This window comes from Corynebacterium ammoniagenes DSM 20306 (assembly GCF_001941425.1).
Lineage (GTDB): Bacteria > Actinomycetota > Actinomycetes > Mycobacteriales > Mycobacteriaceae > Corynebacterium > Corynebacterium ammoniagenes.
In genome coordinates, this window is record NZ_CP009244.1 from 2,701,635 (window position 1) to 2,759,305 (window position 57,671).

General features: G+C 55.2%; 46 protein-coding genes (2 of these 46 cut by a window edge). 25 read left to right on the forward strand and 21 right to left on the reverse strand.

Translation table 11 applies throughout. The features are described from left to right. Together CAMM_RS12375 and pcaD are read left to right on the forward strand one after the other, a co-directional pair. A protein-coding gene (locus tag CAMM_RS12375; protein WP_003846915.1) for an acetyl-CoA C-acetyltransferase crosses the window boundary here: on the forward strand, positions 1–157 show its 3' portion. The gene continues 1,079 nt to the left of window position 1, outside the view; 157 of the gene's 1,236 nt are visible here — the last part of the coding sequence; its start codon lies off the left edge, out of view; the stop codon is at positions 155–157. 5 nt (positions 158–162) lie between these two features. Next, complete coding sequence (gene pcaD / locus CAMM_RS12380) at positions 163–933, forward strand: 3-oxoadipate enol-lactonase (RefSeq protein ID WP_003846916.1); 771 nt, start codon at positions 163–165, stop codon at positions 931–933. Positions 934–1,011: 78 nt separating this feature from the next. Here pcaD and CAMM_RS12385 read toward each other — a convergent pair whose 3' ends face one another. The 5 genes from CAMM_RS12385 to benA all read right to left on the reverse strand — a co-directional run bounded on the left by CAMM_RS12385 (position 1,012) and on the right by benA (position 7,982). Further along, positions 1,012–3,726 (reverse strand): helix-turn-helix transcriptional regulator, encoded by a 2,715-nt coding sequence (locus CAMM_RS12385; RefSeq protein WP_040355198.1) that lies wholly within the window; start codon positions 3,724–3,726, stop codon positions 1,012–1,014. Positions 3,727–3,881: 155 nt separating this feature from the next. Beyond that, positions 3,882–4,742, reverse strand: a complete 861-nt coding sequence (locus CAMM_RS12390) for a 1,6-dihydroxycyclohexa-2,4-diene-1-carboxylate dehydrogenase (RefSeq protein ID WP_003846920.1) — start codon at positions 4,740–4,742, stop codon at positions 3,882–3,884. Beyond that, positions 4,743–5,849, reverse strand: a complete 1,107-nt coding sequence (gene benC, locus CAMM_RS12395; RefSeq protein WP_040355270.1) for a benzoate 1,2-dioxygenase electron transfer component BenC — start codon at positions 5,847–5,849, stop codon at positions 4,743–4,745. Between the two features lie 55 nt (positions 5,850–5,904). After that, a complete protein-coding gene (benB, locus tag CAMM_RS12400; RefSeq protein WP_003846924.1) occupies positions 5,905–6,417 on the reverse strand; it encodes a benzoate 1,2-dioxygenase small subunit in 513 nt (170 codons plus the stop codon). A 47-nt stretch (positions 6,418–6,464) separates the two neighbouring features. Next, positions 6,465–7,982 carry a benzoate 1,2-dioxygenase large subunit gene (benA, locus tag CAMM_RS12405; RefSeq protein ID WP_040355201.1) on the reverse strand — a complete coding sequence of 506 codons (1,518 nt, stop codon included), beginning with the start codon at positions 7,980–7,982 and terminating at the stop codon, positions 6,465–6,467. Between the two features lie 521 nt (positions 7,983–8,503). On the opposite strand from benA, the gene catA reads away from it, so the two are divergent. The 3 genes from catA (at position 8,504) to catC (ending at position 10,980) form a co-directional block, all read left to right on the forward strand. Beyond that, a complete protein-coding gene (catA, locus tag CAMM_RS12410; protein ID WP_003846928.1) occupies positions 8,504–9,358 on the forward strand; it encodes a catechol 1,2-dioxygenase in 855 nt (284 codons plus the stop codon). Between the two features lie 120 nt (positions 9,359–9,478). After that, positions 9,479–10,600, forward strand: a complete 1,122-nt coding sequence (locus tag CAMM_RS12415) for a muconate/chloromuconate family cycloisomerase (RefSeq protein WP_003846929.1) — start codon at positions 9,479–9,481, stop codon at positions 10,598–10,600. An 83-nt stretch (positions 10,601–10,683) separates the two neighbouring features. Further along, the gene (catC, locus tag CAMM_RS12420) at positions 10,684–10,980 is read left to right on the forward strand and encodes a muconolactone Delta-isomerase (protein ID WP_003846930.1); all 297 of its coding nucleotides are present in this window, start codon (positions 10,684–10,686) and stop codon (positions 10,978–10,980) included. A 122-nt stretch (positions 10,981–11,102) separates the two neighbouring features. On the opposite strand, the gene leuS is transcribed toward catC, so the two are convergent. Then, a complete protein-coding gene (gene leuS / locus CAMM_RS12425; protein ID WP_003846931.1) occupies positions 11,103–13,946 on the reverse strand; it encodes a leucine--tRNA ligase in 2,844 nt (947 codons plus the stop codon). 453 nt (positions 13,947–14,399) lie between these two features. Here leuS and CAMM_RS12430 point away from each other — a divergent pair, with 453 nt between their 5' ends. Continuing rightward, the gene (locus tag CAMM_RS12430; RefSeq protein ID WP_232051071.1) at positions 14,400–15,989 is read left to right on the forward strand and encodes an alkaline phosphatase; all 1,590 of its coding nucleotides are present in this window, start codon (positions 14,400–14,402) and stop codon (positions 15,987–15,989) included. A gap of 78 nt (positions 15,990–16,067) precedes the next feature. Further along, positions 16,068–16,742: an MOSC domain-containing protein gene (locus tag CAMM_RS12435; RefSeq protein ID WP_003846933.1), complete on the forward strand. Its 675-nt coding sequence runs from the start codon at positions 16,068–16,070 to the stop codon at positions 16,740–16,742. Positions 16,743–16,834: 92 nt separating this feature from the next. On the opposite strand, the gene CAMM_RS12440 is transcribed toward CAMM_RS12435, so the two are convergent. Further along, positions 16,835–18,247, reverse strand: coding sequence for an aldehyde dehydrogenase family protein (locus tag CAMM_RS12440; protein ID WP_003846934.1), 1,413 nt, complete (start codon positions 18,245–18,247; stop codon positions 16,835–16,837). 144 nt (positions 18,248–18,391) lie between these two features. Here CAMM_RS12440 and CAMM_RS12445 point away from each other — a divergent pair, with 144 nt between their 5' ends. Next, positions 18,392–19,327 (forward strand): AraC-like ligand-binding domain-containing protein, encoded by a 936-nt coding sequence (locus CAMM_RS12445; RefSeq protein WP_003846935.1) that lies wholly within the window; start codon positions 18,392–18,394, stop codon positions 19,325–19,327. A gap of 92 nt (positions 19,328–19,419) precedes the next feature. On the opposite strand, the gene CAMM_RS12450 is transcribed toward CAMM_RS12445, so the two are convergent. The 6 genes from CAMM_RS12450 to CAMM_RS12475 all read right to left on the reverse strand — a co-directional run bounded on the left by CAMM_RS12450 (position 19,420) and on the right by CAMM_RS12475 (position 25,909). Then, a complete protein-coding gene (locus CAMM_RS12450) occupies positions 19,420–20,202 on the reverse strand; it encodes an HpcH/HpaI aldolase family protein (RefSeq protein ID WP_003846936.1) in 783 nt (260 codons plus the stop codon). After that, a complete protein-coding gene (gene hpaH / locus CAMM_RS12455) occupies positions 20,187–20,972 on the reverse strand; it encodes a 2-oxo-hept-4-ene-1,7-dioate hydratase (RefSeq protein ID WP_003846937.1) in 786 nt (261 codons plus the stop codon). The genes CAMM_RS12450 and hpaH overlap by 16 nt, the downstream gene beginning before the upstream one ends. An 80-nt stretch (positions 20,973–21,052) precedes the next feature. Further along, positions 21,053–22,129: a 3,4-dihydroxyphenylacetate 2,3-dioxygenase gene (gene hpaD, locus CAMM_RS12460; protein WP_003846940.1), complete on the reverse strand. Its 1,077-nt coding sequence runs from the start codon at positions 22,127–22,129 to the stop codon at positions 21,053–21,055. A 51-nt stretch (positions 22,130–22,180) separates the two neighbouring features. Next, the gene (gene hpaE, locus CAMM_RS12465) at positions 22,181–23,695 is read right to left on the reverse strand and encodes a 5-carboxymethyl-2-hydroxymuconate semialdehyde dehydrogenase (protein ID WP_003846941.1); all 1,515 of its coding nucleotides are present in this window, start codon (positions 23,693–23,695) and stop codon (positions 22,181–22,183) included. A 35-nt stretch (positions 23,696–23,730) separates the two neighbouring features. Then, positions 23,731–24,408, reverse strand: a complete 678-nt coding sequence (locus CAMM_RS12470) for a GntR family transcriptional regulator (RefSeq protein WP_003846943.1) — start codon at positions 24,406–24,408, stop codon at positions 23,731–23,733. Then, positions 24,389–25,909, reverse strand: coding sequence for a fumarylacetoacetate hydrolase family protein (locus CAMM_RS12475; protein WP_040355205.1), 1,521 nt, complete (start codon positions 25,907–25,909; stop codon positions 24,389–24,391). The genes CAMM_RS12470 and CAMM_RS12475 overlap by 20 nt, the downstream gene beginning before the upstream one ends. A 126-nt stretch (positions 25,910–26,035) precedes the next feature. On the opposite strand from CAMM_RS12475, the gene CAMM_RS12480 reads away from it, so the two are divergent. From CAMM_RS12480 to CAMM_RS12500, 5 genes are all read left to right on the forward strand, one after another. Beyond that, on the forward strand, positions 26,036–27,409 hold the full coding sequence (locus CAMM_RS12480) for an MFS transporter (protein ID WP_003846946.1): 1,374 nt from the start codon (positions 26,036–26,038) through the stop codon (positions 27,407–27,409). A 438-nt stretch (positions 27,410–27,847) separates the two neighbouring features. Next, the gene (locus CAMM_RS12485; RefSeq protein ID WP_003846948.1) at positions 27,848–29,701 is read left to right on the forward strand and encodes an FAD-dependent monooxygenase; all 1,854 of its coding nucleotides are present in this window, start codon (positions 27,848–27,850) and stop codon (positions 29,699–29,701) included. Between the two features lie 178 nt (positions 29,702–29,879). Continuing rightward, a complete protein-coding gene (locus CAMM_RS12490) occupies positions 29,880–32,474 on the forward strand; it encodes a YhgE/Pip domain-containing protein (protein WP_040355208.1) in 2,595 nt (864 codons plus the stop codon). Further along, entirely contained in the window at positions 32,474–34,663 is a 2,190-nt protein-coding gene (locus tag CAMM_RS12495; protein WP_003846951.1) for a YhgE/Pip domain-containing protein, read from the forward strand. Before CAMM_RS12490 ends, CAMM_RS12495 begins: the two co-directional genes overlap by 1 nt. A 48-nt stretch (positions 34,664–34,711) precedes the next feature. Beyond that, positions 34,712–35,245, forward strand: a complete 534-nt coding sequence (locus tag CAMM_RS12500; protein WP_003846952.1) for a type 1 glutamine amidotransferase domain-containing protein — start codon at positions 34,712–34,714, stop codon at positions 35,243–35,245. On the opposite strand, the gene CAMM_RS12505 is transcribed toward CAMM_RS12500, so the two are convergent. The 4 genes from CAMM_RS12505 to CAMM_RS12520 all read right to left on the reverse strand — a co-directional run bounded on the left by CAMM_RS12505 (position 35,242) and on the right by CAMM_RS12520 (position 40,160). After that, positions 35,242–35,808: an NADPH-dependent FMN reductase gene (locus CAMM_RS12505; protein ID WP_003846953.1), complete on the reverse strand. Its 567-nt coding sequence runs from the start codon at positions 35,806–35,808 to the stop codon at positions 35,242–35,244. The two genes, CAMM_RS12500 and CAMM_RS12505, sit on opposite strands and share 4 nt — an antisense overlap. After that, complete coding sequence (locus tag CAMM_RS12510; protein ID WP_197736769.1) at positions 35,808–36,935, reverse strand: LLM class flavin-dependent oxidoreductase; 1,128 nt, start codon at positions 36,933–36,935, stop codon at positions 35,808–35,810. The genes CAMM_RS12505 and CAMM_RS12510 overlap by 1 nt, the downstream gene beginning before the upstream one ends. Before the next feature lie 432 nt (positions 36,936–37,367). Further along, the gene (gene hisC / locus CAMM_RS12515) at positions 37,368–38,411 is read right to left on the reverse strand and encodes a histidinol-phosphate transaminase (protein ID WP_003846958.1); all 1,044 of its coding nucleotides are present in this window, start codon (positions 38,409–38,411) and stop codon (positions 37,368–37,370) included. Positions 38,412–38,489: 78 nt separating this feature from the next. After that, positions 38,490–40,160: an alpha-keto acid decarboxylase family protein gene (locus CAMM_RS12520; protein WP_003846960.1), complete on the reverse strand. Its 1,671-nt coding sequence runs from the start codon at positions 40,158–40,160 to the stop codon at positions 38,490–38,492. 138 nt (positions 40,161–40,298) lie between these two features. Here CAMM_RS12520 and CAMM_RS12525 point away from each other — a divergent pair, with 138 nt between their 5' ends. Then, positions 40,299–41,588, forward strand: coding sequence for a PucR family transcriptional regulator (locus CAMM_RS12525; RefSeq protein WP_232051072.1), 1,290 nt, complete (start codon positions 40,299–40,301; stop codon positions 41,586–41,588). 76 nt (positions 41,589–41,664) lie between these two features. On the opposite strand, the gene CAMM_RS12530 is transcribed toward CAMM_RS12525, so the two are convergent. Genes CAMM_RS12530 through CAMM_RS12540 form a run of 3 tightly spaced genes read right to left on the reverse strand, consistent with a single transcriptional unit; the run spans position 41,665 to position 44,325 of the window. Beyond that, positions 41,665–42,453 (reverse strand): ABC transporter ATP-binding protein, encoded by a 789-nt coding sequence (locus CAMM_RS12530; protein ID WP_003846962.1) that lies wholly within the window; start codon positions 42,451–42,453, stop codon positions 41,665–41,667. After that, entirely contained in the window at positions 42,446–43,321 is an 876-nt protein-coding gene (locus tag CAMM_RS12535) for an ABC transporter permease (RefSeq protein WP_003846963.1), read from the reverse strand. The genes CAMM_RS12530 and CAMM_RS12535 overlap by 8 nt, the downstream gene beginning before the upstream one ends. Next, the gene (locus CAMM_RS12540) at positions 43,318–44,325 is read right to left on the reverse strand and encodes an ABC transporter substrate-binding protein (protein WP_003846965.1); all 1,008 of its coding nucleotides are present in this window, start codon (positions 44,323–44,325) and stop codon (positions 43,318–43,320) included. Before CAMM_RS12540 ends, CAMM_RS12535 begins: the two co-directional genes overlap by 4 nt. Before the next feature lie 584 nt (positions 44,326–44,909). Between CAMM_RS12540 and CAMM_RS12545 the strand changes: the two genes are divergently transcribed. From CAMM_RS12545 to trpA, 7 genes are all read left to right on the forward strand, one after another. Further along, positions 44,910–45,626: a CPBP family intramembrane glutamic endopeptidase gene (locus tag CAMM_RS12545; protein ID WP_040355212.1), complete on the forward strand. Its 717-nt coding sequence runs from the start codon at positions 44,910–44,912 to the stop codon at positions 45,624–45,626. A gap of 315 nt (positions 45,627–45,941) precedes the next feature. Next, positions 45,942–47,459, forward strand: a complete 1,518-nt coding sequence (locus CAMM_RS12550) for an anthranilate synthase component 1 (protein WP_003846967.1) — start codon at positions 45,942–45,944, stop codon at positions 47,457–47,459. After that, the gene (locus CAMM_RS12555) at positions 47,456–48,100 is read left to right on the forward strand and encodes an anthranilate synthase component II (RefSeq protein WP_003846969.1); all 645 of its coding nucleotides are present in this window, start codon (positions 47,456–47,458) and stop codon (positions 48,098–48,100) included. Before CAMM_RS12550 ends, CAMM_RS12555 begins: the two co-directional genes overlap by 4 nt. Positions 48,101–48,189: 89 nt before the next feature. Continuing rightward, complete coding sequence (trpD, locus tag CAMM_RS12560; RefSeq protein ID WP_003846971.1) at positions 48,190–49,209, forward strand: anthranilate phosphoribosyltransferase; 1,020 nt, start codon at positions 48,190–48,192, stop codon at positions 49,207–49,209. After that, on the forward strand, positions 49,199–50,674 hold the full coding sequence (trpCF, locus tag CAMM_RS12565) for a bifunctional indole-3-glycerol-phosphate synthase TrpC/phosphoribosylanthranilate isomerase TrpF (protein ID WP_003846972.1): 1,476 nt from the start codon (positions 49,199–49,201) through the stop codon (positions 50,672–50,674). Before trpD ends, trpCF begins: the two co-directional genes overlap by 11 nt. Positions 50,675–50,687: 13 nt before the next feature. After that, a complete protein-coding gene (trpB, locus tag CAMM_RS12570; protein WP_050759853.1) occupies positions 50,688–51,926 on the forward strand; it encodes a tryptophan synthase subunit beta in 1,239 nt (412 codons plus the stop codon). 2 nt (positions 51,927–51,928) lie between these two features. Further along, positions 51,929–52,792: a tryptophan synthase subunit alpha gene (gene trpA / locus CAMM_RS12575; protein WP_003846975.1), complete on the forward strand. Its 864-nt coding sequence runs from the start codon at positions 51,929–51,931 to the stop codon at positions 52,790–52,792. A 114-nt stretch (positions 52,793–52,906) separates the two neighbouring features. Here the strand turns inward: trpA and CAMM_RS12580 are convergent, their stop codons facing one another. Continuing rightward, positions 52,907–54,238, reverse strand: a complete 1,332-nt coding sequence (locus CAMM_RS12580) for a dicarboxylate/amino acid:cation symporter (protein WP_003846976.1) — start codon at positions 54,236–54,238, stop codon at positions 52,907–52,909. Positions 54,239–54,421: 183 nt separating this feature from the next. Between CAMM_RS12580 and CAMM_RS12585 the strand changes: the two genes are divergently transcribed. The 4 genes from CAMM_RS12585 to CAMM_RS12600 all read left to right on the forward strand — a co-directional run. After that, on the forward strand, positions 54,422–54,892 hold the full coding sequence (locus tag CAMM_RS12585; RefSeq protein WP_040355280.1) for an SdpI family protein: 471 nt from the start codon (positions 54,422–54,424) through the stop codon (positions 54,890–54,892). Between the two features lie 243 nt (positions 54,893–55,135). Next, the gene (gene adhP, locus CAMM_RS12590) at positions 55,136–56,173 is read left to right on the forward strand and encodes an alcohol dehydrogenase AdhP (protein ID WP_003846979.1); all 1,038 of its coding nucleotides are present in this window, start codon (positions 55,136–55,138) and stop codon (positions 56,171–56,173) included. Positions 56,174–56,876: 703 nt separating this feature from the next. Continuing rightward, the gene (locus CAMM_RS12595) at positions 56,877–57,473 is read left to right on the forward strand and encodes a hypothetical protein (RefSeq protein ID WP_003846981.1); all 597 of its coding nucleotides are present in this window, start codon (positions 56,877–56,879) and stop codon (positions 57,471–57,473) included. Positions 57,474–57,530: 57 nt separating this feature from the next. Next, positions 57,531–57,671, forward strand: partial view of a Crp/Fnr family transcriptional regulator gene (locus CAMM_RS12600; protein ID WP_147581092.1) — the beginning only. It continues 600 nt past the right edge of the window; the window shows 141 of its 741 coding nt (coding positions 1–141); its start codon is at positions 57,531–57,533; its stop codon lies beyond the right edge, outside the window.

A 57,671-nucleotide genomic window follows, 5' to 3' on the forward strand; every position in this document is an offset into this window, starting at 1 on the left:
TGGCATTTCCTTAGGCCACCCCGTCGGCGCTACGGGCGCTCGCATGTTGGTGACGTTGGCGCACCGCTTAAAGCGTGAAGGTGGCAGCTTGGGCCTGGCCACCATGTGCATCGGTGGTGGCCAGGGCATGGCAGCGGTTGTAGAAAAGGAAGGTTAAAACACATGGCACAGTTACACTTTGTTGAATACGGTCCTCGCACGAGCGAACAGCCACAGGATACTTTGGTCTTTATTGGCTCGATTGGCTCCACGCTGGATATGTGGTTGCCGCAGCTCGATGCGCTTTCCGATGTTTTCCGCGTCATCGCCGTCGACCACCGCGGTCACGGCGGGTCCCCAGTGGTGGAAGGACCAGCATCGGTGGCAGATTTAGCCCAGGACGTGCAAGAGACCATCGCTCAGCTCGGCGTTGATACCTATGGCGTAGTCGGGCTTTCCCTGGGCGGTGCCGTGGCGCAGTACTTGGCGGCAAATGATTCCAAGGTCACCTCGGCTGCCCTGTTGTGCACGGCGCCGAAGTTTGGCACCCCAGAATCCTGGCATGAACGCGCACGGACGGTGCGCGCGGATTCCACCGCTGCCTTGGCTGATGGCGTGGTTGGCCGCTGGTTTTCAGAAGGATGGATGGCCGACAATCCCGCATCGACCGCGTTTTATCGCGAGATGATTGCTACTACCCCTGCTGAAGGCTATGCCTCCTGCTCGGAAGCACTCGCCGACTGGGACTTCGCGGATGAACTCCCGAAGATTTCCGTTCCCGTGCTGGTTCTTGCTGGCGCCGATGACCCTTCTACCCCACCTGAGGTGCTCAAAGGCATTGGGGAAGCAGTCAGCGGTGAATCCACCTACGTGGAAATCAAGCCCGGCGCGCACGTGCCCACCATCGAGTCACCGCAGGAAGTCACCGACGCCCTGCGCACGCACTTTAGCTAGTACTTATCAGGTTCAATAAAACCGAAAAGGCTCTGCCCTACTTCCTTCTTCACGAAGGGCGTAGGGCAGAGCCTTGTGTTATTCGCGCAGTGCCTGCGCAAGCGCTGCCGGTAATTCTGTCCGCGTACGAATCTGCAGCTTGCGGTAGATGCGCGTGAGATGAAATTCCACGGTCTTCGGCGATAAGAAAAGCTGCGCGGCAATTTCTTTATTGGTCAGACCGCTGGCAGCATTCTGCGCGACTTCTAGTTCCTGGGTAGTCAACGACGACGCTGATGCCTGCCGTGGTCCAAGGCCTCCTGCGCGACGCTCGCGGTTGATCTTTTCCACATAGGCATGCGCACCCATGGATTGATATACCTCAGCTGCCCTGGCCAAGTAGCCATCGGCATGCTTGCGCCGGCCCAAGCGTCGCAATGCCTGGCCAAAAGCAAAAAGGGTTCGGCCCTGGTATGGACGCATATGCGTCGAGGACATCATTTCGATGGCTTCTTCGTATAACTTCACGCCGCGTTCTGTTTCGCCGAGCACTAAGGCTTGGTGCGCGCGTTCGGGGACTAGGCGTGCATACAGGCTAAAGTTATTGACCCTCTTGGCATCGTCTTCTGCCTCGGACAATAGTTCATCGGCCTCGTCTAAACGTTTGGTGCTGAGTAAGACATTGACCGCCAAGTCACGCCACGGCCAATAGCCCGGTTGGCTAATGTTGGTTTCTTTATCGATGGCAATGAGTTGATCGGCAGCGCGGGTTGCTTCCAACATCTGGTTCTCACGCAGGCCAGTAACAATGCGCGTAATCGCAGCGGGTACGCGCTGGATCACAAAAGCGTCATTGCCGATAAGTAGGCGGTTGCGGTAGTTTGCCGCCATCGAATACGAACCGCGCAGCTGCGAGATAATAGCGCCTGTCCACAACAGCAATGGGTTGAGCAGATCAATGCCATAGTAGTCAGCCTGGAATAGGCCTTTTTCTACCGTCGCAATGGCATCATCCCACTCACCTAGTAAAAATTCTGCGCGGGCCAGCCAGGCTAGTTGCCACAGATCAATACGCGTGGAGCCTTCATCTCGCGGCAATTGCTGGAGTTCCTGGCGGGCAGAAATAGGATCATCATTGGCAAGTTTGATCCAGCCTGACACCATGTGTCGGCGCTGCGCCAGTACCGGAGATTCTCCTGGCTGAAGGTGAATTTCCGTGTACGTACCGTTGATCGCAGAATCCGCGACTGTCGCAATATAGCCCGCTGATAAAGCAGGCTCTGACGTGGGCCCACCCCATTTCGCAGCATCCTCTGCCGCTTCAATAACCCCTGGCAAGTTCCAATTGGCAATCTCCGCCAAGGCTTTGTAGCTAGCAAGCTGCGCGCGAGTCTGATTCGGGGCGCTGTGATCGAGCAACGCATTGTCTAACCGAGAAAGGGCCTCGTTGCGGCGTCCTTGGTGAATAGCCAAATATCCCAATAAGGAATCACGCCACATATCAGGCTTGTGGGTATCGAGCGTGCGGGCACGATCTGCAACAGCACGAATATTGGAGGAAGATACCAACGCTTCCATCTGGCTGAGCTCGTACTGCCGCTGTTGTTCTTTCGTTGAACTTAACTCCGAGGCCAACCGGTAGAATTCCGCGGCTTCTTTCCACCGGCCCGCATTGCCCAAGCCCTCGGCGGCTTCTGCAAGTTCTGTGGCAATCGCCTTATCATGCGTGCTCATACCCAATGCCCGGTGAACCAGGGATTGGGCCTTATCCCCGCGCGCCTCGTAGTATTTGTGCGCGCCTTTATGAAATGCTCGGCGCCGCGCTGGGCCTACCGTTGCCCCGACGGTGTATTTATCTTCGACGGCGCTAAATTCCAGCACCGGCGGAAACACGCCCGCCACTACAGAGACGATTCCGACATTAATGGCAGATTCTAAAGCCCAGTCCACGCCTTCGGTGCCGACCATGTTCTCGAGAAGATCCAAGGTCGCCGCTTCATCCACACAAGCCAGAGCTTGGAGTGCGAAGAGGGTTTCTTCACTGAGTCCGCAGGATTTTTCTTCCCAGCGCTGGATCCAGCGCTGCGGGACTTTGACGGTGACATTGCGTTTATGCCAGGCATCAGCCGGCAGGGCCGTCAATAGCTCGTGGACTTTGCCCAAATACCCACCGGTCATAGACTGCAGACGCTCTGCAAGATCCACCGAAACCCGGGCACCAATATCGGACAGCGCGAAAGTTTGGATTTCTTCCGCCGTCATCGGCGTAATCTGCGCCGTGCTTTCTGCATATGCCAAGTACGGAGCATTGGAAGCGCCCGTCATCAACGCGATAAACCGGCCATCTTTCAGCGTGCTTAAAGCCGCACCCAATGCTTGGACGGTGGGTTCTTCCAGCAGGTGCGCATCATCGATGTGAATCAACGTCGAAGAAAATGGCACATCAACTATGTGCACCATCGAATCCAATGCGCTGTTGATATCTTCTGCAGCCTGCGGAGCCTGCGGGGCAGAGTTCACCTCGCCGTGGGCGTTTTCGCTTTCGGATTCAGTCAACACCAAGTTGATGCGGTTGATTAAGTCCGCGGTGTCCATGCCCGATGTCGCCGACATGGAATAGGCGGACCATCCGCTCAAGTTCCGCAAGATGGAGCGTGCCAGCGACGATTTACCAATGCTGCGATCACCATGGATCGCCAGGATCTGGCCCTTGCCCGGAGCCAAGCTATTGATCTCCGCCATCACCTTTTGAATTTCTGGCCGGGCCAGCAAAGACAGGTCAATTCCGCTGCGGTGGGAATTAGTCGGGGCCATTGAAGTCATCTTAGGGGAAAACGCTCTCGTCATATGCAAAATGACAGGCTGCACCAGCCTCACTGATTGAAGCTTGTGCAGCCTGTCTACTTTCTTTACTCGAAACGGACTCGGAGGTTGCGACCTGGCGCGACCTGAAAGGGGCTTACCGGGTCTTAGCCTTGGTCACCACCCGAGACGGGGAGAACAGATCCGGTGATATAGCTTGCTTCCCGCGATGCCAAAAAGCAGATGGGGGCAGTCTGTTCATCCAATGTGCCATAGCGCTTCATCAACGAAGAATCTACGGTTTGGTCAACAATTTGCTGGTACCACTGCTTTTCCTGCTCATCGTCAGGCAATGGCCCACGCTGCACCGCACGCGCCGGAGCCAGCGTGCCACCTGGTGCGGCAGCCACGATGCGCACATTATGGTGCGCTGCTTCATGCGCGAGCGCAGAAACAATACCGTTGACTCCGCCCTTGGCAGCGGCATAAGGCACACGGTTAATACCACCGGTCGCCGTCGATGACACATTAACAATGACACCTTGCTGGCTGCCGGCCTCTGTGGTGTTTTTGCCGGAGTAGGCATCGATAAGCGCTGGCAATACCGCCCGGCACATCCACAGCGTGGGGAAGAGAGAACGGTTAATTTCCTTCTCGATCTCCTCTGGCGTGTAGTGCTCGTAGGGTTTTGCCCAGATGGTGCCGCCGACGTTATTAATCAGCACATCTACGCGTCCGGCCTTGGCCAGTGCGAAGTCCACGGCGGACTGCGCTCCGGCAAAGGTTTCCAGATCGGCGGTGGTGGAGTACGTCTGACCCGCACCAGTGCCAGCGAGTTGTTCTGCGCGCTCATGCACCAAATCAGCGCGGTCTACCAAGACCACGGTGCCATCTTCACGCGCGATGCGCTGGGCTACAGCAAAGCCAATGCCCTGGGCTGCACCCGTGACAATAACAACTTGGTCTTTGAAGCGCTGCGGGGTAAAAATACCCTGCTCATCGGCGGCGCCACCTACAGGCATCGTCATCTATACGCCCACCTTTTCGGCAACCCTCTCGGCCTTTTCCGCGACCTGCTCACCAGTTTCTGCCTGCGCCTCAGCGGCACCTGGCTGCTGGTTGGCATTGAACTTCTCATAGTAGAAATTCAGCGGTGGGGTGTCGTGGCTGTCGAAGTACTTGCGTACTGCCTCCACCATTGGTGGTGGGCCGCACAGGTAGGAATCGGCTTCACCATCGGCGAGGTGCTCCGTCGGATCCATGTGATCGGTGACAAAGCCACAGCGCTCATGTCCTTCTTCTTGCGATAACACGGTGAAGAAGTCAAAGTCCTCAATGCGATCCTTATACGCGGCGATTTCTTCCAAACGCACCAGGTCTTCGCTGGTATTCGCGCCATAGATGAGGCGAACTGGAACATCCAGCAGCTCATCATTGGCCAAAGATTCCATAATGGACATCACTGGTGCCAAGCCGGTGCCGCCAGCCAGCAACAGCACTGGCTGCAGTGGCTCGCGCAGGAAGAAGGAACCCATAGGTCCTTCAAACTCCAGCTTGTCGCCGACCTTCGCGACGTCTTTCAGCCAGTTGGTCATCAAACCATCCGGGGTGTTTTTGATGAGGAACCCGATCTTCTCCACCTCTGGGCCGGTGGCAAAGGAGTAGGAACGGGTCTCAGTGGAGCCAGGGACGGTGATGTTGACGTACTGTCCCGGCAGGAAGTTCAAACGCTCGCGGTCTTCTACTTCCAGCTCCAACTCAAAGACGGTGTCCGACAAGGCGCCCACCTTGGTGACCTCAGCACTGAAGGTTTCCGGACCGGTCTTAGCCAATACGGAGGTGGTGCGAATCTGCAAGACCATATCGGAGCGTGGCTTGGACTGGCATGGCAAGCAGAAACCATTGTCCAGCTCGTCTTGGGTCATTGCGTCATCAACGAACTCGCCTTCGTCGAAGTCACCAGACTCACAAAATGCCTTGCAGGTACCGCAGGCGCCATCACGGCAGTCAAAAGGAATATTGATCTTGGACTGGTATGCAGCATCTGCCACGGTCTGATCTTCTGCACACGGAATGAACTTGGTGATTCCGTCTTCGAAGGCCAATGCAATCTTGTGCTCAGTTTTGGTAGACATTTTCATGCCCTCCTTAAAAATTCGGGTATCCGAAAAATCGAATGCGGTCTGGGAATTAGACCATGTACACATCGACGATGTGGTGGATGAAGTCATTGCGCAAAATGATGCGCTGCTTCTTAAACAGCGGCTTACCAGTGGAGAAATCCAAGGTAGCGAAGGTGGTACCGAAGTAGTTATCGGTGGTTTCGTAGCGGTAGTAGTAGTTAGTCCAGTTGAAGCGGATATCTACTTCATTTTCGCGGCGCTCCAGGATTTCCACGTTGGTGATGTTGTGGCCAGTGCGTGGATCCGGCAAGGACGTTGCGGAGGAACGCTCCGTGCGGATACGGAAGATACGGTCTTCCAGGCCCGCGCGGTTGGGGTAGTAAATCAGTGAAATTTCAGACTGGGGATCTTCGGTGAGTTCACCGTCATCATCCCACGCTGGCATCCAGTACTCAGCGTCTTCGGTGAAGCACTCGATCCACTCTTCGAACTGGCGCTCATCGAGCAAACGTGCCTGATAGTAGAGGAAGTCTTCGACTTCCGTACGGGTAACTTCTTGGGTCATAAGTGCTTGCGTCATGGGGACCTCTCCTTATATAGAAGGTTGGGACAAATATCGAGTGGGGATTAACGACGACGGGAACGACGGGAACGGCGTGGTGCACCAGCTCCCGATGCAGCCTTTTCAGCAGCCGCTGCTTCCGCGGCTTCCTTCTTGGCTGCCGCAGCGAGTGCGAATTCGCGCGATGCTTCCGATGCAGCCTTCGCATCAACGAGGTCCTTGTTGACGGACGCATCCATCTTGACCGCATGGCGCATGACGTCTTCCCAGTATCCGTGCTGGATTGGGTACAGACCTTCATCCTCGGTGCGAGCACCAGAGGACAGCACTTCATTAAGCTGCAGCTTGGTTGCCAACTCGTTAGGACCGCTTTGCTGCTGGTGCTGGCCACGAGTCATGTCATTCCATGGGAATGACGTTGCCAGGTAAGTCTTTTGGCAAGAACGGAATTCCTCCAGGTCATCTGGGGTTGCCATGCCGGTTGCGTTGAAGAAGTCCTCGTACTGACGGATGCGGTTTGCCCGGTTCTCTGCAGATTCGCCCTTTGGCGCGATGCAGTAGATGGTGACCTTGGTCTGATCCACAGAGATGGGCTCAAGGCGACGAATCTGGGTGGAGAACTGGTCCATGACGTACACGTTCGGGTACAGGCACAGGTTGCGGGATGCACCAACCATGAAGTTGGCGCGCTCCTCACCGTGCAGTTCAGCCAATTCATCCAAGCGGTCATAGACTGGGCGGTCTTCTGGGTTGGCCCACTGGCTCCACAGCATCAGGTGGCCATTCGGGAAGGAGAAGTAGCCGCCACCCTGGTTGCCCCAGTCACCAGCGCTCATTGCGCGGGTTTCATTCTTGGACTCACCGGAGTCACGACGAGACGTGGTTGCTGCATAGTTCCAGTGGGTGGAGGAAACGTGGTAGCCATCGGCACCGTTTTCTGCCTGCAGCTTCCAGTTGCCGTCATAGGTGTAGGTGGACGAACCACGCAGTACTTCCAGGCCCTCCGGGGACTGGTCAATGAGCATGTCCAAGATGGCGCGGGAGTCACCCAAGTGCTCATCGAGTTCCACGACATCTGGGTTCAGCGAACCAAAGAGGAAGCCGCGGTAGCTTTCAAAGCGTGGGACGCGACGCAGGTCATGGCTGCCATCGGTGCGGAAGTTTTCTGGGTATCCACCATCTTCCTGGTCCTTGACCTTAAGCAGGCGACCGTCATTGGAGAAGGTCCAGCCGTGGAAAGGACAGGTGATGGTGGTGCGGTTGTCTGTCTTGCGGCGGCACAGCATGGCACCACGGTGGGAACACGCATTAATCAGCGCGTTGAGCTCACCATCTTTGGAGCGGGTGATCACGATGGGCTGGCGGCCAATATTGGTGGTGTAGTAGTCACCAACGTTTGGAATCTGGGACTCATGCGCAAGGAAAATCCAGTTACCTTCGAAGATGTAGCGCATTTCCAGGTCAAAAAGCTCTTCATCGGTGAACACCTTGCGGTTCACACGGACGACTCCGTCTTCTGGGCGGTAGTCCAGTGCGTTTTCCAGTGTTTCTTCCACCGAGTTACGGCGCGCTTGTACAGACATGTGTACGCTCCTTTGAATTTTAGCCATGGGGACTTATCGCTTCCCTGAAGGATTCCCCAAGGAATTACACCCTCTAACAGGTGTGCGATCTGTGCTTTCACCGATTCGTGAAAGATGCATTCCAACGTGCATCTCTCGCAGTCACGATCCGTGATGTACGACTCACCATACGGATTTAAGCGAGCCACAACACTAGGTAGCGCCCTAGGGTTTACCAGGTACATGACGTGCGTCTACCGCACAATCACACTAATAGGTTGCCTGACCTGCATTGACATACTCGAAAATGAGAGCAATTCCGGCACTAAAGGTTTTGGGTAGCAAATTTCGATTGACTTCCACCATGCGCTAGGCCACAGTATTAAGTAGCAAGCAGTTCACATCACAAGTAATTTTTCGACGACGACGCGGGAGATACTGTGGAGCATCACCCTCGCACTGATGTACAACTCGCTGCAACCCCACAAACCCATTCGGCTTTGCTTTTGCACAAAGCGGAGTCTATACAAGGAGGCTTTCCCATGGCTTTGGAAACGGCAACCGCGCAAGCATCCGGTACCGCTGCAACCGATAAGTTCAAAAAGGAGCGTGCCCCACAAGCGGACACCTCACCTGAGCGCGCAGCAGCCATCTACAAGGATCTCTTCAAGGCATTTGAAGACATCACCCTGAAGCACCAGATCACCTACGACGAGTACGAAGTAGTCAAGTGGTGGATGATTCAGGTTGGCGAGAATGGCGAGTGGCCATTGTGGCTGGACGTCTTCTACGAGCACGTGGTGGAAAAGGCCAACTACGACCGCAAGGGCTACACCGGCACCCAGGGTTCCATTGAGGGCCCTTACTACGTAGACAACGCCCCTAAATTGCCAGCTGAGTGCGAGATGCCCATGCGTGACAAGGACCGCGAAGCACAGGCGCTGTACTTCACCGGCCAGGTCACCGACATCGACGGCAACGGCCTCGGTGGCGCTACCGTTGAGCTGTGGCACGCAGATGAGGAGGGCTACTACTCCCAGTTCGCACCAAACATCCCAGAGTGGAACCTGCGCGGCACCATCGTCACCGACGACGAGGGCAACTACAACATCAAGACCTTGCAGCCTGCCCCTTACCGCATTCCTCACGATGGCCCAACTGGCTGGTTCATTGATTCCTACAATGGCCACCCTTGGCGCCCAGCGCACTTGCACCTGCGCATCAAGCACCCTGGCTACCGCACCATCACCACCCAGCTCTACTTTGTTGGTGACGGCCACCTCGATGATGACGTTGCATCTGCAGTCAAGCCAGAACTCGTTCTGGACCCACAGCCACAGGACGATGGCTCCAACAAGGTTGTTTACCCATTCGCACTGGATAAAGAAGAAAACTAATCCAAGCAGCTAAATAACCGCTCTATCGCCTCGCTCCCACCGTTAGTCACCGCCGCTTTCACGCGCTTCGGGACGCTACTGTGGGGGCGAGGCTTTAGTCATGAAAGGACACATAATTACATGCCAGCACCCATTATTGAAGCTATCGAGACCCGAATATTAGATGTTCCACTAATCCGCCCGCACAAGTTCGCGACCTTTACCGCAAACGAGCAACCTATTTTATTAGTACAGGTCAAGCTGTCGGACGGCGCGACGGGATTCGGCGAAGGCGTCGTCCCGGGTGGCGCCTGGTGGGGCGGTGAGACGGTAGAGACCATGCAGGCTATCGTCGAAAAGTACCTGACACCAGCCACTATCGGACGCAAGGCTTCAGAAATTTCCGGCATCGTGCACGACTGGGAACGCCACGTTGCCAATATGCGCTTTGCCAAAGCGGCATTAGAGATTGCGCTTTTCGATGCCTATGCGCGCTCCTTAAACATCCCACTCGCTGACTTATTGGGCGGCAAGTTCCGCGATAGCCTGGATTGCACGTGGGCATTGGGGGTTTTGCCACTAGAGCAAGCAGTCGCTGAGGTCGAAGAACGCATTGCTTCGCATGGACATCAGTCCTTTAAGTTAAAGATGGGCTCTGGCGATCCAGCAACAGATGTCTCCCGCATTGCAGAGCTTGTCGATGCCCTCGAAGGCCGCGTCTCCTTCCGCATCGACATCAACGCCCGCTGGGACCGCCTAACTTCCCTACGCTTCCTGCCAGTCCTCGCCGAAGCCGGCGTGGAACTGTTTGAACAGCCAACCCCTGCCGATGACCTCGATACCCTGCGTGAGATTACCCAGCGCATTGGCGTTCCCGTCATGGCCGATGAGTCGGTCTGCTCCCCCGCTGACGCGCTCGCCGTGGTCAAAAAACAAGCTGCCGATGTTGTTGCCATTAAGACCACCAAGCTCGGCGGCCTCATCGAATCCAAAAAGACCGCCGCCATCGCGGAGACCGCCGGTCTCGCCTGCCACGGCGCCACCTCCTTGGAAGGCCCCTTCGGCACCGCCGCTTCCCTGCACTTCTGCGCCTCAACGCCTGCCGTTACCTACGGCACCGAGCTCTTCGGCCCCATGCTGCTGAAGGAAACCTACGTCGAAAACGACATCGAGTACCGCGACGGTAAAGTCTTCGTCCCCGAAGGCCCCGGCACCGGCGTCAACCCCGACTGGGACCAGATCGACAAGTTCACGCGAAAGTAGCTGAGCAAAGCTCGAGCTCTTTCGCGCCATAGAACGACTATTTCCGTAAGAAAGAAATAACCAACGAACTAATAAGGAGAACAATGCTGTTTTTAGCCCGTATGGACGTTAACTTCCCTGATTCACTCACCCCTGAACAAACCGCTGACTTCCAGGCCCGCGAGAAGGAATACTCCGGCAACCTGCAAGAAAAAGGCATCATGCGCGCAATCTGGCGCGTTGTCGGCGAGTACGCCAACTACTCCATCTTTGACGTTGATGACCACGATGAGCTCCACACCATCCTCAGCGGCTTCCCCATGTTCAAGTACATGGATGTGAAAATAACCCCGCTATCCAAGCACCCGAACGCGCTGAAGTACTACCTTCACGAAGGTTAAATTCTTGGAGCTAAAGCTCAGAATTTAACCTGAAGAAGTTAACGAAAAGCCCGAGTATCACTGCAGATAAATGCAGGATACTCGGGCTACTTTTAAGCCTTTAAAGCAGGGATCGCCCTGACTTATTTCACAACCAAATTGACCATACGGCCAGGAACGTAGATCTTCTTGACCACGTTCTTGCCATCGATAAGCGCGACGATCTTTTCATCGGCAAGCGCGGCGGCCAGCACCGTATCCTCGTCGGCGTCTGCTGGGACAGAGACGCGGGATTTGACCTTGCCCATGACCTGGATTGGAATCTCAATCTCATCGTCCTTGAGCCACTTCTCATCAAAGGTTGGGAAGTCAACGAAGGTGATGGTGCCGTCGTGACCGAGCTTGTTCCACAGCTCTTCTGCGATGTGCGGTGCAACGGGCGCAGTCATAATCAATGCTGGCTCAATCGCCGCACGTGGCACGCCCTTACCGTAGTGCTTAGTCAGGTAGTTGGTGTACTCAATCAACTTCGCCACAGCGGTATTCGCACGCAGATTGTCATAGTCATCGCGAATGCCGGCGATGGTGCGGTTAAGCTGCTTCAAATCTTCATCGTTAAGCTCTGCATCCGTTACCGTCAACTCACCGGTATTTTCATCGATGGCCAAACGCCACAAGCGCTGCAAGAAGCGCTGCGCGCCCACGACATCCTTGGTTGCCCACGGACGCGACGTATCCAATGGACCCATGGACATTTCATACACACGCAGGGTATCCGCACCGAATTCAGCACAGAAATCATCCGGGCCAATCGCGTTCTTTAATGACTTACCCATCTTGCCGTATTCCTGGTTAACCTGCTCACCGTTGTAGAAGAACTTGCCGTCCTTTTCTTCCACATTTTCGGCAGGCACGTACACGCCGCGGGAATCGGTGTACGCATAGGCCTGGATGTAACCCTGGTTGTACAAACGGCGGTATGGCTCCTTGGAGGAGACATGGCCCAAGTCATAGAGCACCTTGTGCCAGAAACGCGCGTAGAGCAAGTGCAACACGGCATGCTCCACACCACCGACGTACAAGTCCACGCCACCTGGATCATTCGGGCCGTGCACCTCTGGGCGCGGGCCAGTCCAGTAGCGCTCATTTTCAATATCTACGACTGCCTCATCATTGACCGGGTCAATGTAGCGCAGCTGGTAGAACGACGATCCTGCCCACTGCGGCATGACATTGGCATCCCGGTAGTAGGTCTTTGTCCCGTCACCCAGATCCAGCTCAACCTTGATCCACTCCTCGGCCTTTGCCAAAGGTGGCTGTGGCTCAGAATCAGCATCTTCCGGATCAAAGGACACCGGCTGGTAGTCCTCGACCTCAGGCAGTTCAATCGGCAGCATGGACTCCGGCAGGGCGTGTGCCTGGCCGTCTTCGTCATAGACGATCGGGAAAGGCTCACCCCAGTAGCGTTGGCGGGCAAAGAGCCAATCGCGCAGCTTGTACTGGATTTTCTCCACGCCCAAGCCCTTGTCTTCCAACCACTCAATGGTTCGGACAATTGCGTCTTGTTTGCTCAGGCCATTGATATCAAGTCCGTCATCATTAGCGGAGTTAACCACCGTGCCCTCGCCGGTATATGCCTCTTGGGTGATGTCACCGCCGGCGACAACCTCCGTAATGGGCAGCTCAAACTCGGTGGCGAACTCATAGTCACGGGTATCGTGCGCCGGAACGGCCATAATCGCGCCGGTACCGTAGCCCATCAGCACGTAGTCACCAATGAAGATAGGAATCTGCTTGCCATTGACCGGGTTGGTGGCATAAGCACCGATGAAGACACCGGTCTTTTCCTTATTCTCTTGGCGCTCCAGCTCCGTCTTCGACGCAATATCTTTCAGGTAAGAAGCAATCGCCTCTTGTGGATTGGTCTTGCCATAGGTCCACTTGGTGTTGATATCCGCGCCGTAGTCTTCAGTGCTGGCCAATTCCTTGACCAGCTCATGCTCCGGTGCCAGCACCATGTATTCCGCACCAAAAAGTGTATCTGGACGAGTGGTAAATACCTTGATGTCATGGCCTTGAGTATCAAAAGTAACCTCTGCACCGCGGGAGCGGCCAATCCAGTTGCGCTGCATGGACTTGACCTTCTCGGTCCAATCCAGCAGCTCCAAGTCATCTAATAAACGATCTGCGTAGGCGGTAATGCGCATCATCCACTGGCTGAGGTTTTTGCGAAAGACCGGGAAATTACCGCGATCCGAACGACCATCAGCGGTTACTTCCTCATTCGCCAACACGGTACCCAAACCTGGGCACCAGTTCACGGTGGAATTAGATAGGTACACCAGACGGAACTCATCAACTGCCTTGGCCTGCTCAGCCTTGCTCAGCTGGTTATAATCCGCCCCATCCTGGGTGGTGCGCGTTCCGGCCTCTAATTCCTCGATGAGCTCGGAGATTGGACGCGCCTTATCCTGCTTTTCATCAAACCAGGCATTGTAAATCTGCAGGAAGATCCACTGGGTCCACTTATAAAATTCTGGATCCGTCGTGGCCACCGAACGACGCTGATCATGGCCCAACCCCAACATGCCCAGCTGACGACGCATATTTTCAATATTGGACATCGTCGTCGTGCGTGGGTGCGTGCCAGTTTGGATGGCGTACTGCTCCGCCGGCAGGCCAAAGGCGTCATAACCTAAAGTGTGCAAAACGTTTTTGCCCAGCATGCGGTTATAGCGCGCAAAGACGTCCGTGGCGATATAGCCCAGTGGGTGCCCTACGTGAAGACCCGCACCGGAGGGATAAGGGAACATGTCTTGGACAAAGAGCTTGTCCTTAGGCAGTGGCTTATCGGATGCTAATTTCCCCACTGGGTTGGCGGCATTAAAGGTGCCATTATCAATCCAGTACTTTTGCCAACGCTGCTCAATCTTATTCGCCAGCTCAGGGGTATAGCGGTGCGTAGTGCTTTCACTAGGGTTCGTCATAGCATCATAGTCTAGTAGGTCATCCCACCTGCAGCGTAAGTTGGTTAGCTTCGAACCAACAGATGGCTACTTTACTTCGCCCGCGGTCTCCATCGTGAGACTTTCGCCCATCCGAGCTTCCCATCATTTCTGCCCCGATCCGAATAAGTGATCAAGTCAACACTACCCCGCGCTAATTCTTTACAACCTCTCCGCTTACACGCTGCGATTGCTTCAAATGCGCAGGCTAGCTCGGGTTTAATGGTGTGAAAATATGGATTACCAACACCGGTAAATGTTTTATTTCTTTACAAAATTAACCTTGATTCTCTGTGTTTGCTGGCAATTCACTTAATCTTACCTGTCCAGTTACTTACGGTCTCTAAGGTTCGATGTGTTCGCCCGCGTGCCCGTGCCGACGCGCACGCTCAGGGCGGTTCTTTCGTTCATTCTTAGTGTTTCAAGGAAAACTACGTGCCTATTTTCTCTCGCGTTCTACGCACCGGAACTGCTATCGCTGCTGGTCTGGCTATTTCTACTACCGTTGTGGCCCCTGCATCTGCGCAGGAGTCCGCTGGCCCGAAAAACATCATCTACATGATCGGTGATGGCATGGGCTACAACCACATCGCCTATAACAACTTGTTTGAATCCGGTCAATCCAAGTACCTGGTCGACGGTGAGTTTGGCTCCGACGACATTAAGGAAAGCGAAGGCAACTCTGTCCAGTCCTACGAGGATTTCAACCGTTTATCCATGACCTCCTTCCCCATGGGTGGCAGCTACGACGCGAAGCAGGCCTGGGCGGATCATGACTACGTCAGCCAAGGGCTAGTGACCGACTCCGCTGCGGCAGGTACCGCAATGGCAACTGGCTCCAAGGTCGAAAATGGTGTTTTGGGCATGTCTAACTATGGCCATGCCATGGAAAATATCTCTGAGGTTGCCAAGAAGCAGGGCAAGGCGGCAGGTGTTGTCTCCTCTGTTCCGTTCTCCCACGCCACCCCGGCGGCCTTCGCGGCGCACAATAAAAACCGTAATGCCTATGGCGAAATCGCTAAAGAGATGTTCGAGTCCGACTTGGACGTCATCATGGGCGCAGGGCACCCGCTTTACGATGACAACAACACGCTCTTAGACACCCCGTCCTATGGCTACATCGACAAGCCTGAGTTTGATGCTTTGGCTTCTGGTGAATCCGACTGGGAGTTTATGGAAAACACCGAGCAATTCGAAGCATTGGCTAATGGTGATGTCACTGAAGGCGAGAAGTACTTCGGCATCCCTCAGGTTGCCTCTACCCTGCAGCAGGCACGTGCGGGCGATGAAAACTCCACACCGTCTAGCGACCCGCAAAATGACGTGGTGGATCTACCAACTATGACCACGGGTGCGTTAAACGTCTTGGGCCAAGATGAAGATGGCTTCTCCGTCATGATTGAAGGTGGCGCTATTGACTGGACTGGTCACGCCAACCAGTCCGCGCGCGAGATTGAAGAAATGCAGGACTTCAACGCATCTGTTGATGCTGCTATTGAATGGGTGGAGACCAACTCCAACTGGGATGAAACCTTGTTGATTGTCACTGCGGACCACGAAACCGGCTATCTGTCTGGCGTCAATGAGCCAGATGAGAGCAAGTGGAATGCAATGGAAGGCAATGCCTCTAGCCTGCCTTCTCACCAGTGGTACTCAGGCGGCCACACCAACCAGGTAGTCCCCTTCTTCTTCAAGGGTGCTGGTGCAGCCGATATCCAGGCGCAGGCAACTAATATCGACCCCGTGCGCGGCAGCTACATCGATAACACCGACGTTGCCAACTTGGTCAAGGAAACCTGGTGGACCGGCACCAGCAACGATGATGACAATAAGGAACCAGATGCTCCTGCCGGTTCGAGTGGCTCATCGAACCTCTCCTCCAGCAACTCCGGCCTCGTCTCTGGCCTAGCAGGCGCTGGCATTGTTGCCACCATCATCGGCGCTATCGCAGCGTTGGCACAGTCGCTGGGCGTAGTCTCCGTGGACACCTCTGCTATTGACCGCCTGATTCGTCAATTCATGTAGCTACCTTTGCCTAGCCGATGTCTAGGCGCAGGAAATTAAACCACCGTGTTCTTAAGGGCACGGTGGTTTAATGGTTGCATGAGCTCTCCCCTTGTTCTTTCCACAAATATTGCTGTCGTCCGTGAAAACGCTGCTGGTACCTATAGCCACACCGGGATTGACAAGGTTACTGTGGAGTCCATCTCCGTGTCAGCACCTGGCCCGAAATACGGTGATGGCTCCGGTGTAGCCGGTGATTTCATTGGCGATGACAAACACCATGGCGGTGCAGATAAGGCGGTGTACGCCTTTTCTCGGGAAGAACTTGATTTCTGGGCCCAAGAATTAGGCCGGCCTCTCCCCGATGGTTCTTTTGGTGAAAACCTCACCACGCAGGGCATTGATCTTGCTCAACTGATTATCAACCAGCGAGTGCGCATTGGCACCACGGTTCTGGAAGTATCCGTACCGCGCTCCCCATGCGCAACCTTTGCCGCCTGGTTGGATGAGAAAGGCTGGGTGAAAACGTTTACTCATCGCGGCGATTGCGGAGCGTATTTCCGCGTGATTACACCGGGCGATATTTCTCCCGGCGATAAGCTAATTCCCGAAGAAGCTCCTGCACATGGCGTGACGATGGCCGAGGCTTTTGCCGTAAAAATGGGCGGTAAAGACAAGTTGGCCAAAGTCGTCAACGCGCACTGCCTGCCCGGACACCACCATGAGCAACTAGCCAACCGGCTAGAACGCGAAAAGGCCAAGGCATCGCGATAGCCCGGCTAACACAAAGCACGTAGCCAGGATATCAATAATCCCCCGATGGTGACGTACGCACTATCGGGGAATTTAGCTCTTGAGCAGGGGTTTTAGCCGTTCACAACGTGCGGGTAGGCCACGCCCTTGAGGCCTTCGATGCCGAATTCGAGACCGTAGCCAGAATTCTTCATACCACCGAATGGAATTCGCGGGTCAACGGTTCCGTGGGCATTAATCCAGGTCGTACCGGCTTCAAGTTCAGCAGCAACCTCGAGTGCACGCTCACGGTCAGCAGACCACACGGAAGAACCAAGGCCCACATCCAAAGCATTGGCCATTTCAATAGCTTCATCCAGCGTGGAGTACTTGATAATCGGCAGCGCTGGGCCAAATTGCTCTTCTGCAACCAAAGGGTTGTCGTTATCAATGTCGGAGACCAAGGTAGTCGGGTAGAAGTAGCCGGGCTGATCATAGTCCGGATCGCCACCGGTGAGAATGCGGGCACCGCCGTCTTTTGCTTCCTTGACCAGGCGATCGACGATATCGAACTGCTGCCTATTTTGCAGTGGGCCCAGGACGTTTTCTTCTTCGAGACCAACACCCATGGGCATATTCTTGGACACCTCGACCAGAGCCTCCACGACATCGTCGTAAATAGACTCTGGAACGTACAGGCGCTTCATGGCTGCACAGGTTTGACCGGTGTTGATAAACGCGCCCCAGAATAGGCCTTCGGCGATTTCCTTCGGGTTGACATCGTCAAGCACGATACCGGCATCATTGCCGCCGAGCTCCAGCGTCACACGCGCCAGGGAAGCAGCGGTGGATTCTAGAATCCGGCGTCCGGTTTCCGTCGAGCCGGTGAACATGATCTTATCGATACCAGCATTAGCAGAAAGCGCACCGCCGACATCGCCACCGCCGGTGACAACATTGAGCACGTCTTCTGGCAGAACGGTGTTAATGACCTTGACCAGGGCAAGAACGGATAGTGGGGTGTACTCGGATGGCTTGAGCACCACGGTGTTACCCATGCGCAGGGCTGCGGCGAACTGCCAGACAGAAATCATCATTGGCCAGTTCCACGGGCCAATCGCGCCGACCACGCCGAGCGGACGGTAGTAGATCTTTGCGGTGGTCTCACCATCTTCAACAACGGTGTGGTCAGGGGAGTCAAAGCTTGCTGTCACGCGCAGCCAGGACGAACATGCGCCAACCTCAAAGCGTGCGTTGGGTCCGTTGAGTGGCTTGCCCTGCTCACGTGAGAGCAGTTCTGCCAGTGGTTCTGCCGCGGCATCGACCGCATCTGCAGCAGCTACAAGCAGTTCATTGCGCTTTTCTTCGCCGAGCTTTGCCCATGCCTTCTGGGCATCACGTGCACGCTGCACAGCGGCATCCATATCTTCTGGAGTACCAGATGGGGCAATACCCACGACCTCACCGGTCGCGGGGTTTTTCACCTCATCGCCGGATTCTGCGACGATGGAAGAAAGTAGGGAATCATAGGTATCGAACTGGGTCACGACAAGCTCCTTTGAAGTAGGTAACCGTGGAAAATACGCCTACATCTAGGATATAGATCACGCAGATAATTTATTGTGTTTGCGCGCACGTTAGTTGTTGCTGAATGTGGACCCTGCAGTCTAATTGAGCGATATAGTTGTCTTATGCCGCAACTACCTGCTTCGATCCTGGACCTGACACGGTGGAGGAGTGCCTCAAACGAGGCCTTTGGGAAGCTTGATATCGAGGCAGAAACCCCAGCAGAGTTTCAGGTCGAGCTCAAAACCGCCACTGCCGGGGATGTGTCGCTATTTGATATGCGCACCAAGCCCCACACAGTTACTCGGCGCGCGGAAGATATCCCCGACGGTGATATCCCGTATTGCAAGCTGAGTTTGCAGATGCACGGCAGCTCAACCATGCGCCAAGACGGGCGTGAATGCACGCTGGAACCAGGGGACTTAGCCTTATATGTCACCCAGCGGCCCTATCAATTGGAGTATGGCCATGACCAGCACTCGCTCGTGGTGTTATTTCCGCAAAGCTACCTGCATTTAACTCCGGCCCAGCTCGGTGCGATTACCGCTCGCACGGTGTCGCGCGAGCACGGCCTGGGGCGCGTGATGGTGCCGCTATTTGAGCAGTTGGCGGAAAATATTGAAGTCTTAGAAGGTCCGCACGCAGTAGCACTGCTGCAGTCAGCGCTGAATATGCTGGTCACTGTCTTTGCCTCGGAGCTGGACGCACAGCCCGGAATGGATGCGGACAACCTGTTATTTCACCAAGCCCAGCAGTACATCCAACACAACCTTCATGATCCGGAACTTGGTCCGCAATCTATTGCCAACGCGTTGTTTATCAGCGTTCGGCAACTGCACTCACGGTTTTCGGCGCAAAAGACCACGGTGGGTGCCTACATCCGCGCGCAGCGCCTAGAGCGCATCCGCGCAGATCTTGCCAACCCGGTGATGAAAGCCGACTCGATTTCGACAATTTCCGCGCGCTATGGCTTACATGACGCCTCGCAAGTATCTCGAGCGTTTAAGGCGGAATTTCGTGAGTCACCCAGTGCATTTCGCGCGCGAGTCCTGGGGCAATAGGCGTATCTGGGCAAAAGGAAATCCGCGCACAGCTGAGAGCAAATGCGCGGATGGCGGCCCTCCAGCCCGAAGGCTAGGGGAGTCTACTGCGATTACTTAGAGCAGAACTTCTCGGCGAGGGCACGTGATTGGTTCGCCAATAGTGATACATCAGCGGCGATGAGTGCGAAGTCGACACCGGCATCGAGGTAGGCCTGGGCTTGTTCTAAGTTGAAGGCGTTGACGCCAACAAATTTATTAGCGTCCTTGGCCTTCTTGATGGTCGAATTAACAGCGTCGAGAACATCAGGGTGCTGCTGCTGACCGATAAGTCCCATCGAGGCTGCCAGGTCAGACGGGCCGATAAAGACCGCGTCGACGCCATCCACGGCGAGGATCTCATCTGCATTAGCGACTGCTGCGGCGGATTCAATCTGGACGGTCAGGCTGACGGTCTCACTCGCGGTGGTGAGGTAGTTCGGCACGGCATTCCAGCGAGAAGAACGCGCTAGGGCAGAGCCCACACCGCGCACGCCGCGAGGAGGGTAGTGCATTGCCGCAACGGCTGCTTCAGCTTCCTGGGCGGTATCCACCATCGGGATCATCAAATTTTGAGCTCCCAAGTCCAGGTACTGCTTAATCAGCACGGTGTCATTGACCGGTAAACGCACCACTGGGGTGGCGTCATAGGCGCTGACCGCACGCAGCAGACCCGTGATGGTCTCCAGCGAGTAAGGGGAGTGCTCACCATCGATAAGCGTCCAATCAAAACCCGCGGAGGCAACGATTTCTGCTGCGACTTCGGAACCGGATGAGATCCACATGCCCACTTGGGCACGAGAGGCATCGGCAAGCTGTGCGCTAAAGGTCTGGGGAAGATTTACTGGAAACGACATGTGATTGCTCCTAGGTCACCATAATCGGCATGGACGGTATCGCCGGGGTAGACCCACATTGGCTTGGTAAAGGAACCAGCCAAAATGATCTCTCCAGCCTTGAGGGTTTCGCCGTGGGCGTGCAGTTTATTCGCCAACCAGGCCACGCCCATGGCTGGGTGGTTGAGTACCGCTGCAGCAACGCCGGTGTCTTCGATGGATTCATTGCGGTAGAGCAGTGCTGAGACCCAGCGCAGATCCACGGCATCTGGTGCCACGGGGTTGCCGCCATAGACCATCGCGCCCAGCGCAGCGTTATCAGAGATGGTGTCCACGATGGTGCGGCCTTCCATCTCAATGCGCGAGGACAAGATTTCTAGCGCGGGAACAACGTATTCGGTCGCGCGCAGCACATCGAAGATATTGACGTTGGGACCGCTCAGGTCTTCTTTGAGCACGAAGGCAAGCTCGACTTCAATGCGCACGTTGGAAAACTGTTCGTGCTCAATAATCGATCCGTTTTCAAAGATTTGGTCTTCAAAAATCGCACCGTAGTCAGGTTCGGTAATGCCGGTGGCTTCCTGCATCACCTTCGAGGTCAGACCAATCTTGCGGCCCACGAGCCTACCGCCCGCCTCAATTTTGCGCTGGACCCATTGGCCCTGGACCGCGTAGGAATCTTCCACGGTCATATCCGGGTAGGTCGCGGTCAGCCGCGGAATCATGGTGCGGTTATTCTCGGCGTCATGCAGCTGTTCTGCGATATCTTCTAACTGCTTGTCAGAAAGCATAATCAGGTTTCTCCTGGTAGGTAGAAAGGGGACAAGCCCAAGCGAGATACCCGCCTGGGCTTTTCGATGTCGCTGCGGGCTTAAAGCTGGTGACCCAACTTGTACTCGCCCTGCTTCCACTCGGGCAGTTCTTCTTCGTCTTCTGGTCGAGTGTAGGAGAAACCATCGGCGCCGATGGTCTTTTCCATTTCGGATGCATCCGAGCGCTCTACTAATGGCTGGATATTGCCATCGAGGTCCAGAACGCGGGAGCCGTCGGTGTACCAGGAAGGTACAACTGGGGTTCCCCACCAGTCACGACGCTGGTTGTCGTGAACGTCCCAGTGCACGGCTGGGTTGTCTGGGTCGCCGGTGTAGTAGTCCTGGGTGTAGACCTCCACGCGGTGTCCGTCTGGATCGCGCAGGTAGAGGTAGTAAGCGTTGGATACGCCGTGGCGGCCTGGGCCGCGCTCGATGGCATCCGACTTGCGCAGTGCACCGAGCTTGTCGCAGATAGCGATGATGTTGTGCTTTTCGTGCGTTGCGAAAGCGATGTGGTGCATACGTGGACCATTGCCACCGGTCATTGCGGTGTCATGCACGGTTGGCTTGCGGCGCATCCACGCAGCGTAGACGGTTCCTTCGGAATCCCGGATGTCTTCGGTAACGCGGAAGCCCAGGTCTTCCATGTAGTCGACGGCCTTTGGCACATCAGGAGTGATCTGGTTGAAGTGGTCCAAGCGCACCAGGGCACCTGGGATGTGGGCATCGTACGCCCATGCGAGGCGCTCACGGTGCTCAACGTCGTAGAAGAACTCGTATGGGAAGCCCATGGGATCGACCACGCGCACGGAGTCACCAATGCCGCGGGTGAAGCCTTCTGGGTTACGGCGAACTTCGCAGCCACGTGCTTCGTAGAAAGCAACAGCCTTGTCCAGATCCTCAGGGGAGCGAACGCGGTAAGAAAATGCTGCTACCGCTGGGGTCTCACCCTTGCGCAGGACTAGGTTGTGGTGGATGAACTCTTCGTAGGTACGAAGGTAGAGCGCTTCCTCATCTTCGTGGGTGACGACGAGGCCGAGGGTATCAACGTAGAACTCGCGAGACTTGGCAAGGTCAGTGACGATGATTTCCATGTATGCACAGCGCAGAATATCTGGGGCCTGTACTTCAGTCATGATGACTCCTTGGGATTAAAAAAGGGGAGAGGTGAAAGGAGAAGGGTTAAATTAGTCAGTCTGCTTGCCGAAGACTGGGTTATGTACTTCGCCGAGGTTGATGTGAACAGCCTGCTGGTCGGTGTAGAAGTCAATGGAGCGGTAGCCACCCTCATGGCCAAGACCGGATGCCTTCACGCCACCGAATGGGGTACGCAGGTCACGTACGTTATTGGAGTTCAACCAGACCATGCCCGCTTCCACGTTTTGTGCGAAGTTGTGGGAACGCTTCAGATCCGAAGTCCAGATGTACGCAGCCAGGCCGTACTTGGTGTTATTAGCCAGCTCCAGCGCTTCTTCATCGGTGTCGAATGGGGTAATTGCTACGACAGGGCCGAAGATTTCTTCCTGGAAGATGCGTGCTTCTGGGTCCACGTCAACGAAGACAGTGGGCTGGACGAAGTTGCCCTCTGGGAACTCTTCCGGACGCTCGCCGCCAGCAACCAGCTTGGCTTCTTGCTTACCAATCTCGATGTAGGAGGTGACCTTTTCGTAGTGCTCTGGGTGAACCAGTGCGCCGACCTCGGTCTTCGGATCGGAAGGCAGACCAACCTTGACGCGCTTTGCCTGCGCTGCGTAGCGCTCGACGAACTCGTCGTAGATGCCGCGCTGAACCAGGATGCGTGCGCCAGCGGTGCAACGCTCACCGTTAAGGGAGAAGACACCGAAGATGGTGGCATCGATAGCTGCTTCTAGGTCAGCGTCATCGAAGACAACCGCTGGGGACTTGCCGCCCAATTCCATGGACAGGCCCTTGAGGTAAGGAGCTGCGTTGCCGAAAATGATCTGGCCGGTGCGGGATTCACCGGTAAAGGAAATCAGTGGGACCTCTGGGTGCTTAACCAGGGAGTCACCAGCGTAGCCTTCTTCACCGTAGCCATTGACCAGGTTGAATACGCCCTTTGGCAGGCCTGCTTCTTCGAAGATGCCAGCCCACAGCTGTGCCGACAGTGGGGTAAATTCTGCTGGCTTCAGCACGACCGAGTTACCGGTAGCAATAGCTGGCGCCAGCTTCCAGGACTCAAGCATGAATGGGGTATTCCATGGCGTAATCAGACCAGCAACACCGATTGGCTTGCGGTTGACGTAGTTGATCTGGCGGCCAGGAACCTTATAAGCATCATCCGCCTGAGCGACGATCAGGTCAGAGAAGAAGCGGAAGTTTTCTGCCGCGCGACGTGCCTGACCAGTGGCCTGGGTAATAGGCAGGCCGGAGTCGAAAGACTCCCAGGATGCCAAGACATCGGCGCGGGATTCGACAACATCAGCAATTTTGTCCAGAACGCGGGCGCGCTCGCGAGGCAGCATGGATGACCATGGGCCGTTTTTGAATGCATCGTTTGCAGCGGCTACGGCCTTGTCAATATCTTCTGGCTTGCCGGATGCAGCCTTGATGTAGGGCTTGTTGGTGACAGGGTCGATGACCTCGAACTCATCACCATCGATGGAAGGAACGAATTCGCCGTTGATGTAGTGAAGAATCTTCTCTGGCAGATCCTGTGGCTTTGCAGCATCGTTATTAGTCATATTGAGCTCCTTTTTCTAGTGTGACGTGGAAACTGTCAGTTTTCTTGGGGGTTTTCGGAATTCAAACGCTGGCGGTAGGTAATCGAAGTTTTCAATCGGTGGTCACGGGCTTGCGACTCGATGTAGAAGGCATCAGCTTGCGCTTCGATGAGTGCTACCAATCTTTCGTGTTCTTCCACTGACTGCTGGGCGCGGTGTGGCACATAGCGAAAAGTGGAAACGCGGAAGTATTCAAGGTTGTCCCATTCATCGAAAAGCAATTGCACCAACCTGGAATTCGTGCACTTGCTAAACAACACCTGGTGAAAAGCTTTATTTAATTGTGTGAACTCGACCGGGTCGAAATCCTGGAGAAGGTCCCGCATCTTTTGGTTAATCGAGCGAGCCTTGGCTAAATCCGAAGATTTCAGCTGCGGGGCAGACAGGGCAGTGGCTCTACCTTCTAATACCGCGATGGTCTCCATCGTTTCGAAGTACACATCTTGGTTGTAAGTAGAAACCCGCGCGCCTACGTTGCGTTCATAGGTGACCAAGCCCTCGGCCTCGAGCTGCCGGATGGCCTCGCGCACCGGGACGACACTGACTTCGAGTGCCTCGGCGATGGTGGAAAGAACCAACCGGTAACCAGGCTCATATTCGCGGGTGCGGATCTTTTCCCGAATCCACGCATAAGCCTGTTCCGCCTTGGAGCGACTAGCCGTTTGTGTTGGCATTCGACTTCGCAACATTCTCAGCTGGGTTCGGCACCGGGTTGGACTCGAGGTACGCCTGGTAGGCCTCCTTGTTCTTGCCCGTTGGTGGGAAAAGCCCATCCAGGCTTTCGCCCTCGGCCACGCGAGCTGCTACCCACTCATCCTCGTGTTCCTTCTTCAAGGCTGCATCCACAACCTCTTCTGCGATATCCCGTGGGATAACAAGAACACCATCATCATCGCCAACGATGATGTCACCAGGCTGTACGGCAACTCCACCGCAGGCAATGGTGATATCGGAATCCCATGGCACGTGCTTGCGGCCGAGAACCGAAGGGTGTGGGCCTTGGCTAAAGACTGGCAGGCCAATGCGCTTTACTTCTTCATAATCGCGCACCGCACCGTCGGTGACCACGCCCGCTGCCTTATTGGCCTGGGCACGCAGCGCCAAGATATCGCCCAAGGTGCCAGCTTCGCGTGCGCTGCGGGCTTCGATGACGATAACTTCATCTTCGCGTACGGAGTCAAAGACTGCCTTTTGCTCATTGAGTCCACCGCCGTGTGCCTTAAATAGGTCTGGGCGGAAAGGAATAAAGCGCAAGGTGCGTGCCACACCGACTAGCTTGGTGTCAGTGGTTTGTGGGAAGACACCTTCGATGAAGCAATCCACGTTGCCACGGTTGCGCAACTGCGCGGATAGACCTGCGGTTGGTGCCGCCTGCAGCTTCGCTTTCAGCTCTGCGGGCAAGCTCTGCTTATCTTCGACCGGTGGTAGTCCTGCGGACTCACGGTCACCGAAAGCGTCTTCACGCTGCTTGTCATCGACATTCGGCAACATGCCCACTGCTGGGTCAAAGGAGGCCTCCACCTCAGTGACCGTGGTCTTCAACCGACCTGAGCTCACGCCACCAGGAACGTCAACTTCAACCTCCACGACATCACCGGGAACAATCACGGTGGAACCAGCTGGAGTACCGGTCAAGATAATATCGCCAGTTTCCAAGGTCATGTGTTGTGAAAGGTCCGCGACAAACTGTGCGAGCGGGAAGATGAGGTCGTCATCAGACGTGCCATCTTCCTGCACAATTTCACCGTTAACCCAGGTGCGCAAACGCAAGCCCTTGGGGTCAATGCTTTGTGCATCGATAAGCTCTGGGCCAATTGGGGTGTAACCATCGCGCGACTTGGAACGGGTATTAGAACCCTTATCCTGCGCACGGTAGTCATATAAGCCAATGTCATTGGATGCAGTTACATAAGCAACGTGCTCCCATGCTTCATCGAGAGAGACATTGCGTGCCGGCTTGCCGATGACCAATGCGACTTCACCTTCAAACGCCAGCAGCTCAGTGCCCGCTGGACGTTCTACAACGCCGCCAGATTCTGCGAGAGTACTGGTCGCTTTGATGAAGTAGCTCGGATACTTAGGCCGGCGTCCACGTTGTGCCGCCCGGGACTCAAAAGCCACATGGACGGCAATCATTTTGCCCGGATTATCCGGGAGGAACGAAGGAACAGCCACGAAGAATTCCTTTCTGCTCATTGCTATTTGACTCAAATCGTATATCATTTGAGAACATTGGGCAAGTGGGTCACCTCACAAATGTCTAGATAGTACAAGCAGCACCACAACTCGAAAGGGGTTTTAATGACCTCGACAGCAACAGGTACCGGCCCCACCGGCATCTCCGGCCGTGAACGCCGAAGAGTCCTTGCGGCTACCACCATCGGCACAGCCATTGAGTGGTACGACTATTTCCTCTATGCCGCGGTCGCCGGCATGGTCTTCAACCAAGTGATGTTTGGCCCGCTGGAAGGCGGCATGGCCAGCATTATTGCCTTCCTCACGGTTGGCATTTCCTTCCTTTTCCGCCCGCTTGGCGCGTTCCTCGCTGGCCACTTAGGTGACCGACTCGGACGCCGCTTTGTTCTCATGGTGACCTTGTTTGCCATGGGCGGCGCAACCACTTTGATCGGTGTGCTGCCAACTTATGAAACGCTCGGCTATTGGGCTCCGCTACTGCTGATTTTGCTGCGCGTTGTCCAGGGCATTTCGGCCGGCGGCGAGTGGGGCTCTGCAGTCCTGCTCGCGGTCGAGCACGCGCCGAATGAAAAGCGCGGCATGTTCGGTGCTGGCCCCCAAATTGGTGTACCACTTGGACTGCTTTTATCTTCTGGCGTTTTGTCCGTCATGGACTTGATTGCTCCTGGCGACGCTTTCATGCAGTGGGGCTGGCGCGTGCCATTCCTGCTGTCCATCGCTTTGGTCGCAGTCGGTTACTTCGTGCGCATGGGCGTCGATGAATCCCCAGTCTTCGAAGAGATGGCCGAGCGCAAGGAAGTCGAAACCGAAAACCCTGCGAAGGTACTGTTTAAGCGCTTCACCCCGCTGGTTATCGTCGCGGCATTAGTCTTCGCTGGCAACGGCACCGTGGGATACATGACCACCGGTGGCTACATCCAGTCTTATGCCTCCAACCCGGATGGCCCCGTGGGACTAGATCGCGGTGACGTGCTCAACGCCGTGACTGTCTCCGCTGTCACCTGGATGCTATTTACGCTGTTCGCCGGCTATATCTCTGACAAGATTGGCCGCCGCACCACCTATCTCATCGGCTTTGTTCTCCAGGCCATTGCTGCAGCTGCCCTATTCCCACTGGTCAACACCGGCAACCTGGGCTTGCTCTACTTTGCACTGGTCGCGCTCACCGTTGGCTTGGGCCTTACCTACGGCCAGCAGTCCGCGATGTACGCCGAGCTATTCCCGGCTTCCATTCGCGCCAGTGGCGTTTCTATTACCTACGCGCTGGGCTCCATCCTGGGCGGTGCTTTCGCTCCGATGATCGCCGCCGCACTCGTGGAATCCACGGGAACCACCACGGCCGTGTCCATCTACTTAGTCTCCGCCTGCATCATCGGCTTTATCTGTGCATTCCTCCTGCGTGAGCGTAAGGGAATTCCACTGTCTACCGACCACGAAGAGGAGCAGGCAACCAACCACTTCATCTTCAGCAAGAGCTAATAACCTGCTCTGATTAACCTTCAGCCCTGCTGGTATCCACATGCGATATCAGCAGGGTTTTTGTTATGGCCGTACTACGGCGCTACGACGCCGCTTTCAAACCCCACGTAAGACGGTAATTTCGCCACTGCAAACGCACTATCCGAGCGCTAAAACATGTGAACCACAACACCGTCGCGCTCCACACGGGAATTCGTGGAAGGTCGGAGATACCAGCGGCTTTGTAAACTAGCCCGGCATTTTCTTCCCCTGTCAGCTAGGCCACTATTGCCCGAAGTCGCAATATCATATATGATTCACGGCATAGGGTCTACGTCACAACCTCGACAATGCTTAGTTAGCAGTCACGTTTGTCGCGTTGAAGTCTCACAAATCATCACACACGGAACACCCCCCCCCGTATAGAGATTTACTCATTTAGCGCTGAAGGAGAGCCACATGCAGTTTCACCACAATGGCTATGTATCTGAAGATCCACGCGTATTGCCCGCCGAGGGCTACGGCGTAGACCGAGAAACAGAGCTTCCAGACGAGATGGATGTGCTCATTGTGGGCTCTGGTCCAGCGGGCATGATTGCCGCTGCACAGCTGTCGATGTTCCCGAATGTCAACACCCGCATCATTGAGCGCCGCCCACACCGTTTGGAACTGGGCCAAGCAGACGGAATCCAGTCCCGTTCCGTGGAGACGTTCCAGGCTTTTGGCTTCGCGACCGAGATCACCGATGAAGCCTATGAGATCGTCGAGATGTCTTTCTGGAACAAGGATCCAGAAAACCCAGACAACATCGTTCGCGGCGCCCGCCCGTTGGATGATGAATTCGGCATTTCTGAATTCCCACACTTGATTGTTAACCAGGCACGCGTTCTGGATTACTTCGCTCGCTTTGCCCAGCAGGGCCCGGCGCGCATTACTCCGGACTTCGGTTGGTCGTTCATTGGCCTCGAAGTAGAAGACGAGGGTGAATACCCAGTTGCCGTCACGGTCGAGGACACCGATGGCAACCAGCGCGTCATTCACGCCAAGTACGTTGTCGGTTGCGATGGTGCACACTCCGCAGTGCGTAAGTCCATCGGCCGCAAGATGGCCGGTGACAAGGCAAACCACGCATGGGGTGTTGCAGACGTCGTGGTAGAAACTGATTTCCCAGATTGGCGCACCAAGGCCGCTATCCACTCCAAGGCAGGCTCGGCGCTGCACATTCCGCGTGAGGGCGGCTACCTCTCCCGCATGTACATTGATCTGGGCGAGGTTCCAGAAGACGATAACCACAATGTGCGTAAGACTTCCGTGGAGACCGTGATCAAGAAGGCGAATGAGATCTACGCGCCTTATAAGATCGACGTCAAGGAAGTTGCTTGGCACTCGGTCTACGAAGTGGGCCACCGCCTCGTTGACGCTTTCCACGATGTTGATGACACCCCACGTGTCTTCCTAACTGGCGATGCCTGCCACACCCACTCGGCCAAGGCCGGCCAGGGCATGAACGTCTCCATTCAGGATGGTTTCAACATTGCGTGGAAGCTCGGCCACGTTCTCGATGGCCGTGCACCAGAAGAACTGCTGTGCACCTACCACGGTGAGCGTCAGCCAGCGGCGCAAAACCTCATTAACTTTGACCGCGAATGGTCCACCTTGATGGCAACCCCGGTTGAAGAACTCGAAGACCCAGAGGCAGTAGAGAAGTACTACGTCGACGCTGAGGAGTTCGCTGCCGGCATGCTCACCGAGTATGCACCGAACCTGATTGTGGCTGAAAACAAGCACCAGGACCTGGCAACCGGGTTCCCCGTCGGCAAGCGCTTCAAGTCGCATGTGGCAACCCGTCGCGCTGATGCCCGCACCTTGCACCTAGGGCACGAGCACTTTGCTGACGGTCGCTACCGCATCTACGTCTTCGCGGATCCCACCGCACCAACTCCGGAGGATCAAAGCTCGCCTGTCGTGCGTTGGTCTGATGCGGTTCGTGAGACCATCGCGAAGTACACCCCAGCGGATGCTGATGAGAATGCCCTGTTTGATATCAAGGTCATCTACCAGCAGCACCACCACACCTATGAGCACGGTGATGCCCCACGCATCTTCCGTCCGCTCAACGGTAAGTACCAGATCACCAACTGGGAAAATGTCTGGAATACCGCCCAGGACAACGATATCTACGAAGCTCGCGGCATCTCCCGCGATGGCGCCGTCGTTATCGTTCGCCCAGACCAGTACGTTGGTGCGGTCTTGCCGTTGGATAAGCCAGAGCTTGTCGATGAATACTTTGCCAACAACCTTATCGCCCGCTAAAAGTTTCGGCGCGACGTTATAGCTGCCTCAAAGTGAGCCACTCCCGCAGCAGGGAAGTGGCTCACTTTTTGTTATCTAAGGCACCCGGAAACCTCATCCGGAAATAATTCACTGAGGAAATTACTTGGAGCGTTTGTCGTGTTTAACAAGGTCAAAAACAGCGAGTAGACTCGCCTGGGTGCGCCAAAGTTGGAAGATTTTTACTCGAGACGTCAAACGCTTAGGGCGTGTGCCTAAAGCCTGGATCATCTTAATTGGCATTTTATTCGTTCCAGCGTTGTATTCCTGGTTCAATGTCGCTGCCTTCTGGGATCCGTATGGAAACACCGAAAATATTAAGGTCAGCGTGGTCAATGAGGATCAAGGCGGTGATTCAGATGTCATCGGACACCTCGACGTCGGCCAGCAAATTACTGAGCAGCTGCAAAACAATGATCAGCTGGGCTGGCAGATTGAAGATGCCGCCACCGCAGAAGACCGGCTCAGACGCGGTGAGACATACGCCAGCATCATTATCCCTGAGGACTTCACCTCGGATCTGCTCGCGATTACCGAAGGCACGTTAACTCGGCCGACATTGGAATACCGGGTGAATGAAAAATCCAGCGCGATTGCTCCGCAGATTACCGACTCCGGCGCCACGGGTGTTGATCAAGCTATTACCTCTGCTCTCAAACAAGAGATTGCCTCCGCAGCAGCGACCACTATTAGTGATGAAGGCAAGTCTTTAGAAGATGCCATCATCAACGCCCGCGATTCCACGAATACTTCCTTTGGCGAAACAGCAGCGAATCTTCGTTCCGCGCGTGGGGGATTGGATGATTTCAAGGCTCGTTTGAGCGAGGCCGAGAACTCCATGACTGGCGCTAAAGATACCGTCGCACAGGTAGACCAAGCACTTGTGGAAGGCCAGGACGCACTCGCACAGGTCCAGGACTTAGCAGCCACGGTGCAAACGGAAATGACCAACTTCACCGACCAGACCACCTCGGCCTTCGTCGATGGCACCACGGCGGTAGCAGAAGGCACCGCAAACGCACGCGCGTCCATCGCGGATATCAATGCCACCTTGCAGCAAACCAGCGGTCGCCTTGACTCCGCGGGCCAACAAACCGGTGATGCCATCCAGGCTGGCGCCGCCGCCATAGAACAGGTTCAAGGCTTGCTCAATGACAGTGCGCTCAGCCCTGAGTTAGCCGCTCCACTGGAAGAAACACTACAACGGTTGGAGGCAGGCAATGCCGCCAGCGAGCGCTTGCTTGATGATGTCACCGGGCTTAACGCCGATGCCGCCGCCACCGTCGACTCTGTCTCTGCAGCCGCAGATGCCATCGATGCCGCCGCGCAAGACACCACCACCGCAACCCAAGCTTTGCGCGATACCGTCGGTGATGGCATCCCAGCGCTCAACAGTGCCTTGAGCAACCTAAGCTCCACCGCTGGGGCTTTCGCGGGCTCGCTCGAAGGACAGCGCGCCACGCTAGGGGAGGCCAACTCGCTTATCGATGGCGTGGTCTCGCAACTAGAATCCACGCGCAGTGCACTCGATGACTTCGACCTCACCCTTGCGGGATTAGAAGACGGCGTCGATGACGTCCGCACGGATATCTTGACGCTTACCGCGACCTCCAACTCCGAAGCACTGCAGACTGTCACCGGCTTGGACGCGGATGATATCGGCTCCTTCTTTGCTTCGCCTGTCACCATTAACAGCGAGCCGGTCTATGAGGTCAATTCCTACGGCTCGTCGATGGCCGGACTCTTTACCAACCTCTCGTTGTGGATTGGTGCCTTCATGCTCATGGTCGTCTTCCGCGTGGAGGTTGATACCGAAGGCTTTAAACGCGTTACCGTTCGCCAAGCCTATGTTGGCCGCTTCATTTTGATGGCCATTATGGTGGCACTACAAGCAATTATTGTTACCAGCGGCAACCTGATTATCGGTGTCCAAACCGTTAATCCTTTCGCGTTCATCGGCACCGCCATCCTTGTCGGTTTGGCCTATCTGAGCATCATCTATGCCTTAGCCTCCACGTTAGGACTCGTGGGTAAATTCGTTGCCGTCCTCCTTGTCATCATGCAGATCCCCGGCGCCTCGGGGCTATATCCCATTGAGCTGATGCCGGGATTTTTCAAAGCGATTTATCCATTCTTGCCATTTTCCTATGGCATCGACGCCTTACGTGAGACCATCGGCGGTTTCTACGGCACCCATTACCTGCAATTTATGTCCATGCTCGCGTTCATGGCCATCGTGGCCTTTTTCTTGGGCGTCTTCCTGCGCCAACGCCTGGGGCATTTCAATGTGGTCTTTAACCGCGAAATGGCGAAAAGCGAGCTTTTCGAATCTGAAAACGTCCAGGTTGTTGGCGATGGTTACCGCTTAGCGGATATTGTCCGCGCCTTGGAAGACCGCGAAGAATTTGCGAGAGGCATTCAGCAAGAAGCTGATCGCTATACCCGCCGCATCCATATCACCGCGGGTATCGGTGTTGTCGGCATCGTCGGGCTTGCCATCGCCGCGTGGGTATTGCCTGATTCCAAGGCGCTGTTGCTCGGCATGTGGACCGCGTGGACTTTGTTGTTGATGGGTCTTGTTATTTCCTTCGACTACATCCGCAAGTCTCTGAAGCAATCGGAAGAAATCGCCAAACTCGACGACGAAACCTTGCAAAAATCCATGTCGGCTCAAGCAGGCGGCCTGCACACCATCGAGGCCACTAGCTCAACTAATAGCGCAGATACGGCAGTAATTCAGGAAGGGGAGAAGTAATGCGTGACGCCCTTTCCGTTATTAAAAATGACTTCTTAAAAGTTCGCCGCAGCGTCATGGCATCCTGCCTGCTGCTCTTTCTCATTCTCATTCCACTGCTGTTTACGTGGTTTAACGTTTTGGCGACCTGGGATCCTTTTGGCAATACTAAAGACCTCAAGATTGCCGTTGCCAGCGATGATGCTGGTTATACCAGTGATTTCTTCCCCATCGAAGTCAACGCCGGGGAACAAGTTCTCTCCCAGCTGCGCGCTAACCAGCAAATGGATTGGGTCATCACCGATACCGATGACGCGTTAGAAGGAACCCGGTCAGGGGAGTACTACGCCTCGATTATCTTGCCGGAATCCTTTAGTACCGACCTGCTGACTTTCTACGCCAATGGTTCTGAGCCTGCAGAAATTGCGCTGCACACCAACGAAAAGAAAAATGCGCTGGCACCCACCATTGCGGACAAAGGTGCGCAGGGACTATCAACAAGCATCTCAGAGACATTTACTCGTACCGTCGGCGATGTTTCTTTGGGGCTTGTGTCATCCTTGTCCGATTTCCTTGATCAGGACGACACCCAAGATGCACTCAATCGCATCGAAGCACGCACTGAAGGCCTGCAATCACAATTACGCAATGGCGCACGTACTGCGCGCACGATGGGGGAGTTGGCGGAATCGACCATCCCATTGGTCGAAAGTGCCCAGCGCATTATCGATGCACCCCTCCCAGAGCTTCCTGAAATCGCAGATAGCGGCGCTGCCGATATCACCGCATCCTCTGATGCCTTAGATGCTGCGCTGTCTGCAACCCGGGAAAGCTACGCGGTAGTGGGAGACCGGATCGATGATCTCTATGACTCCGTCAGTGTTTCACGTGAAACGCGCTCGGCAACTCTGGGGACCCTCGCCGATAATGTGCAGCTCAATATCGACGCCTATAAGGGGCTTAAAGAAACCATCAATGCTGACATTCGACCGGGACTTCCGGCCGAAGCTGCAAGGCTTACGGGACAATTAGATGAAGCCATCGCCGCTCAAGAAAGCGTGCGTGATCGCCTGCGTGCGGCCGCTGACTCCGACAGCCCAGAACGCCCCGACTTCTCCTCCCTAGACCAAGCAGCCAATGCCATTGAGGATGTTCGAAACTCTGGAATCCGCGACCAAATCAGTGAGTTGGGCCAGACCTTGCGGGGCATCGGTGACACCATCGATCTCCCAGAAGGCAACATCCAGCTCAATACTGATTCTCTCTCTGGCGCGAGCGACGCTCTCGACGGCGTTGCCGCGACGTTGGATGAGAACGCGAATAGCCTCAATGACTTACGCAATCGTCTAACCACCGCGGGCGAAACCGGTGACCTTTCCGAGCTCGCCAGCATTGTCGGGGATGACCCAGATGCCTTCGCGCAGGTTTTAGCTGCACCCGTAGAGGTCGACCGCCAAGCTGTGTACCCCGTTGCAAGCTTTGGTGCTGGCATGGCACCGCTGTACACCACGCTCGCGCTGTGGGTTGGCGGCATTCTCGCATCCGTGGCGCTGCGCACCGATGTTGCTGCCCGTCTCATCACACATCGCCCCCGAGCACACAGCGACGATGATAATTTTGACGATTTTGACGACGCTGATGACACTGCCGACGCCGAGGAGGCATCGGAAAGCACTGCTGTTGCAGAGGATAACGACGCTGAAGAGATCGGCCCGCTGGCGAAGTACTTTGGCCGGTATGGCACCTTTGCGTTGATTGGCCTCGCGCAATCCACGCTGTTGACCCTGGGTCTGATTTTCTTCGTCAAGGTTGAACCGGCTCACCCATTCCTGCTGGTCCTTGCCGGCTGGGTCGCCTCGTGCATTTTCATGCTGTTGATCTACGCGCTCACCGTGGCTTTGGGAAATACCGGCAAGGCCTTGGCGGTATTCTTGCTCGTTATCCAGATCTCTAGTGCTGGTGGGTCTTATCCACTGCAGCTTCTCCCGGGCTGGTTCCAAAGCATTAGCCCCTGGTTGCCGGCGACCTACGCGATTGATGCTTTCCGCGGGGCAATTGCTGGCATCTATGAAGCGGACTACTGGATTGCGCTGGGAACGCTGTTGCTATTTATCATGCCCGCGCTGATTCTCGGTGTAGTGCTGCGTAAGCCGTTGGCGAAATACACCTCGAGCCTGAATGAAGCACTGGCGAAAACCAAGATGATGTAGTTAGGCTGGGGGTTGTCAACGAAAAGTCTCCAGCAAGGAGGATTAACAATGGCAAAACTAAGCAACCGAAAAGTAGCAGTTATCGCAACCAATGGCTTCGAGGATTCGGAGCTCACCAGCCCAGTAGACGCAGTGAAGGAAGCTGGCGCTGACGTTACTATTATCTCCACCGAAGCCCAGCCTATTACCGGCAAGAATGGCACCGAGGTGCAGGTAGATACCACCTCAGCGCAGGCTAAGGCAGATGATTTCGATGCCTTGATTCTTCCCGGCGGCACGGGCAATGCCGATAAGATCCGCATGGATGAGGATGCAGTGAAGTTCGTCCAAGATATCTTCGCCGCGGGCAAGCCCACCGGTGTTATCTGCCACGGCGGCTGGATCCTCACCGACGCTGATGTGGTCAAGGGCCGTACACTCACCTCGTTCCCCAGCATTAAGACCGACCTGAAAAACGCCGGCGCTACCTGGGTTGATGAGGAAGTCCACACGGATAATGGGCTCGTTTCTTCCCGCACTCCTGATGATCTCCCAGCATTTAATGCCAAGATCATCGAAGAGTTTGGAGAAGGCAAGCACTAAAAGCCGTACGCCGCGTCTTTTTCTTCCCGGATCTTCTGATAGGTCTGGGTTAACACCACGGTGTCTTCCACTAAGCGATCTAGTCGCTGGAGGACATCGTGGTTTACTATTTCTCCACGCAAGAGATCGGCGCCTTCGACAAAGACATATGGCTGCACAACCTGGGCCTTCATATAAGACACGATGGGCTGCAATTGCTGCCCGAGCACCAGGTAGTGCTTTGCGGAGCCCGCGGTGGCAAACATCCCGACTACCTTGTCGCGAAAAGCATTCGTCGGCAGCACATCAAAGACATTTTTCAATGCCGCGGGGATGGACGCCTGGAAGATGGGCGTGCCAATAACCAGGGCATCAGACTCCATGATCTCACGTGCGATACGGCCAGTATCACCGCTATATTCGGTATAGCTGCGGCCATCAGCAAAGACCATCTCCACTTCCGCCAGATCGATAATCTGCACGTCAATGGTGGAATCATAAGCGGCAAAGGCTTGCTTGAGGTAATCCGAGACCGTCCTGGTTTTAGTGCCGACATTAGACCCTGAAATCACTACGACACGCATTAATTGTTCTCCTCCTGTCCGTCAGATTCCTGCGATTGTTGTGCTGGCGCAGGTTCGCCCGTGTACTTGCGAATTGCCGGAAGAATTTCCTCTCCCAGGACGTCGATCTGCTTCATCACCTCTGCAAATGGCATCCCGCCGAAATCAATTTGCCCGATGTATCGCTGGTGGCCGAAGACCTCATACTGATGCAAGAGCTTTTCGATGACCTCCTGCGCACTTCCCATATTCGCAATACTTGCGGGATCGACGTTTTGGGCAAAGAGCTGCTTGGGCATGCCTTGGCCATTGATGCGCATCATGCCTTCATTGATATGCCGGTAAGTATTTTGCAGTGCCTTCTGCGAGGTCTCCGCAACGTGGAAAAAGCCCGCGGTGGCAATCGGCAGCGTTGCAGCATCATAACCAGCATGCTCGGCTGCCTGGCGGTAGGCATCAACCGTGCGGCTAAAGATAGACGTGGTGCCTCCAAGATGCGCCATGACCATCGGGACACCGGCAAGACCTGCCTGAACCGCACTTCCTGGGGCGCCACCCACAGCGCGCCAGATGCGCAGACGGTCTTCGGTGGGACGAGGAATCACCTCGGCATCGTTAAGCGGTGCGCGGAACTGCCCCGACCACGTCACGGACTCTTCCCGGTTGATCTGCAAGAGCAGTTCCAGCTTTTCCTCGTAGAGCTCTTCATAATCACGCAGGTCATAACCCAGCAACTCGAAAAGTCCCACGCGTGATGCCCGGCCGGCGACCAGTTCAATCCGGCCATCGGAAATGAGATCCAAGGTGGAGAAATTCTCATACACCCGCACCGGATCAGACGTACTAATAATCGTAGAAGAACTACCAATGCGCATGGTGGAGGTGGCCTGCGCGATGGCACCTAAAATGACCGCGTGTGCTTGGGACGCAAAGTATTCTTGGTGGGATTCACCGAGCCCGAAATAATCCAACCCGGCCTGCTCGGCAGCCTGCGCGTAGCGAATGAATTCCTGGACCCGCTCCTTCGCACTAACCCGCGAGCCATCGTTAGGATTGGGGAGATGATCGCCCAGGGTATAAATTCCAATTTCTAGGCCTTTCGAATTATCAAAGCCGAATTCCTGCATCTGGTTTAAAGAGTCCGCCACGGCGCGTCCTTACTAGTTGTTTTGGGTTTAATTACTACCCCTGACAACCACCAATAACGTGGAAGTATTCCTCAAAAACACCAACTAGGTGACACATCACTAAGACGCTTCTGGTTTCTTCCCGATGCTGCTTTAGTAATAACAAAAGGCCGCCACCCACACCTTGGAAAGAGATGGCGTGACAGCCACGAAGAGACCAGCCAATTCATTAATGGTTGTTCCAACTCGCGCTAGTGCCTGATCCGCAGTCACCAAACCACCAATTGCGGTTCTCACCGAGAGCGAGGTTCTAGCCATTCTCACTCTTGCCAGCCTGGTTCGCGAACGGAATGCGCACTGTTGGCAATAAAAGCAGGTGGGTGCACGGTAATGTATCCGTACACCCACCTATGTGAGACGAAACTTTAGCATTAAAAGAAAGCTTCTGCGGCGCTATGACTTGATAGCTTCAAATGCTTTCAGCAGAACATCTGTTTCCTCAACCGTGGTGGTGGAAATTCGCACGCCTTCGGGGAAAGCGCGGACTAGCACTCCCTGTTCGGCAAACTTGGCAGCCACATCCAGTGGTGGCAAAGGGAGAGCAGCAGCCGGGAGCCACACAAAGTTGGCTTCCGAGGAAACCGCACCCCAGTCCGCGAAGGCCTCGGCGATGCGCTCGCGAGCGATCACAGCTTCATCGATACGCTCTTTGAGCTCTTCTTTAGCATCTAGGGCTGCTAAAGCGCCGGCCTGCGCAATCGAGTTCACCGAGAAAGGAATGGCGACTTTATTAATGGCATCGATGATGGAGCGGGGACCGAAGGCGTAACCCACGCGTGCCCCGGCTAGGCCATAGGCCTTGGAGAAGGTACGCAGCCCAACAACGTTGTCATATTTAGCGATGACATCCGTGCCCACCGGTTGGCTCTCGGCGCGGTTGTATTCAAAATAGGCTTCATCCAGACCAACGACGACATTATCCGGGACCTTCGCCATGAAGGCTTCAAATTCTTCATTACTAATGGTCGTGCCCGAAGGATTATTTGGGTTACAGATAAACACCAAGCTGGTCTTATCCGTAATTGCGGCCGCCAAACCATCCATGTCCAAGCTTTGCTCAGCTGTTAATTCCACTGGAACTGGGGTTGCGCCAACGACCTGCGCAAAGATGGGGTAGGCCTCGAAGCTGCGCCACGGGAAGACCACTTCATTATCGGCCGTAGTGGTTGCGTGCACCAGCTGCTGGCAAAGCGCGGAGGAACCCGTGCCCACTGCGGTTTGCTCAAAGTCCACGCCTAAGTACTTGGATAACGCTGTGCGTAGTTCTACCGCACCCATATCCGGGTACCGGTTAACGCCGGTGGCTGCCTCAGCCATAGCCTTGGCTACTGCTGGCAAGGGGGCGTAGGAAGACTCATTGGATGACAGCTTGACGGCGTCATCCATGCGTGCGCCGGGTACGTAGGCCGGAAGGTTATCCAGATCTGGACGAATCATTATCTATAGCTACCTATTCTTTGTTTCTATCTGCCGCGGAACAATCTTCATCCTAGTCCGCGGACAATGGATCCCATCTTATGGATTGCGAGGACCGCGTGGGCCGAAGTCGAAGTCAGCGGTCATAGGGCCAAAGGCCTTAAGTCCCGCAGGTGCATCTTCGGCGTCCAAATGAACCTCGAGGAAAGCGCCTGCATCCGTGGCGTTGATCTTCTCCAGCGCGTCTTCTAGCTCACCTTCGGTACGCGCTTGGTAGGAAACCATGGTGGTATCGGGGACGAATACCTTGGGCAGCTCTGCGTACTGCCAGTTCGCGATATCGTTGTACTTTTCATTCATGCCCAGGATGTAGCGCTCGATGGTGTAGCCCTGGTTGTTGACTAGGACAATGATGGGCTTGAGATCTTCTCGCAGGATGGTGGAGAGCTCTTGCGCAGTGAGCTGGAAGGATCCGTCGCCAATAAAGAGCACATGGCGGCGCTGACGGTTAGCTAGCATGCTGCCCAAAAGCGCAGGCAGGGTAAAGCCAATCGCGCCCCAGATAGGGGAGTTGATATAACGCGCACCCTGCGGCAAACGCTCCGGGGTCAGGCCGATGTGAGAAGTACCCGCTTCAGCGATGACCGTGTCATCATCTTCCAAAAAGCGGATAAACCGTGGCCACATGCGTGCATGGGTCAATGGTGCTTGGGCATCAACGTCCCAGTCGCCGTAGACAAATGGTTCCTTTTTCTTCTTGCGGGAAGTCTTGGTGCGGGCGATGAGGGCATCGAGAAGCTCCAGCGTATTAATGCCGACGAAGAACTCTCCGCCGACGTTGACGTGCTGGTCACCTAAGTTGATGATTGCCTCATCCGGCAGGTGGTGGGTAAAAGATCCGGAGTTGACCTCGATAAAGCGGGGGTTGGTGGTAAAGAGCAGGTCAGAAGATTCCACAATTTCTTGGACTCCCGGCGCGGATGCCTTGCCGTTATAGGAGCCGAGGAATAGCCCATCGCGCTCGGAGAGCACGCCCTTGCCGGAGGTTAGCTGCGAATAGGGAATCTGCAGCTTATCCACCAGGGTGCGGAATTTCTCCGTAAAGCCATGGCGGTCGGTGTCTTGATCAAAAAGGAAAACCGGATTCTTTGCCTCCGCGATACGCTCCAGCACGCGCGTTACAGCCGCTTCGAGGCGCTCGGCATCCGATCCGGGAAGCTGCGTGCTCAATGGCTCATCCGGTGCTTCAATTTCCAAGTGCGTGATATCAGAAGGGATCTGGATGTGCACCGGACGCTTTTCGCGCAGGCAAATGTGCAAGGCGCGATCCATCTCTTCGACCACATTCATCGGAGTCACGCGCACCGCAGCACCCGTAAAGGGCACGATGGCTTCAAGCATGTTTTCAAAGTCACCATCAGCCAACGAGTGGTGCAGGTTCCACCGGTATTCCGTGGAGTACAGCGGGGGAGAGCCTGCCAAAGACACCATGGGCACGTGCTCAGCGCGCGCGCCGGCAATGCCGTTTAAAGCAGACAGCTCACCCACGCCATAGGTGGTCAGCAATGCGCCCACCCCAGACTGCCGGCCATAGCCATCAGCAGCATAGGCGGCGTTGAGCTCATTACAAGCTCCCACAAATTCAATGTCGTCGGCCTCATTGATCTGCTCAATAAAGCTCAAATTGAAATCACCCGGCACGCCGATGATGTGCTTGATGCCCAGTTCTTTCAACCGGTTGATAATAAATTCGCCCACGGTAGTGCGCATTGTTCGTACCTCCACGAGATTGAGAAATATGCCTTGAATGCTTCGCTACTATCATTGTGCTTCACATCACTTTCAAAGTCACTAGACAAAGCGGGCGAATTTCTTCGACAAATGTCGAAATATGCCACAATCAAATGCATGGAACCTTCACCGATGGAGCAGCCTCACAGTGCACAGCCACGAGCAGCGCAGTTAGGCCAGATTCAATCACTCGTGGATGAGCTGGCCAGCGTCCTGCAGCGCTCAGTCCAGGTTGATACCCCGGCCTTCTATGCCTTTTGCTCCAGCCCGCAATACGGCGAAGTGGACAATGCACGTGTCTTTAACGTCCTTCACCGTGAGCCCAACCCCGAGCCCATCCCGTGGCTGGTAGAAAACGGCGTCCAGGATTCCCGCGAACCTGTGCGTCTTCCCGCGCATGAAGAATTCGATCTCCTCCCGCGCCTGTGCGTTCCATTGTGGGAAGGGGAGCGGCTGTGCGGACACATTTGGGTTATTGACTCACCGAGTTTGAACCGCTCCGACTTGGAGACCATCACCGCGTACCGCCAACCGATTATCGATCTCATGGCCGTGCGCGATGAAGCAATCGTACGACGCGTAGCCGAAATGCGCGAGCTAACCCGCGATGTCACCTTGGGCCTCGACGGCTCGGTCGCGCAGGCGGTGGACAATAATTTACTTCCACGCCGCGGTGTCATTCGCGTCCATCAGCTCACCATCCGCGAGGCCACGCAGTCATCGGACACCGCAATCAGTACCTTCGACAAGGCACCACCCAAAACGTCGACGGATGCTCCGGCCGATGCGCCAGGTGACGCTCCAGCAGATGCTCCAGAACGATTAATGCTGGAGCTCTTGCGCTTTCGGCGCCGCAGCCCGTTCCTCGTTACTGACACCCACGACGGGCTGACCATCATTGAACGTCCGGAGAACCAGGAAGCGTCGCAGTCGCTTTTCGATGCCCTCCAGGCCGCCGCCGTCGCCGTCGGCGCCCACATTGTTTCACGTGGAACATCGACAATGAACGAGCTGAGTGGTGCTCGCAATTCCGCCCGGCGCGCGATGTTCATGGCGACGGTGGCGGCGCTGCAAGGGATTCCGTCGCTGGCGTGGGAAGAAGCTGGCGCATGGCGCCTGCTGCTGGGATGGGAACTTACCCCAGCGACCGTCAACGCATTATCACCCGCGGCGAGCACGTTGCTAGCAGAAGGCTCGCGCTCGTTATGGACGACCGTGCTGGAGTATCTAGACAATGCCCGCAATGTCACCGCAACCGCAGAAAAGCTCTTTATCCACCGGGCCACCTTGCACTACCGTCTAGAAAAGGTGCGGTCTATCGTGGCCGAAGGCGTGCTCGATGACGGCTGGGAGTGCACGTGCCTGCATGCTGCTTTGCGCCTGCACGCTGTGTTGGAGAAGAGCTGACATAGAAAAATCCAGTCTCCTTATTTCACCACCGTGCGGCGCCGGAAGGAGACTGGATTTGAATGTACCAAGCGCGCTACTGCAGCAGAGCACGGTCGGAGGTAGCACCCTTAATTTTGGCGAACTCCGACATGAGGTCTTGCACGGTTAGCTTCTTTTTATCTGCTTCTGAGGCTTCATAAATGATCATGCCGTCGTGCATCATAATCAGCCGGTTGCCCACCTGGATAGCTTGTGCCATATTGTGCGTGACCATCAAGGTGGTCAGGTTGCCCTGGGCAACAATGCGTTCGGTCAAAGTAGTAACCAGCTCCGCGCGCTGTGGGTCCAGCGCGGCGGTGTGCTCATCCAAGAGCATGACATCGGGGTTGGTAAACCCAGCCATCAGCAGGCTCAGCGCTTGTCGCTGACCACCGGAGAGCAGGCCGACTTTCGAGCCTATGCGATCTTCGAGACCCAACTCCAATGTGGCTAGCTGTTCCCGGAAGAAGGAACGACGCTTGGAATTCAACCCCAAGGACAACCCACGCCTTTTGCCGCGCAGATACGCCAAGGATAGGTTTTCTTCAATGGTCAGGTTCGGTGCCGTTCCGGCCATGGGGTCTTGAAAGACGCGACCGACTACTTTGGCGCGTTTATGCTCCGGTTGTCGGGCGACATTTTTACCTTCGATGGAAATAGTGCCGGAATCCACGATCAGCCGGCCTGAGATCGAGTTGAGCAAAGTGGATTTGCCGGCGCCATTAGATCCGATCACCGTGACGAAATCGCCGGGAGCAAGGTCGAGGGAGACATCGATAAGCGCCTTGCGTTCGTTTGCTGTGCCGGGGAAGAAGGTCTTGGAAATATTGTCGATTTTAAGCATTGGCTACCTTCCTTCCAGCCACCTTCGGGGCCCTGCCCGTGAGCTTGGGCAACAAGAGTGCTGCGATAACAAGCACGGCGGTAATCAACTTCATGTCATTCGGGTTCAAGCCGACTGTGAGCGCAACGTAGATGATCAGGCGATAGAGGATAGAGCCGAGGGCAACAGAGCCGACGACCAACCACAAACGACGCTGTGGAATCACCGCTTGGCCCACGATGACAGAAGCCAAGCCCACCAGGATAAGACCAACGCCCATGGAAATATCGGCGAAACCCTGGAACTGCGCAATGAGCGCGCCACACAGGCCGACCAAGCCGTTGGATAGCGCCAGAGTCAAAGTCTTGGTGAAGTCAGTGGAGACACCGAAGGAGGTAATCATCTGCTGATTATCACCGGTTGCACGCAGGGCCAAGCCTAAGTCGGTGGAGAGAAACCACACGATAAGCGCTACGAGTACAGCCGCGCCGACACCCAACATGCCCACGCCCACCCAGGTGCCCATGATGTTATCGAGTGGGGTAAACACGGAGTCTTGACTCAGCAGCGGAATATTCGCGCCGCCCATAATGCGCAGGTTGATAGACCACAGCCCAATCATGGTCAAAATACCGGCGAGCAAGCCATCAATCTTGCCCTTGGTGTGTAGAAGTCCCGTGATAATGCCAGCGATGAATCCGGCAATAAAGCCCACGCCGGTGGCAAGGAACGGGTTGACTCCGTTGGTAATGAGCACGCCAGCGGCAGCAGCGCCGGTGGTAAAGCTGCCGTCGACGGTCAGGTCAGGAAAATCTAGAACTCGGAAGGTGAGATAAACGCCTATGGCCATCACGGCGTAGAGGAGTCCGAGCTCAACCGCACCGATCATACGGTCTCAGCTTCTTCCATAATCGCCTCTGGGATCTCAATACCCTGGGCCTCAGCTGCCTCTGGGTTGACCACGTAGGTAAATTCCTTCGCGCTTTCAACCGGCGTGGAGGCAGGGTCTTCACCATCTTGAAGGATGCGTAGCGCCATCTCACCGGTCTGGCGGCCGAGTTGTTCGTAGTCAATGCCCAAGGTTGCTGCCGCACCGCCTTCGACGGTGCCGGCCTCAGCGCCGATAACAGGAATCTGCTCGTCATTAGCCACGTTGATCAACGAGGAAATGCCGGAGACCACCATGTTGTCTGTGGGCACATAGAGCGCGTCGACATCGCCAAGCGCTTGCACTGCCTGCGGAATCTCTGTGACAGAGGTAACGGTCTGGCTGGTGACATCCATGTCGGACTCACCAGCCACAGACGTCAGCTCATCAACTTGGACCTGGGAGTTGACCTCGCCCGAGGCATAGACCACACCAATGGTCTTGACATCCGGTACCAGCTCCTTGAGCAAATCCACCTGATCCTCAATCGGGGCGATATCAGAAGTACCGGTGACATTGGCACCTGGCGCGTCATTCGACTCCACCAGTTCCGCGGCTTCCGGGTCCGTGACGGCAGTAAATAGGAGAGGAGCGTCCTTAATGGACTGCGCCATGGCCTGCGCCGCTGGGGTGGCAATAGCCAAGTAGAGGTCATGATCGGCATTGGCCATTTGCTGGGCGATGGTCACCGCCGTTCCCTGCTCACCATTGGCGTTTTGTTCATCCCATTCCACGTCCACGCCGGCATCTTCAAACGCCGCTTTGAAACCCGCCGCACTGGCATCCAATGCTGGGTGCTGGACAAGTTGGTTGATGCCGATGGAGTAGCTATCGGCGCCGCCTTCACCATCAGCAGCGCTGTCGCCGCTTTCCGTTGAACAGCCCGCCAACACTAAAGCCGCTGCCGATACCGCGGCAAGCACCGCTTTACCGCGAGAAGGTGTAGAGAAACGAATGTGGGTCATGTGAGAGCTTCCTTATGCGTCGAAGGGAGGTCACAGAGAAATGTTCACCATGCAAGATTTACTGAAACCACGTGAAACAATTCCCTATGCAAAATCAGTAAGGTAGTTCTAAACCTAGCGGTTAAGCAGGGGTTTCAATACAGATTCCGCAAAGTATTTACACACCACGACGGGCCCAATACACCCATTGCGTAATGCAAGTCACATAACACGCAGCTCATAGCTATGTCACTGTTTTATTCACGAACCACATTAACTGTCTTAATGGTCGGTAAGTTACCGTAAACCCAACCCCAACCGGGGGTATTTTAGCTGTGAGAGCTAGCACCACTCACCGAGAACTAGGGCATTGCAGATTTAGGTTTCGCACCGGCATTTGGTGTACGTCCCGAGAATCAACTGGGCAGGGGAGTTGTCTACTGGATTGCGTCAGCCAAGCGTCCTCCCAAACGCTCCAGTGTGTCGGTGTTCAGAGATCTGCTCTATAGCACTATTCCCGTTACGGTGAAAACGCCACAAACTCTCCTGACACTGGACGACATCGATATCAGTTCGCCATATGGCCAGACAAGAAAGGGACAAGCGTGAATCAAGACACCGTAAATTATGCCGGTTTTACTCCGCGCCCATCTCGATCCCACCTCGCGTGGGCTATCGCAATCATGGCAGCGGTCTTACTGGGAGCAGCTATCTTTGGATTGATCTTTGGTTATGTAGCTAAATCCACCGGCGGTCCAGCTTCGGATTTGATCACACTAGGCACAGTTGGCGGTGCAGCTATTGCTGGCTGCGCTGTTCTATATTTCGGTTTTGTCCGTCGTTGCAGGTGGGGCTGGAAAGAGTTGGGTTTTGTTCGTCCTACTCATTCGCTCTGGCATTTAATTTGGTGGATCCCTGCCACGGTTGCAGCCGGCGGTATCGGTGCAATGCTCATTGGCACGGCAATGGGCCTGAGCCCAAACGGCGACAGCACGGAGAGTGCTGGTCTTAGTCTGGGCATCGCTGCGCGCGTGGTAATTCTCCTTGGCACGGTGGTCCTTGTGCCGCTTATCGAAGAAATTGCTTTCCGGCGCGTGTTAATGGATTGGCTTGATACGCGATTTCCTACTCGGGCTGCAGCGGTAGCCACGACGGTTATTTTTACCGTCATGCACTTTTCACCAGTCATGATGGTCTACGTTATATTTCTGGGCACCTCTTTGATTCTTGCACGGCTATGGTTCCAAAGCTTGTGGGGATCTTTTCTTGTTCACGCTGCAAATAATGCGCTCGTCACGGGAATTGCCTTGTTAGCACTGTAATTTTCAAAAGACCCTTAGTGGTTGAACTCGGCATCAAGAATTAAATTCGGGATCCAGATCCCATTTGTTGGAAGGTAGTGCTACAGTGTTCCTCATGAAGAACTTAAGTCCCCTGAACAACTGGTGGTGGCGCGCGTAAACCGCGGGCCTTCTTAAGCTTCTTTCATTCAAGCTTTTCCCAGAACAACGGCTCGCAGTGTTGCGGGCCTTTTTGTTGTCTTCATGGGACAACTAACCGGCGTAGACCGCGGCACTGAAGAGTTAATAACAATCCTTAACCTTTAAAAACACAGTCGCGAAAGACAGATAAACGCTATGACCGGATTTCATACCGCATCACGGCAGCTGCCGTACATCACCGATGCAGCCGCACTCTTTGATGCTCTAGCAACCAAACATGATTCAATGCTGCTGGAATCAGCAGATATTGAATCCAAGAAGAACGTGCAGTGCCTGGCCGTTGTAGATGCGGCTCTCAAAGTCACCTGCCACGGCCAACGCGTCGTAACCACGGTGCTCTCTGACACCGGGGAAGCCATGCTTCGACGCCTTGAAGAGCAGTTAGCCGAATTCGTCGTCGCGCCAGGGGAGTTCGAATTTTCTCCTTCCACCGACAGTGACGAACGACGTCGCCTGAAAGCCATTTCTAATGCCGAGGTGCTGCGCAAGCTTCAGCTTGATGCAGGCTACTCACACGAAATGCTTCCTTTCCTAGGCGGCGGCTTTGCTTATGACTATCTTGATACTTTTGAGGTTCTGCCGAAGGTGAGCGAGGGCGAAAACGACTACCCAGATTACGAGTTTGTTGTCGCCCAGACCCTGCTGCATGTAGACCACCTCAACCACGAGATTGTGCTGCACGGGGTAGACGTCGATGAATCGGAGCTGCATGCCCGCCTCGACGCACACCTTGCTAAGGCACAAGCGCTAGCCAATACTTCCACCAAGGCGGCCTCTGAAACCAGCACGGATGCCAAGTCCGTCACGGTTACCGCGGATATCTTGGACAAGGACTTCCGCAAGCACGTGGTGGAACTGCAAAACAACATCTACGAGGGCGATATTTACCAGGTTGTCCCGGCACGTTCTTTCAGCATGGAGTGCCCGGATGCCTTCGCGGCGTACCGCAAGCTGCGGGAGACTAACCCGTCTCCGTATATGTTTTATATCCGCGGTGCCGATTATGAGCTCATCGGCGCATCGCCAGAATCCAACCTGAAATTTGATGCTGATACACGCCAAGTGCAGCTCTATCCCATCGCTGGTACGCGACCACGTGGTGCAACGCATGAATTAGATATCCGCAATGAGTTGGATATGCGGACCGATACCAAGGAAGTCGCCGAGCACACCATGCTGGTGGATCTCGCGCGCAATGACTTAGCCCGCGTCGCAGTTCCGGGCACCCGCCGTGTTGCAGACCTGTTGCAGGTAGACCGGTACTCCCGCGTCATGCACTTGGTCTCCCGCGTGGTAGCGGAGCTACACCCAGACTTTGACGCAATCGATGCTTACCGCGCGTGTATGAATATGGGCACGCTCACCGGTGCGCCGAAGCTACGCGCGATGGAGCTGGTGCGCAATACCGAGAAAAAGCGCCGCGGCTCCTACGGCGGGGCAGTGGGGTATCTGCGCGGGGATGGCTCCATGGATAACTGCATTGTCATCCGTTCCGCGTACATCAAAAACAACACAGCGATTGTGCAGGCCGGCGCGGGCGTGGTCCGCGATTCTGTCCCACAGTCTGAAGCCGATGAAACTTTACACAAGGCATACGCGGTATTGCACGCGATTGCCGCCGCCGACAACGCCACCCTGGAGGTCATCCGATGAGCAAGCACAAAGTCGTGCTCTTAGATAATCACGATTCTTTCGTCTACAACTTAGTTGATGCTCTCACCGGCTATGACACCGTAGTTATGCGCAATACCGTAACAGTGACGGAAATCCTAGATCAGCAGCCAGACCTAATTGTGCTCTCCCCGGGCCCGGGTCACCCAACCGATGCCGGTTGCATGATGGAACTCATTGAGACCGTCTTAGGCAAGATTCCTATCTTAGGCATCTGCCTCGGGTTCCAAGCATTGCTAGAACACCACGGTGGGAAAGTGGCCCCCTGCGGTCCAGTGCACGGCTCGACGGACACGATGTTTCTTACCCAGCTCGGTGCCAAGCACCCTGCATTTGAAGGTTTGACCACCGATGTGGAACCGGATCAGCCCAACTATGTGGGCACGCACCTTCCGATTGCACGCTATCACTCTCTCGGCTGCGTGAATCTCCCAGATAGCCTGCAGGCACTTGGCTTTATCGATGACATTGTCATGGCAGCGGAGACTGAAGACGGCATGGCTTTGGGTCTGCAATTCCACCCGGAATCCGTGCTGACCCCGTCGGGCCCCATCATCCTGGAACGATGCATCGACAAGCTAGCGCATTCCCGGCCCTCGGAAACTTCGGCACTGAACGCCTAATTTCACATGCTGCACAGACAGTGGTTGCCGCACGTTAAACCGCATTTATTACAATATCTATAACAATCTAGAAAGGACGTCCACAGCTCATGGCAGCACCCATTAACACTTTGATGAAGTTCCTGGACAATCACGAACCCACGGTGGAAGAGGCCTACGAGGTCTTTTACCCACTGACCAACGGTGAGTATGACGATATCCATATCGCCGCTTTGCTGGCGACCATCCGCACGCGCGGGGAAACCTTCGCCGATCTCGCTGGCGCAGCCAAGGCCTTTATCAATGCTTCGCGTCCTTTTCCCATTACTGGCGCAGGCATCCTAGACTCCGCCGGCACCGGTGGTGACGGCACCAACACCATCAATATCTCCACCGGCGCCTCTCTTCTGGTCGGCGCTGGGGGAGCGAAGGTTATCAAATGTGGCAACCGTTCGGTCTCTTCTAAATCCGGTTCCGCGGACGCGCTCGAAGCACTTAATATCCCCTTGGACTTGGACGTCAACCGCGCGGTGCGTCAGTTCGAGGAATCTGGGTTTACCTTCCTGTACGCACCCGCCTACCACCCAGCCGTCGCGCACGTGATGCCAGTGCGCCGTGCCATCAAGGTGCCGACCATCTTCAACTCGCTGGGTCCTATCTTGTCGCCTGCGCGCCCAGAATTTCAGATTATGGGCGTCGCAAACCCGAAGATGGGCCGCACCATCGCGGAGGTCTTCAAGGAGCTGGGTCGCGGTCGCGCCATCGTCATGCATGGCGCCGGCACCGATGAAATCGCCGTCCACGGACCTACCCAGGTGTGGGAATTGCGCGATGGTGATATCCACGAATACACCGTCACCCCAGAAGACTTCGGTGTTTCCACCCACCAGCTCTCTGACCTCACGGGTGGCGACGGCAAAGAAAACGCCGAGCACCTGCGCCGCATCTTTGACAATTCTGCACCCGCGGCACACCGCGATGCCATCGCGGCCAATGCCGGCGCAATGTTCTACCTGACTGGTAAAGCAGATAGCTTTAAAGAAGGCACGGATAAGGCTTTGGGCTTGCTTGCCGATGGCACCGTGAAAGATTGGTTACAGCGCCACGAGGAGGCCAATTATGCCAAATAATCATCCACTACCCACGGTGTTGGAAGGAATTGTTGACAACCGTCGCACGCATCTCGGCGACATCGCCAAGCGAATTGCGCACGTCGATGTCCGCAACCTGCCACGCTCAACCCGCTCGCTTTATGACAACCTGCATGGTGCTACCAATGCCTTCATCATGGAGTGCAAGTCTTCTTCTCCCTCCTTGGGGCTGATTCGTGAGCACTATGAGCCTGGTGCCATCGCGCGTATTTACTCCCGTTATGCCGCGGGCATTTCCGTGCTGTGCGAACCCGATAAATTTGGCGGGGATTATGACCATCTGCAAACTGTGTCTTTATCCTCGCACCTTCCGGTGCTGTGCAAGGACTTCATCGTTGATGAGGTGCAAATCCACGCCGCGCGCTACTACGGCGCCGATGCCATTTTGCTGATGCTGTCCGTCTTAGATGATGAGGAATACACCCGCCTGCAAGATGAGGCACACCGCCTGGGTCTGGATGTGCTCACCGAGGTTATTGACGCGGAAGAAGTAGAGCGTGCGATTCGTCTCGGCGCTAATATTTTCGGCATCAACCACCGCAACCTCCACGATCTCAGTATTGATTTGACGCGCTCGAAGACCCTGGCAGCATTGCTGCCCGAAGGCGCCGTGGTCGTTTCCGAGTCTGGCATTCGCGATAACAAGACCGTCCGCGCGCTCGGTGGTCATTCCAACGCGTTCTTAGTGGGATCGCAATTGACCTCCACGCCGGATATTGATGAAGCTGCCCGCCAATTGGTCTATGGCCACAACAAGGTCTGTGGGCTGACCACGTGGTCCGCCGCCCAAACTGCCCGCGCGGCTGGCGCAGTCTATGGCGGCCTTGTCTTTGAAGAGGCTTCTCCGCGCAATGTTTCACGTGAAACCGCAGAGGACATTATCGCTCATGAGCCTGACCTAGACTACGTTGCCGTCTCCCGCCGAACGGAGGGCTGGGCGGACTTGGCTACCATCAAGGGTATTACGGCACTGCAGCTGCATGCTCCTTACCAAGGCAGCATCGAGGCAGAACTGGATTATGTCCACTCCGTCATCCAAGAGGTTAAAGACGCTGGCATTACCATCGCGGCTACCAAAGATGAAGACCTCGACTTTGGCGCAGAGCAGGAGAGAGGTCTGCACATCTGGCGCGCCGTGTCTATGAGCCAGGAAGATGGCCCGGCTCTGGCCCAAGCTCTGATTAAGGAAAAGGTCATCGATCGCGTCGTCTTAGACTCCGGCGACGGCGGCACCGGCACCAGCTTTGACTGGTCCACGATTCCTTCCGAGGTTCTGGATTCCGCTTTGTTGGCTGGCGGCATTGGCCCGCACAATATCGCGGAAGCGCTTAAAATTGGCACCGTTGGCGTGGATCTGAATTCCGGACTGGAGACAGAAAAGGGCACGAAAGACTCCGGCCTGATCGCTCGCGCATTTGCCACCATTCGATATTTTCATGCTTAAGGACAATCCACATATGACTGAATCATCCCGGGAAACTTTGCTTCCTGCCTACTTCGGAGAATTTGGCGGACAATTCGTTCCTGAATCCCTCATTCCTGCGCTCGACCAACTGGAGCAGGCCTTTGTGGACGCTATGGACGATGAGTCCTTCCAGAAGGAACTAGCGGATCTACTTCGCGATTACTTGGGGCGTCCGACCCCCATCACCGAGGTGCACAAGCTCGGTGGCAAGGCGCGTATTTTTCTCAAGCGCGAGGACTTAGTCCACGGTGGCGCGCACAAGACGAACCAGGTTTTAGGCCAGGCACTGCTGGCCAAGCGCATGGGTAAAACCCGAATCATCGCCGAAACTGGTGCTGGGCAACACGGGACCGCCACCGCATTAGCGTGCGCGCTCCTCGATCTCGAGTGCGTGGTCTACATGGGCGCCAAAGACGTCGCCCGCCAGCAGCCCAATGTCTTCCGCATGGAATTGATGGGAGCCAAGGTTATCCCAGTCGATACCGGCTCTGGAACGCTGAAAGACGCCGTCAATGAAGCTCTGCGCGACTGGACCGCAACCTTCCATGAGTCGCACTACCTCTTAGGCACTGCGGCAGGCCCACACCCATTCCCCACGATCGTGCGCGAATTCCACCGCGTCATCTCCACCGAGGCCAAAGCTCAAATGCTTGAGCGCATCGGCGGTCTGCCCGAACTAGTAGTTGCTTGCGTGGGCGGCGGCTCCAATGCCATCGGCATGTTCGCAGACTTTATTGACGAAGAAAATGTCGAACTCGTCGGCGCAGAGCCCGCCGGCGCAGGGTTAGATTCTGGCAAGCATGGCGCCACCATCAATAACGGCACCGTCGGCATCTTGCACGGTGCGCGCAGCTTCCTGATGCGCAATAGCGACGGTCAGGTGGAGGAGTCCTACTCCATCTCTGCCGGCTTGGACTATCCCGGCGTCGGCCCACAGCACGCACACCTGCACGCCACTGGGCGCGCAAAGTACGTTGGAATTACGGACGCGGAAGCTCTCGAAGCGTTCCAGCTCCTGTCGCAACAAGAAGGCATCATTCCCGCGCTTGAGTCTTCGCACGCGCTGGCTTATGCGCTCAAGCGCAAAGACGAAGACATCAACATCCTGGTGTCACTGTCCGGCCGCGGCGATAAGGATATCGACCACGTACGACAGACTTTGGAAGAGAACCCCGAATTGGTGCTCAACAAAGATATCCTCCAGGACACCGCTGACAAGGAGAAGAATTAATCATGTCTGCTACCCGTGATGGCGTCGCTCGTTTTGAACAGCTCTTCTCCCAACTGAAGGAGAAGAATGAAGGTGCCTTCGTACCCTTCATCATGCTCAATGACCCGACCCCAGATGCCAGTTTGGAAATCATCCGCACCGTGGTCAACGCCGGCGCCGATGCACTTGAGCTTGGCGTGCCCTTCTCCGATCCGGTTGCCGATGGCCCCACCATTCAAGGCTCACACCTTCGCGCCCTAGATGGCGGCGCGACTGTCGATGGTGCACTCAACCTCGTTCGCCAAATCCGCGAGGAATTCCCCGATACACCTTTGGGCATGCTCATTTATGGCAACGTGCCCTTTACCCGCGGGCTGGACACATTCTACGAAGAGTTCGGTGCCGCCGGCGCCGATGCCATCTTGCTTCCCGATGTCCCCGTACGTGAGGGCGCTCCGTTCGCTGCGGCAGCAGAGAAAGCCGGTGTAGCACCTGTCTTCATCGCGCCCGCACGAGCCACGGAACGCACCCTAGAAGGCGTTGCGAAGTATTCCAAGGGATATATCTATGCCGTCTCGCGCGATGGCGTCACAGGCACTGAGGTGGAATCTGACACCCTGGGCCTCGATGAGGTAGTAGCGAATATCCACCGCTACAACGGCGCACCCGCACTTCTCGGCTTCGGCATTTCTACGCCCGAACACGTCGCCGATGCCGTCGCCGCCGGCGCAGCCGGCGCCATTACCGGTTCGGCCATTACCAAGATTGTTGACCGCTACGTTTCACGTGAAACGGAAGATTCTCCTGGAGCCATCACCGATCTCGACGCACTGAAGCAGGAGATTACCGACTATGTCTCCCAGATGAAGGCTGCTACCAAGAAGTAGTGGCGTGCGTCGCTACTTGATATAGCGCACGAAAAAGCCTGGTTCCCACACCGCAATGGCGGGGAACCAGGCTTTATTCTTTTTAACTCAGAGCTGACTTCTGCGAACTACAGACTAATTCGCTTCGTGCTTTCCAGCGCTAGGAGAGTGACTAGCGGAAGAGGATCCTGCAGAAGCCGAGTCAGCTTCATCGTTATCAGTATCGACAGCTTCAATGAACTCCGCCTCGTAGCCCTCATCGCCCAAGAAGTTGTCTGGGTCATCAGGGTCGACGATCTTGTTCTTGGCAAAGCGGTCAACAATCATCGCGATAGCACCGTCGCCAGTTACATTCGCTGCGGTACCGAAGGAGTCGACTGCGATATAAGCGGCGATCATCAGCGCAATCATAGACTCATCAAAGCCCATCATGCTCTGCATCAGACCAACGGCGACCATGACTGCACCGCCAGGAACGCCTGGGGCGGCAATCATCATGACACCCAGCAAGAGAATAAATCCTGCGGCAGTAGCGACGCCGATGTTGAGGTCAGCCAAGTAGACCACGGCAAAGCCGTACAAGGTCAACTTGATCATCGAACCGGACAGGTGAATGGTCGCGCACAAAGGAATGACAAAACCGGCAATGGGCTTCGAGATTCCATTGTTTAATGCTGCACGGTGAGTAACCGGAATGGTTGCTGCCGAAGAAGAGGTACCTAGCGCGGTGAAGTATGCAGGAAGCATCGTGCGGATCGCTTTAAAGGGATTTCGCTCGGCGATGGCACCAGCCACCAAGTACTGCAGCACCAAGTAGGCAATGGTCATCACCACGGACAGGATCAACACCTTGGCAAAGGCGGAGAGAACGTCCAGGAGGTTGCCGTTCATACCCAGGCCGAGAAACATGCCGAAGATATAGATAGGCAGCAAAGGGATGACAAATCCCCAAATAACCTTGATGACGATAGCTTCCAACTCACGGGAAGCGTTATAAAGCGTATCTGCCTTGACCGCTGTCATGGCCACGCCGACACAAAATGCCAGCAGCAAAGCAGTCATGACCTCAAAAGGAGCGGGCATTTCGACCTCGAAATAAGGAGTCAGCGCACCTTCATCGACGTCAGACACGTCCAATCCTAATGATTGGCCGCCCAGGAGAACTGGGTAGAGCAACTTCGCGGTGATGTAGGCGATAACACCAGCAATAATGGTGGAACCATAGGCAATGGCAGCGGTATATCCCAACCACTTACCAGCACCTTTTCCAAGGCCAGCAATCGCTGGGGTAATGAGCGCAAAAATCAGGACCGGAATGAAAAAGTTCAGGAAGTTACTGAACAGACCATTAAATGTCGCGAAAATGCGCCCAAGCCATTCCGGGGCAAAAAGGCTCACAATGATGCCAAGAACGATCGCTATGACGATCTTGAACAACAGTGAGTCCGTCACTTTTGACTTAGACATTGGTTTCAATTCTATGAACGAGCTGCGGCGAGGGTCTACCCACTCACAACTATCGACAAGGGCTCGCCACCGACAGATTGGATTACCTGTCAAGCGACACGGAACTTACTTTAGCCCACAGTCAAGGATTTCTAATAGTCGCTGTTTGGTCATTTTGCTGCAAGGGGGATTAGAATGACCAGCATGGTCGCTGTTGGTTTGATCCTATTGGTTTTCGCCTTGTATTGGCTAATTTTCGGTGCTTTAGCTACCGCTCGTCGCCTTCCAGGAAATAAGTATTTTGGTCTGCGTATCCCAGATGTACGCAAGTCGAAAGAAGCCTGGGATGGCTCGCACGTCGTGGCCGGCCCAGTATGGATCCTCGCTGGCGTATCTTTCCTCTTTGGCGCACTCGTTGCCTTCCGCGCTTCGGGTTGGATGTGGCTGATCCCCGTCGCCACCGTTCTCATCGCAATTGTTGCAATCTCGGTCGGTTCCAACTTGGGCGCGCGGGCAGCCCACCTGTACACGCTTAAAGATCAAGAGGAGAACGGCGGCTGCAGCTCCGAAGGTGGCTGCAGCTGTGGCTCCGGCGGATGCGGTTCTTCTGCAGAAGCTCCACAAGTTGATATGGACGCACTCCGCAACGCAGTCAAAAATGTCGAAGGTGCCTAATACGCCTCAACACTTTCGAAGGATTATCCCGGTACTTTGTATCGGGATTTTTTGATCCCGATCTCAGAATCACAACACTTCGCGCACACCGTAATGACTAGGCACAAATACAATCAGCAATCGCTAGTGACACAGATAACAATAGTGTTATAGTTGGCGCAATACCTCGACAGCCGGGGTATCAAATTCGCAACAACCACAACTTCACCAAGAAGACACCTAAAGTCAGATAGGAGTGGCTCGATGTCTGCCGCTGAATCCCAAACTTTTAATGCTGCTGTTGTAGAAAAATTTGGCCAGGAAGTCACCGTCAAAGAGATTGACCTTCCACAACCTGGCCCCAATCAAGCACTGGTTAAAGTGCTTACCTCTGGAATTTGCCATACGGATCTCCACGCGCTTGAGGGCGACTGGCCGGTAAAACCTGCACCACCGTTTGTACCTGGACATGAAGGTGTCGGGGAAGTAGTGGAACTTGGCCCTGGGGAGCATGACGTCAAGGTTGGAGACATCGTCGGCAACGCTTGGTTATGGTCCGCTTGTGGCACTTGTGAATTCTGCATCACAGGTCGAGAGACCCATTGTCCCGATGCCGAATATGGAGGCTATACCCAGAACGGCTCCTTTGGCGAGTACATGCTGGTCGACACGCGCTATGCTGCCCGCATCCCGGAGGGAGTGGACTACCTAGAAGCAGCTCCCATCCTATGCGCTGGGGTGACCGTCTATAAAGCCCTCAAGCAGTCCGAGGCACGCCCAGGTCAATTTATGGTCATTTCCGGGATCGGCGGCTTGGGGCATATTGCTGTGCAATACGCCGTAGCGATGGGTCTACGTGTTATCGCAGTAGATATTGCAACCGAAAAGCTAGACCTAGCATCTAGACTCGGCGCTGAATATACCGTCAACGCAGGCGACGAAGACCCTGGCTCAGCTGTTCAAAAATACACCGAGGGCGGATCCCATGGCGTATTGGTTACAGCAGTCCACGAAGCAGCATTTGGGCAAGCTCTGGACATGGCACGCAGCGGCGGCACAATCGTCTTCAACGGACTGCCACCTGGAGAATTTCCTGCATCTGTATTCGACATCGTGTTCCGAGGATTAACTATCCGCGGATCTCTGGTAGGCACTCGACAAGATATGACGGAGGCGTTGGACTTCTTTGCTCGCGGTTTAATCAAACCTACCGTTACTGAATGCTCACTTGATGATGTCAACGATGTCTTTGAGCGAATGCGTAACGGCCAGATCGACGGTCGGGTGGCGATCCGGTACTAACGCCGACTGACAGCCGTCCCAATATTGGGATCAAAGAATGCCACGCTGCGTACACCAAGTACGGGCGTGGCATTTCACTGTCATATGAGCGCACCGAAATCCGCAACCGGTAGACTTTCACAACAGGAAAAATTGGTTTTCGCGCGAACGGGGCCGAGGACCTAACCCGCTAGAATAGCGTCACTGTGACGTTATTAAGTACAGACTACCCACCGAGTTTCAATGCGAGATAATTTAGCTATTTCAAAACGTTAACTATAGATCTTAGCCATGATTGAATAACTCATATTACGACTAAAATGCCCGCGATAGGGGAGAATGTGCGAATTCGTTGGAGATTCGATCTTAGGAGAATGCTTTAATGGGATTACTCAACCATTGCTGCGTTCTATACTCGCACCTGCCCAAGGTGAAGATGTCCTATTCTTAAGAACATCTATAGACCATCCAGGTAGACGATGAATAGAAATTCTCTGCGGAAACCACCCCACGTGCGACGGCGCTCTCGACGGGCGCTGGCTTACTAAGTTGTTATTTTACACGAGAAGACTGTAACAACAACAGCCCCAACCTCCACAGCTTAGAGCAGCGGGGATGGTGGGCAAAAGAGTTAACTGCGTAACAACATAAAGGTTTCTGCCAATCTCCTGCCCAAGTGTCCATTAAGGAAGATATCTACCGGTGAGTAAGGAAGGATGGAGACATGAATAAGTCCGTAGCTATTACCGCACTCGCCGTTTCCGCCCTTGCGTTAGCTTCCTGTTCTACGGAAGCGTCTAATGACGACAGCACGGACAATGGCGCCATGACCCAGACCGCCACGCAGGAGTCTCCGGAAACCACGGAGGAGACCTCAGAGGAAACTTCTGAGACCACCAGCGCCGAAGAATCCAGCTCTGAAACAACCACCACTGCCGCATCGAGCTCCGTCCGATTCGATGAAGCCGCTCTCAAGAGTGAACTCGAGGGGATGGGGTATCAGTGCGATGACGATGATGACTGCACCAAGACCGAAGGCGCCATCATCTACGACGTCGATATCGATGATGATTCCGTAGACGCTGAAGTCCAGGGCAATAACGATCTTGATCAGCACTTTGAAACCATCCTGACCGATGTTGGAACTGCATTCGGAGAGTATGACTTCGGTGGTGCTTCTTGGGATGAGATTCAGACGTGGTCGCTGGAGGCCGGTGAAGATGAGGAAACCGTCCTCGGAAACGTTGAGCTAGAGCATGACCGCGGTGAAGACGATGGAATCCCCACCCGCGATCTCAGCGTAGAGCTCATCGAAAGCTAAACCGCGTCGACTAGCCTACAGCGGAAAATACTCCTGGTGACCAGGTAAAATGAAATCATGTCCGCTAACCCTGTTCGTCCCAATTGTGCGCGTCCGCATTCTTGTTCTTTAGACGTCCGTCTGGATGCCATGGCGCGTTCACCGCTTACACGTGAACTCAAGCCCGAAGAACATCTAGATCTGGATTCCTTCGTCACG

Coding starts and splice junctions, on each gene's coding strand:
- pcaD (WP_003846916.1), top strand. CDS start 163: ATGGCACAGTTACACTTTGTTGAATACGGTCCTCGCACGAGCGAACAG.
- CAMM_RS12385 (WP_040355198.1), bottom strand. CDS start 3,726: ATGGCCCCGACTAATTCCCACCGCAGCGGAATTGACCTGTCTTTGCTG.
- CAMM_RS12390 (WP_003846920.1), bottom strand. CDS start 4,742: ATGACGATGCCTGTAGGTGGCGCCGCCGATGAGCAGGGTATTTTTACC.
- benC (WP_040355270.1), bottom strand. CDS start 5,849: ATGTCTACCAAAACTGAGCACAAGATTGCATTGGCCTTCGAAGACGGA.
- benB (WP_003846924.1), bottom strand. CDS start 6,417: ATGACGCAAGCACTTATGACCCAAGAAGTTACCCGTACGGAAGTCGAA.
- benA (WP_040355201.1), bottom strand. CDS start 7,982: ATGTCTGTACAAGCGCGCCGTAACTCGGTGGAAGAAACACTGGAAAAC.
- catA (WP_003846928.1), top strand. CDS start 8,504: ATGGCTTTGGAAACGGCAACCGCGCAAGCATCCGGTACCGCTGCAACC.
- CAMM_RS12415 (WP_003846929.1), top strand. CDS start 9,479: ATGCCAGCACCCATTATTGAAGCTATCGAGACCCGAATATTAGATGTT.
- catC (WP_003846930.1), top strand. CDS start 10,684: ATGCTGTTTTTAGCCCGTATGGACGTTAACTTCCCTGATTCACTCACC.
- leuS (WP_003846931.1), bottom strand. CDS start 13,946: ATGACGAACCCTAGTGAAAGCACTACGCACCGCTATACCCCTGAGCTG.
- CAMM_RS12435 (WP_003846933.1), top strand. CDS start 16,068: ATGAGCTCTCCCCTTGTTCTTTCCACAAATATTGCTGTCGTCCGTGAA.
- CAMM_RS12445 (WP_003846935.1), top strand. CDS start 18,392: ATGCCGCAACTACCTGCTTCGATCCTGGACCTGACACGGTGGAGGAGT.
- CAMM_RS12450 (WP_003846936.1), bottom strand. CDS start 20,202: ATGTCGTTTCCAGTAAATCTTCCCCAGACCTTTAGCGCACAGCTTGCC.
- hpaH (WP_003846937.1), bottom strand. CDS start 20,972: ATGCTTTCTGACAAGCAGTTAGAAGATATCGCAGAACAGCTGCATGAC.
- hpaD (WP_003846940.1), bottom strand. CDS start 22,129: ATGACTGAAGTACAGGCCCCAGATATTCTGCGCTGTGCATACATGGAA.
- hpaE (WP_003846941.1), bottom strand. CDS start 23,695: ATGACTAATAACGATGCTGCAAAGCCACAGGATCTGCCAGAGAAGATT.
- CAMM_RS12470 (WP_003846943.1), bottom strand. CDS start 24,408: ATGCCAACACAAACGGCTAGTCGCTCCAAGGCGGAACAGGCTTATGCG.
- CAMM_RS12480 (WP_003846946.1), top strand. CDS start 26,036: ATGACCTCGACAGCAACAGGTACCGGCCCCACCGGCATCTCCGGCCGT.
- CAMM_RS12485 (WP_003846948.1), top strand. CDS start 27,848: ATGCAGTTTCACCACAATGGCTATGTATCTGAAGATCCACGCGTATTG.
- CAMM_RS12495 (WP_003846951.1), top strand. CDS start 32,474: ATGCGTGACGCCCTTTCCGTTATTAAAAATGACTTCTTAAAAGTTCGC.
- CAMM_RS12500 (WP_003846952.1), top strand. CDS start 34,712: ATGGCAAAACTAAGCAACCGAAAAGTAGCAGTTATCGCAACCAATGGC.
- CAMM_RS12505 (WP_003846953.1), bottom strand. CDS start 35,808: ATGCGTGTCGTAGTGATTTCAGGGTCTAATGTCGGCACTAAAACCAGG.
- hisC (WP_003846958.1), bottom strand. CDS start 38,411: ATGATTCGTCCAGATCTGGATAACCTTCCGGCCTACGTACCCGGCGCA.
- CAMM_RS12520 (WP_003846960.1), bottom strand. CDS start 40,160: ATGCGCACTACCGTGGGCGAATTTATTATCAACCGGTTGAAAGAACTG.
- CAMM_RS12525 (WP_232051072.1), top strand. CDS start 40,299: ATGGAACCTTCACCGATGGAGCAGCCTCACAGTGCACAGCCACGAGCA.
- CAMM_RS12530 (WP_003846962.1), bottom strand. CDS start 42,453: ATGCTTAAAATCGACAATATTTCCAAGACCTTCTTCCCCGGCACAGCA.
- CAMM_RS12535 (WP_003846963.1), bottom strand. CDS start 43,321: ATGATCGGTGCGGTTGAGCTCGGACTCCTCTACGCCGTGATGGCCATA.
- CAMM_RS12540 (WP_003846965.1), bottom strand. CDS start 44,325: ATGACCCACATTCGTTTCTCTACACCTTCTCGCGGTAAAGCGGTGCTT.
- CAMM_RS12550 (WP_003846967.1), top strand. CDS start 45,942: ATGACCGGATTTCATACCGCATCACGGCAGCTGCCGTACATCACCGAT.
- CAMM_RS12555 (WP_003846969.1), top strand. CDS start 47,456: ATGAGCAAGCACAAAGTCGTGCTCTTAGATAATCACGATTCTTTCGTC.
- trpD (WP_003846971.1), top strand. CDS start 48,190: ATGGCAGCACCCATTAACACTTTGATGAAGTTCCTGGACAATCACGAA.
- trpCF (WP_003846972.1), top strand. CDS start 49,199: ATGCCAAATAATCATCCACTACCCACGGTGTTGGAAGGAATTGTTGAC.
- trpB (WP_050759853.1), top strand. CDS start 50,688: ATGACTGAATCATCCCGGGAAACTTTGCTTCCTGCCTACTTCGGAGAA.
- trpA (WP_003846975.1), top strand. CDS start 51,929: ATGTCTGCTACCCGTGATGGCGTCGCTCGTTTTGAACAGCTCTTCTCC.
- CAMM_RS12580 (WP_003846976.1), bottom strand. CDS start 54,238: ATGTCTAAGTCAAAAGTGACGGACTCACTGTTGTTCAAGATCGTCATA.
- CAMM_RS12585 (WP_040355280.1), top strand. CDS start 54,422: ATGGTCGCTGTTGGTTTGATCCTATTGGTTTTCGCCTTGTATTGGCTA.
- adhP (WP_003846979.1), top strand. CDS start 55,136: ATGTCTGCCGCTGAATCCCAAACTTTTAATGCTGCTGTTGTAGAAAAA.
- CAMM_RS12595 (WP_003846981.1), top strand. CDS start 56,877: ATGAATAAGTCCGTAGCTATTACCGCACTCGCCGTTTCCGCCCTTGCG.